Origin of the sequence: Vibrio breoganii (genome assembly GCF_024346795.1) — a bacterium.
Classification (GTDB): Bacteria; Pseudomonadota; Gammaproteobacteria; order Enterobacterales; family Vibrionaceae; genus Vibrio; species Vibrio breoganii.
In genome coordinates this window covers 403699-461369 of the sequence record NZ_AP024864.1, presented here as the reverse complement: position 1 = coordinate 461369, position 57671 = coordinate 403699, and the positions used below count along the sequence as shown (strand labels likewise).

54 protein-coding genes, 9 tRNA genes, 1 other RNA gene and 1 pseudogene (2 of these 65 only partly in view) are annotated in these 57671 nt (G+C 44.7%); 49 read left to right on the top strand and 16 right to left on the bottom strand.

The genetic code is table 11. From position 1 onward, the window contains the following. The 3 genes in view from OCU35_RS02240 to OCU35_RS02230 are tightly spaced (at most 27 nt apart) and all read right to left on the bottom strand, a layout consistent with a single transcriptional unit that may run on beyond the window. Positions 1-906 carry the 5' portion of an FAD-dependent 2-octaprenylphenol hydroxylase gene (locus tag OCU35_RS02240; RefSeq protein WP_261825580.1) on the bottom strand. The gene continues 297 nt to the left of window position 1, outside the view, so 906 of the gene's 1203 nt are visible here — the first part of the coding sequence; its start codon is at positions 904-906; the stop codon falls past the left edge of the window. Between the two features lie 8 nt (positions 907-914). Next, on the bottom strand, positions 915-2072 hold the full coding sequence (gene ubiH, locus OCU35_RS02235; RefSeq protein WP_261825579.1) for a 2-octaprenyl-6-methoxyphenyl hydroxylase: 1158 nt from the start codon (positions 2070-2072) through the stop codon (positions 915-917). A 27-nt stretch (positions 2073-2099) separates the two neighbouring features. After that, a complete protein-coding gene (locus OCU35_RS02230) occupies positions 2100-2666 on the bottom strand; it encodes a YecA/YgfB family protein (protein WP_261825578.1) in 567 nt (188 codons plus the stop codon). A 289-nt stretch (positions 2667-2955) separates the two neighbouring features. On the opposite strand from OCU35_RS02230, the gene zapA reads away from it, so the two are divergent. The 5 genes from zapA (at position 2956) to serA (ending at position 6227) form a co-directional block, all read left to right on the top strand. Next, positions 2956-3246, top strand: a complete 291-nt coding sequence (gene zapA, locus OCU35_RS02225; protein ID WP_017027163.1) for a cell division protein ZapA — start codon at positions 2956-2958, stop codon at positions 3244-3246. Positions 3247-3278: 32 nt separating this feature from the next. Next, a non-coding RNA gene (gene ssrS / locus OCU35_RS02220) (6S RNA) lies at positions 3279-3463 on the top strand. A gap of 1 nt (position 3464) precedes the next feature. Continuing rightward, positions 3465-4052: a 5-formyltetrahydrofolate cyclo-ligase gene (locus tag OCU35_RS02215; protein WP_261825577.1), complete on the top strand. Its 588-nt coding sequence runs from the start codon at positions 3465-3467 to the stop codon at positions 4050-4052. 81 nt (positions 4053-4133) lie between these two features. Next, entirely contained in the window at positions 4134-4790 is a 657-nt protein-coding gene (gene rpiA, locus OCU35_RS02210; protein ID WP_017027161.1) for a ribose-5-phosphate isomerase RpiA, read from the top strand. A gap of 207 nt (positions 4791-4997) precedes the next feature. Further along, positions 4998-6227, top strand: a complete 1230-nt coding sequence (gene serA / locus OCU35_RS02205; RefSeq protein WP_017027160.1) for a phosphoglycerate dehydrogenase — start codon at positions 4998-5000, stop codon at positions 6225-6227. 76 nt (positions 6228-6303) lie between these two features. On the opposite strand, the gene OCU35_RS02200 is transcribed toward serA, so the two are convergent. The 6 genes from OCU35_RS02200 to tkt form a co-directional block, all read right to left on the bottom strand. After that, positions 6304-6996 (bottom strand): oxidative stress defense protein, encoded by a 693-nt coding sequence (locus tag OCU35_RS02200; protein WP_261825576.1) that lies wholly within the window; start codon positions 6994-6996, stop codon positions 6304-6306. 112 nt (positions 6997-7108) lie between these two features. Next, a complete protein-coding gene (gene mscS, locus OCU35_RS02195) occupies positions 7109-7930 on the bottom strand; it encodes a small-conductance mechanosensitive channel MscS (protein ID WP_102322193.1) in 822 nt (273 codons plus the stop codon). Between the two features lie 264 nt (positions 7931-8194). Beyond that, entirely contained in the window at positions 8195-9271 is a 1077-nt protein-coding gene (fbaA, locus tag OCU35_RS02190; protein ID WP_017027157.1) for a class II fructose-bisphosphate aldolase, read from the bottom strand. Between the two features lie 131 nt (positions 9272-9402). Beyond that, positions 9403-10566 (bottom strand): phosphoglycerate kinase, encoded by a 1164-nt coding sequence (locus OCU35_RS02185; protein ID WP_261825575.1) that lies wholly within the window; start codon positions 10564-10566, stop codon positions 9403-9405. A gap of 162 nt (positions 10567-10728) precedes the next feature. Continuing rightward, positions 10729-11754 (bottom strand): erythrose-4-phosphate dehydrogenase, encoded by a 1026-nt coding sequence (epd, locus tag OCU35_RS02180; RefSeq protein WP_017027155.1) that lies wholly within the window; start codon positions 11752-11754, stop codon positions 10729-10731. A gap of 130 nt (positions 11755-11884) precedes the next feature. Next, positions 11885-13879, bottom strand: coding sequence for a transketolase (tkt, locus tag OCU35_RS02175; RefSeq protein ID WP_102546868.1), 1995 nt, complete (start codon positions 13877-13879; stop codon positions 11885-11887). A 340-nt stretch (positions 13880-14219) separates the two neighbouring features. Between tkt and metK the strand changes: the two genes are divergently transcribed. From metK to ruvX, 8 genes are all read left to right on the top strand, one after another. Continuing rightward, positions 14220-15374, top strand: coding sequence for a methionine adenosyltransferase (metK, locus tag OCU35_RS02170; RefSeq protein WP_017027153.1), 1155 nt, complete (start codon positions 14220-14222; stop codon positions 15372-15374). Between the two features lie 270 nt (positions 15375-15644). Then, positions 15645-16439: a DUF2189 domain-containing protein gene (locus tag OCU35_RS02165; RefSeq protein WP_017027152.1), complete on the top strand. Its 795-nt coding sequence runs from the start codon at positions 15645-15647 to the stop codon at positions 16437-16439. A gap of 135 nt (positions 16440-16574) precedes the next feature. Continuing rightward, positions 16575-17069 carry a SprT family zinc-dependent metalloprotease gene (locus tag OCU35_RS02160; RefSeq protein WP_065599653.1) on the top strand — a complete coding sequence of 165 codons (495 nt, stop codon included), beginning with the start codon at positions 16575-16577 and terminating at the stop codon, positions 17067-17069. Positions 17070-17204: 135 nt separating this feature from the next. Further along, positions 17205-17900: an endonuclease gene (locus OCU35_RS02155; protein WP_390208390.1), complete on the top strand. Its 696-nt coding sequence runs from the start codon at positions 17205-17207 to the stop codon at positions 17898-17900. Between the two features lie 94 nt (positions 17901-17994). After that, positions 17995-18726 carry a 16S rRNA (uracil(1498)-N(3))-methyltransferase gene (rsmE, locus tag OCU35_RS02150; RefSeq protein WP_017032826.1) on the top strand — a complete coding sequence of 244 codons (732 nt, stop codon included), beginning with the start codon at positions 17995-17997 and terminating at the stop codon, positions 18724-18726. Positions 18727-18735: 9 nt separating this feature from the next. Then, positions 18736-19683, top strand: a complete 948-nt coding sequence (gene gshB / locus OCU35_RS02145; protein WP_017032827.1) for a glutathione synthase — start codon at positions 18736-18738, stop codon at positions 19681-19683. Between the two features lie 67 nt (positions 19684-19750). Further along, positions 19751-20311: a YqgE/AlgH family protein gene (locus OCU35_RS02140; RefSeq protein WP_261825574.1), complete on the top strand. Its 561-nt coding sequence runs from the start codon at positions 19751-19753 to the stop codon at positions 20309-20311. Then, positions 20308-20733, top strand: a complete 426-nt coding sequence (ruvX, locus tag OCU35_RS02135; RefSeq protein ID WP_017027146.1) for a Holliday junction resolvase RuvX — start codon at positions 20308-20310, stop codon at positions 20731-20733. The genes OCU35_RS02140 and ruvX overlap by 4 nt, the downstream gene beginning before the upstream one ends. Positions 20734-20736: 3 nt before the next feature. On the opposite strand, the gene OCU35_RS02130 is transcribed toward ruvX, so the two are convergent. Together OCU35_RS02130 and OCU35_RS02125 are read right to left on the bottom strand one after the other, a co-directional pair. Continuing rightward, complete coding sequence (locus OCU35_RS02130) at positions 20737-21840, bottom strand: PilT/PilU family type 4a pilus ATPase (RefSeq protein ID WP_017027145.1); 1104 nt, start codon at positions 21838-21840, stop codon at positions 20737-20739. Between the two features lie 29 nt (positions 21841-21869). Further along, positions 21870-22916: a type IV pilus twitching motility protein PilT gene (locus OCU35_RS02125; RefSeq protein WP_065599650.1), complete on the bottom strand. Its 1047-nt coding sequence runs from the start codon at positions 22914-22916 to the stop codon at positions 21870-21872. A gap of 24 nt (positions 22917-22940) precedes the next feature. Between OCU35_RS02125 and OCU35_RS02120 the strand changes: the two genes are divergently transcribed. The 6 genes from OCU35_RS02120 to hemW are packed head-to-tail and all read left to right on the top strand — an operon-like array spanning position 22941 to position 27351. Continuing rightward, complete coding sequence (locus OCU35_RS02120; protein ID WP_261825573.1) at positions 22941-23651, top strand: YggS family pyridoxal phosphate-dependent enzyme; 711 nt, start codon at positions 22941-22943, stop codon at positions 23649-23651. Positions 23652-23679: 28 nt separating this feature from the next. Then, positions 23680-24504 carry a pyrroline-5-carboxylate reductase gene (gene proC / locus OCU35_RS02115; protein ID WP_083188988.1) on the top strand — a complete coding sequence of 275 codons (825 nt, stop codon included), beginning with the start codon at positions 23680-23682 and terminating at the stop codon, positions 24502-24504. Positions 24505-24522: 18 nt separating this feature from the next. After that, the gene (locus OCU35_RS02110; protein ID WP_017027141.1) at positions 24523-25092 is read left to right on the top strand and encodes a YggT family protein; all 570 of its coding nucleotides are present in this window, start codon (positions 24523-24525) and stop codon (positions 25090-25092) included. A gap of 30 nt (positions 25093-25122) precedes the next feature. Next, positions 25123-25566, top strand: a complete 444-nt coding sequence (locus OCU35_RS02105; RefSeq protein WP_017032834.1) for a DUF4426 domain-containing protein — start codon at positions 25123-25125, stop codon at positions 25564-25566. A 4-nt stretch (positions 25567-25570) separates the two neighbouring features. Beyond that, positions 25571-26176 carry an XTP/dITP diphosphatase gene (locus OCU35_RS02100; protein WP_261825572.1) on the top strand — a complete coding sequence of 202 codons (606 nt, stop codon included), beginning with the start codon at positions 25571-25573 and terminating at the stop codon, positions 26174-26176. Beyond that, entirely contained in the window at positions 26173-27351 is a 1179-nt protein-coding gene (gene hemW, locus OCU35_RS02095; protein WP_261825571.1) for a radical SAM family heme chaperone HemW, read from the top strand. The genes OCU35_RS02100 and hemW overlap by 4 nt, the downstream gene beginning before the upstream one ends. A gap of 51 nt (positions 27352-27402) precedes the next feature. Here hemW and glsB read toward each other — a convergent pair whose 3' ends face one another. The 3 genes from glsB to trmB all read right to left on the bottom strand — a co-directional run bounded on the left by glsB (position 27403) and on the right by trmB (position 30223). Further along, positions 27403-28323 (bottom strand): glutaminase B, encoded by a 921-nt coding sequence (glsB, locus tag OCU35_RS02090; RefSeq protein ID WP_102454986.1) that lies wholly within the window; start codon positions 28321-28323, stop codon positions 27403-27405. A 76-nt stretch (positions 28324-28399) separates the two neighbouring features. After that, positions 28400-29431 (bottom strand): TRM11 family SAM-dependent methyltransferase, encoded by a 1032-nt coding sequence (locus OCU35_RS02085; RefSeq protein WP_261825570.1) that lies wholly within the window; start codon positions 29429-29431, stop codon positions 28400-28402. 72 nt (positions 29432-29503) lie between these two features. Beyond that, a complete protein-coding gene (gene trmB, locus OCU35_RS02080) occupies positions 29504-30223 on the bottom strand; it encodes a tRNA (guanosine(46)-N7)-methyltransferase TrmB (RefSeq protein WP_017032839.1) in 720 nt (239 codons plus the stop codon). Between the two features lie 208 nt (positions 30224-30431). Between trmB and mutY the strand changes: the two genes are divergently transcribed. The 12 genes from mutY (at position 30432) to OCU35_RS02020 (ending at position 35423) form a co-directional block, all read left to right on the top strand. Then, the gene (mutY, locus tag OCU35_RS02075; RefSeq protein ID WP_261825569.1) at positions 30432-31484 is read left to right on the top strand and encodes an A/G-specific adenine glycosylase; all 1053 of its coding nucleotides are present in this window, start codon (positions 30432-30434) and stop codon (positions 31482-31484) included. A gap of 9 nt (positions 31485-31493) precedes the next feature. Further along, a complete protein-coding gene (locus OCU35_RS02070; RefSeq protein ID WP_017027133.1) occupies positions 31494-31766 on the top strand; it encodes an oxidative damage protection protein in 273 nt (90 codons plus the stop codon). A gap of 47 nt (positions 31767-31813) precedes the next feature. Next, positions 31814-32953, top strand: a complete 1140-nt coding sequence (gene mltC, locus OCU35_RS02065) for a membrane-bound lytic murein transglycosylase MltC (RefSeq protein WP_102328573.1) — start codon at positions 31814-31816, stop codon at positions 32951-32953. Positions 32954-33057: 104 nt separating this feature from the next. Then, positions 33058-33133, top strand: a tRNA-Phe gene (locus tag OCU35_RS02060). Positions 33134-33187: 54 nt separating this feature from the next. Next, a tRNA-Thr gene (locus OCU35_RS02055) sits at positions 33188-33263 on the top strand. Between the two features lie 8 nt (positions 33264-33271). After that, positions 33272-33347: transfer RNA gene (locus tag OCU35_RS02050), tRNA-Phe, on the top strand. A gap of 38 nt (positions 33348-33385) precedes the next feature. Further along, a tRNA-Asn gene (locus OCU35_RS02045) sits at positions 33386-33461 on the top strand. A gap of 1463 nt (positions 33462-34924) precedes the next feature. Further along, positions 34925-35000: transfer RNA gene (locus tag OCU35_RS02040), tRNA-Phe, on the top strand. A gap of 45 nt (positions 35001-35045) precedes the next feature. Continuing rightward, positions 35046-35121, top strand: a tRNA-Thr gene (locus OCU35_RS02035). 21 nt (positions 35122-35142) lie between these two features. Continuing rightward, positions 35143-35218: transfer RNA gene (locus tag OCU35_RS02030), tRNA-Asn, on the top strand. Between the two features lie 33 nt (positions 35219-35251). Beyond that, a tRNA-Thr gene (locus OCU35_RS02025) sits at positions 35252-35327 on the top strand. 20 nt (positions 35328-35347) lie between these two features. Continuing rightward, positions 35348-35423: transfer RNA gene (locus tag OCU35_RS02020), tRNA-Asn, on the top strand. Between the two features lie 369 nt (positions 35424-35792). On the opposite strand, the gene OCU35_RS02015 is transcribed toward OCU35_RS02020, so the two are convergent. Beyond that, positions 35793-36212, bottom strand: a complete 420-nt coding sequence (locus OCU35_RS02015; protein ID WP_017026781.1) for a VOC family protein — start codon at positions 36210-36212, stop codon at positions 35793-35795. Positions 36213-36825: 613 nt separating this feature from the next. Here OCU35_RS02015 and OCU35_RS02010 point away from each other — a divergent pair. From OCU35_RS02010 to OCU35_RS02000, 3 genes are all read left to right on the top strand, one after another. After that, on the top strand, positions 36826-38712 hold the full coding sequence (locus OCU35_RS02010) for a PTS mannitol transporter subunit IICBA (RefSeq protein WP_065210235.1): 1887 nt from the start codon (positions 36826-36828) through the stop codon (positions 38710-38712). 105 nt (positions 38713-38817) lie between these two features. Continuing rightward, entirely contained in the window at positions 38818-39966 is a 1149-nt protein-coding gene (locus OCU35_RS02005; protein WP_102334598.1) for a mannitol-1-phosphate 5-dehydrogenase, read from the top strand. A 65-nt stretch (positions 39967-40031) separates the two neighbouring features. Beyond that, the gene (locus tag OCU35_RS02000) at positions 40032-40568 is read left to right on the top strand and encodes an MltR family transcriptional regulator (protein WP_065210237.1); all 537 of its coding nucleotides are present in this window, start codon (positions 40032-40034) and stop codon (positions 40566-40568) included. Between the two features lie 54 nt (positions 40569-40622). On the opposite strand, the gene nagB is transcribed toward OCU35_RS02000, so the two are convergent. Beyond that, on the bottom strand, positions 40623-41423 hold the full coding sequence (gene nagB / locus OCU35_RS01995) for a glucosamine-6-phosphate deaminase (protein WP_017026777.1): 801 nt from the start codon (positions 41421-41423) through the stop codon (positions 40623-40625). Between the two features lie 345 nt (positions 41424-41768). On the opposite strand from nagB, the gene OCU35_RS01990 reads away from it, so the two are divergent. From OCU35_RS01990 to OCU35_RS01920, 15 genes and pseudogenes are all read left to right on the top strand, one after another. Further along, positions 41769-42536, top strand: coding sequence for a DeoR/GlpR family DNA-binding transcription regulator (locus OCU35_RS01990; RefSeq protein ID WP_017026776.1), 768 nt, complete (start codon positions 41769-41771; stop codon positions 42534-42536). Between the two features lie 56 nt (positions 42537-42592). Beyond that, the gene (gene glmS / locus OCU35_RS01985) at positions 42593-44425 is read left to right on the top strand and encodes a glutamine--fructose-6-phosphate transaminase (isomerizing) (protein WP_017026775.1); all 1833 of its coding nucleotides are present in this window, start codon (positions 42593-42595) and stop codon (positions 44423-44425) included. Positions 44426-44564: 139 nt separating this feature from the next. Continuing rightward, on the top strand, positions 44565-45395 hold the full coding sequence (locus OCU35_RS01980; protein ID WP_237304593.1) for a TnsA endonuclease N-terminal domain-containing protein: 831 nt from the start codon (positions 44565-44567) through the stop codon (positions 45393-45395). After that, complete coding sequence (locus OCU35_RS01975; protein WP_261825568.1) at positions 45382-47466, top strand: transposase; 2085 nt, start codon at positions 45382-45384, stop codon at positions 47464-47466. Before OCU35_RS01980 ends, OCU35_RS01975 begins: the two co-directional genes overlap by 14 nt. After that, positions 47466-49124 carry an AAA family ATPase gene (locus tag OCU35_RS01970; protein ID WP_261825567.1) on the top strand — a complete coding sequence of 553 codons (1659 nt, stop codon included), beginning with the start codon at positions 47466-47468 and terminating at the stop codon, positions 49122-49124. The genes OCU35_RS01975 and OCU35_RS01970 overlap by 1 nt, the downstream gene beginning before the upstream one ends. Before the next feature lie 2 nt (positions 49125-49126). Continuing rightward, positions 49127-49585 (top strand): annotated as a pseudogene (locus OCU35_RS01965) (TniQ family protein); the annotation flags it as partial. A gap of 156 nt (positions 49586-49741) precedes the next feature. Continuing rightward, positions 49742-50644: a TnsD family Tn7-like transposition protein gene (locus OCU35_RS01960; RefSeq protein WP_261825896.1), complete on the top strand. Its 903-nt coding sequence runs from the start codon at positions 49742-49744 to the stop codon at positions 50642-50644. 10 nt (positions 50645-50654) lie between these two features. After that, positions 50655-52283 carry a Tn7-like element transposition protein TnsE gene (locus OCU35_RS01955; protein ID WP_261825566.1) on the top strand — a complete coding sequence of 543 codons (1629 nt, stop codon included), beginning with the start codon at positions 50655-50657 and terminating at the stop codon, positions 52281-52283. Between the two features lie 387 nt (positions 52284-52670). After that, on the top strand, positions 52671-53105 hold the full coding sequence (locus tag OCU35_RS01950) for a MerR family transcriptional regulator (RefSeq protein ID WP_250617715.1): 435 nt from the start codon (positions 52671-52673) through the stop codon (positions 53103-53105). 1 nt (position 53106) lies between these two features. Then, on the top strand, positions 53107-55827 hold the full coding sequence (locus OCU35_RS01945; RefSeq protein WP_261825565.1) for a heavy metal translocating P-type ATPase: 2721 nt from the start codon (positions 53107-53109) through the stop codon (positions 55825-55827). A 180-nt stretch (positions 55828-56007) separates the two neighbouring features. Then, positions 56008-56295 carry a hypothetical protein gene (locus OCU35_RS01940; protein ID WP_104046715.1) on the top strand — a complete coding sequence of 96 codons (288 nt, stop codon included), beginning with the start codon at positions 56008-56010 and terminating at the stop codon, positions 56293-56295. 19 nt (positions 56296-56314) lie between these two features. After that, positions 56315-56557, top strand: a complete 243-nt coding sequence (locus tag OCU35_RS01935; protein ID WP_250617717.1) for a hypothetical protein — start codon at positions 56315-56317, stop codon at positions 56555-56557. 271 nt (positions 56558-56828) lie between these two features. Continuing rightward, positions 56829-57209 carry a DUF3316 domain-containing protein gene (locus tag OCU35_RS01930; RefSeq protein WP_250617718.1) on the top strand — a complete coding sequence of 127 codons (381 nt, stop codon included), beginning with the start codon at positions 56829-56831 and terminating at the stop codon, positions 57207-57209. A gap of 53 nt (positions 57210-57262) precedes the next feature. Beyond that, positions 57263-57604 (top strand): P-II family nitrogen regulator, encoded by a 342-nt coding sequence (locus OCU35_RS01925; RefSeq protein ID WP_261825564.1) that lies wholly within the window; start codon positions 57263-57265, stop codon positions 57602-57604. A 30-nt stretch (positions 57605-57634) separates the two neighbouring features. Next, positions 57635-57671 carry the start of a heavy metal response regulator transcription factor gene (locus OCU35_RS01920; protein ID WP_077460046.1) on the top strand. The gene runs 647 nt beyond the window's last position, so 37 of the gene's 684 nt are visible here — the first part of the coding sequence; it begins with the start codon at positions 57635-57637; its stop codon lies off the right edge, out of view.

Here is a 57671-nt window from a genome sequence, read left to right as displayed (position 1 = left end):
GTTAACGCCTTGTCCTGCCAGAGGGTGGATCGTATGCGCCGCATCACCTATCAGAGCCACTCTGTTCTTTGCAAAGTCTCGTGCATAGCGCATCTTTAAAGGAATGGCTTGTCTGGTGGTTAAGTGCTTCACCTGCCCCAAACGCATATCAAAATCGACTGCTAATTGCTTGCAGAAGTCTTCCTCTGACAGCGCCATTAACTGCTGAGCTTTATCTGTAGTTTGTGACCAAACGATAGAGCACAGATTCGGTTCATGAAGAGGTAAGAAGGCTAATGGGCCGGTTTCGGTAAAGACCTGTCTTGCTATACCATTATGGGGCTCCGCCATTGTCACATTGGTCACGATGGCAGTGTGGTCATAGTCCCACTCAGTCAACGGGAAGTCTTGCTGTTGGCGCACCCATGAGTTCGCTCCATCAGCGGCAACCACAAGCTTGGCGGTCAAATTCTGGCCATTATCAAGGGTTAACCACGCCTCTCTTTCTCCTACCGCTAAGTTAGAGCACTTATTCGGTTGGAAGAGAGTGACGTTTGGCAATTGCTTCACTTGTTCAACAAGGAAGTGCTGGATAATCTGATTCTCAACAATATACCCAAGGTTCGTTTCATGCAGCTCTTTGGCCGAGAAGTCTATCTTGGCAAAGGTATCTTTTTCCCATACTTGCATGGCTGAATAGGCGGTGCAGCGATGATGAGCAATACCCTCCCAAGCGCCCAGTCTTGCTAGAATTTTTTCACTGGCACGGCTCAATGCTGATACGCGAGAAGTGGCTAATGGAGTAATTTCGTTGGGCTCGTTGCTTTCAATAATCGCAATTCGAATATCGGTTTCTTTTAAGGCCAGGGCAAGCGTCAATCCAACCATGCCGCCACCAACAATCACCAAATCTACATTTTTCATCATTCTGTGTTCTACACCAGTCCTAGGCTACGATTTTTAACCGGGCCTTGCATGGAGGGGGCTATATCAAAAATAGCGAGCCCTAGATTTCGAGCGACCACCATAGGCAGCCATTCATTTGAAAATATTCTTACCAAAGAAGAGGTCATAGTGCAGGTCGCTTCGCGATCTTGTTCACGAAGGCGCTTAAACTCCGCCAAACAAGCATACTCACCACTATCTGTGTATTTAGTAGCGACATCAACCAGTGTTGCTACATCGCGAATACCAAGGTTAAACCCCTGCCCTGCTATGGGATGAAGCGTCTGAGCCGCATTGCCGACAAACGCCACGCGGTGATGAGTCAGGCGATCTCTTTTGTGTAGCATCAAAGGATAACTGGCAAGGCTTCCCACTTTCTTAAAGCGACCTAAGCGCCAGCCAAACTCTTGTTGTAGTTCAGATAAAAATTGCTCTTCATTCCAAGATAAAGCCTGCTGCAACATAGACTCTGTCATGCACCACACCAATGACATACGATTGTCTGTCATTGGTAATAACGCCACAGGGCCATGAGACGTAAAGCGTTCATAGGCTCGATTGTGATGCGGTTGTTCAAGTTCAATATTTGCTATCAACGCATGCTGCTCGAAATCATCCACAGATTTGGACACATTGATAAGCTCAGCCACTTTGGAATTTGCACCATCCGCCGCTACGACAAGCTTTGCACTCAGCGTTGTTCCTGAGCGAAGAATCGCTTCAACACCCTCTTGATGCTGAATAAGTTGCTCGATTGCATCAGGACAAAAGAGATCGATGTTGGGATCTAGCTGCAGCTTTTCTCGATAGACTGCGCCTACATCAGCGAGTTCGACCACAGAACCGAGCAACTCTTTGCCCAGCTGCTCTGCATCAAACCCTGTTTGCGCAAAGTGACCACGGTCCGATACATCAATAGATTTAATGGCAGTAGCCTTAGGCTGAATAGCATCCCAAAGCCCATAACGGCGCAATAGATCGACACTGCCTAGTGAAAGGGCAATGGCTCTGGAGTCAAACCCAGGGTGCTTTGAAGAATCGGCAATCGCTTCTACTACAGCTACTTTTTTATTTGCCATGCGACTCAATGCCAGAGCTAACGTTGCCCCGCTCATCGCACCACCAATCACCACCACATCGTACTGCAAAACAAACTTCCTTATCGTATCGCGCGATTAATGAACTGTTTTCGTTTCAGGCTTTGCGGGCTTTGTGCCCAGCTCAGCGTGAACCGTTAACGCACAAACTTTAACATGCTCTAGCACCTGCTCCAGCAGAACCGCTTGTTCCTCTAGATCATCTTCAGGGTCAACTTCTAACTTTGCGATCTCTAGCAGGTCTTGAAGTGCCTCTTTGGTTTGCTCACTGGCTTTGTTTACCTGTGCATCTATCAAGCCTAACCCTGATACAAAGTGGCTTACCCATTCACTCAATGCCCCTGAATACTCAACGATATCGCTGTCTACTGGTAATAAAATACTTAATTCAAAGTTGTCATCAGCCAACTCTTCTCGAGCGACCTTTAAGGTCTGCTCAGCGAGAGCCAAACATGCCACCGGCCAGCCCATACCGTCATTGGTGTAGTCAAACAACAGTGCTTGCCATGCATCACTGTCTTTCGCTAATCCACCACTTAACATACCAATAAGTAGGCCATGCATCTCTGCTGGGGTCACGGCAATGCCGGCTGTTTTAAGTTCATCAGCAACGGATAGGTAATTAGGTAAAGAGGTTTGGCTCATAAAAGGGTGTCCTAAATGGGAGTAATGTGGTTATCTTATCATTTGGTTAAGACTCGATACAGACGCAAAACTAGACTCAGCTCTCTCATTTTTCGTATCAATCACATCTAGGTTATACTGAGAATGTCGAGCAATTGAGCAAATTGCTCTGTTTCTAGCTAGTTGAGCCCCCTATCTCTCGTACATGAGCGGAAAAGCTTGAATCTTAGTGGGGGTTTTTCTATAGTTTCTTGCCTAAAGGTGCACTGGACGCACAAGGCTTTTTTGGAGCGGTAACGAGTTGTCGAGCATGAGCAATCAAGCAGTTGAAGTCGAAATTTTAGGTAAGATTACTCGCGTTAATTGTCCAACGGGCAAAGAGGGTGCTTTACGTCAAGCAGCGCAAAATCTTGATCAGCGCATCAAGGATATGGCTGAGAAGACAAAAGTCGCCAATACCGAAAAACTTCTAACTATCGCAGCGCTTAACGTTTGCTACGAATTACTAGAAAAAGAAATTTCTTCTGAAATTCAGCATGATATCGAGCAACGCTTAGAACTACTCGATGGCAAGCTAGACAAAGCTCTAACTAAAGAGTAACAATACATAGCCAAGTGGATGGCAGAATTAAAATTACCCTGGGGTGTGCGTCAGCTGGATTTATGTCCCTGAGCCGATAAGCAATCCTTAAGGGTTAGTACTTGATGGCTATTGAGCAAGCTCGACTCGTATCGAGAAGCCTACGGTCAACATTGCTGATCCGCCTTGAACCAGCTGGTTCAAGGGCCAAAATCCGCAACGGCACTCTGGGGTCCCTCATGCAATCACTCATCACCCGTAGTGACATTCGCAAACACATCCGCACGCTCCGTGTGGCACTCACTGAATCAGAACAACACTCAGCAGCCTCTCAATTAGTGACTCAGTTTCGCCAACTACCTGAACTGGCAAGCGCCAAAAATGTAGCCCTGTATCTCGCCAATGATGGCGAAATAGATCCAAGCCTAGCCATACAATGGTGCTGGAAGAACAACATCAACACTTGTATCCCTGTGCTTCATCCGTTTTCTAAAGGGCAGCTACTGTTTCTTCGCTTTACCGCAAACACCAATCTCACTCCCAACAAATATGGCATTCTTGAGCCCAAATTATCGGTGACGGAAATCGTACCGGTAGCCGATTTGGATATCATCTTTACGCCGTTAGTGGCCTTTGATACTCGCGGGCACAGACTAGGAATGGGTGGTGGATATTATGACCGCACCTTAACTCCCTTTATTGATAGTCCCACTCCAAAGCCGATAGGTATCGCACACGACTGCCAACAACTCGAGAAGTTGCCGAGCAAGGACTGGGATGTGCCATTGGACAAAATCATTACTCCAAGTAAAACCTGGAGTTGGTAATCCCCCCTTGTCGATTCAAATATTCTATCAATGAGTATATAATCGCGACGACCCCCTTTACCTCTTATCTGGAGAATCAGAATGACCCAAGATGAAATGAAAAAAGAAGCTGGTTGGGCAGCGCTTAATTACGTTGAACCTGACACAATCGTCGGTGTTGGTACGGGCTCTACCGTAAACCACTTTATCGACGCCTTGGGTACCATGAGCGATAAAATTAAAGGGGCAGTATCAAGCTCTGTTGCATCTACAGAGAAACTTGAGCAACTGGGCATTAAAGTATTTGATTGCAATGAAGTTGCCTCTTTAAGTGTCTATGTTGATGGCGCTGATGAAATCAATGCGGATAAAGATATGATTAAGGGCGGCGGCGCTGCACTGACTCGCGAAAAAATTGTTGCCGCTATCTCAGAGAAATTCGTGTGTATCGTTGACGGCACCAAAGCGGTTGATGTGCTGGGTGAGTTCCCTCTTCCGGTTGAAGTTATCCCTATGGCACGCTCTTATGTGGCGCGTGAGCTAGTTAAATTAGGTGGTGACCCTGTCTATCGTGAAGACTGCATCACAGACAACGGCAACGTGATCCTTGATGTGTACAACATGAAGATCACTAACCCTAAACAACTTGAAGATCAGGTGAACGCTCTACCTGGTGTAGTTACCGTTGGCCTATTTGCTCATCGCGGTGCGGATGTGGTTATTACAGGCACGCCAGAAGGCGCGAAAATTGAAGAATAAGATATAGTTTTTAGCTATTAATGCATAGCTAACCACTTGATTTTGCTATTCAAATGAAAAAGCAGAGGCTCAAAAGAGCGTCTGCTTTTTTTTTATTGTAATTTTCTTACCCAAATTGTTCTTTTTTTGATAATTTAGAGAGAGTTCACTTTTAGAAAACGTTTGCTTTTCGAAATTAATTTACCCATATGTTAAGGAATAACCGTTATGACCAGAGTCTCTTTACACAAAGATAAGATAAAAATCTTGCTTCTTGAAGGTCTGCACCCTTCGTCAGTTGAAGTGTTAGAGGCGGCAGGTTACTCCAACATTGAATACCACAAAGGCTCAATCTCGGAAGAAGAGTTAATAGAAGCGATAAAGGATGTGCATTTCGTCGGTATTCGCTCTCGCACTAACCTAAATGAGCGCGTATTGGCTGCGGCCAACAAGTTAGTTGCTATCGGTTGTTTCTGTATCGGTACAAACCAAGTTGACCTGAATGCAGCGGCGGCTAAAGGCGTGCCGGTATTCAACGCACCATTCTCTAATACTCGTAGTGTTGCTGAATTAGTGCTGGGACAAATCTTATTACTTATGCGTGGCATTCCAGAAAAGAACGCCCTCGCCCACCGTGGTATCTGGAAGAAAAGTGCAGACAACTCTTACGAAGCTCGTGGAAAGCGTTTGGGTATCATCGGCTACGGTCATATCGGCACCCAGCTAGGTATTATCGCTGAAAACCTTGGCATGCGAGTCTACTTCTATGACATTGAGAACAAGCTTTCACTAGGTAACGCGACCCAAGTACAAACGATGGCTGAACTACTCAACAAATGTGATGTTATCAGTCTGCACGTGCCTGAAACCCCAGGAACCAAAGATATGATGGGCGCTAATGAGTTCGCTCTAATGAAGCCTGGCGCTATCTTTATCAATGCGGCACGCGGCACAGTTGTTGATATCCCAGCACTGTGTGCTTCACTTGACTCAGGCCACCTTGGCGGCGCAGCTGTGGACGTGTTCCCTGTAGAGCCAAAAACCAACGCTGACCCATTTGAATCTCCACTAATGCAGTTTGATAACGTTATCCTGACTCCGCATGTGGGTGGTTCAACACAAGAAGCTCAAGAGAATATCGGTGTAGAGGTTGCTGGAAAGCTAGCGAAATACTCAGATAACGGTTCAACGCTTTCAAGCGTGAACTTCCCTGAGGTATCTTTGCCACAACATCAAAGTGCTTCTCGCTTACTTCACATCCATGAAAACCGTCCAGGTGTACTAACACAAATCAACACCATCTTTGCGAGCGCCGGCATTAACATCGCAGGTCAGTATCTACAAACAAACGGTGATCTTGGTTATGTGGTTATCGATGTTGAAGCTGAGCGTTCAGAAGAAGCATTGGCAAAACTTAAAGAGATCGACGGTACTATCCGTGCTCGCCTACTTCACTAAGCTGTTGTAAAGTATAAAAATACAAAAGCCCCTGTAGCGATTATCGTTACAGGGGCTTTCTTCTCTCTGGTGTTTACTACTTCAGTTTATAAACTACCTGCACTCTATCTTTGATCACTATGGTTGCATCTTGATAGCTATTTGAGCGCTCTGACGCATCCATAGCCATACTTCTAGAAAGCATAGGTCTAACTTGTGGGGATTGGTAATTAACCTGCCACACGCCCTCTAAGGTCTTATCAAAGCCTTCAGCTACTGACTTTGCTTTTGCTTGTGCGTCTTTAATGGCTTCATTACGGGCAATGGCTTGATACTTCGAAGGATCTTTTACGCTCAGCTGTACTTGATCGATACGATTGATGCCTGATTCCAGTGCGACATCAAGTAACTTGGGTAAAGATGTTAATTCATCAACGGTCACCCTCACTTGCCTAGAGGCTCTATAACCCTTTTGTTCTGGCTTGGCATTTTTCGGATAATGCATTTGAGGCATGAGTTGGATATTGCCACTTTGAATATCTTCTCGAGAGAGTCCCGCAGTTTGTAAACTGGCAAGGAACTTATCCACCACTGAATCAACCTCTGATTTTGCTTCTTCAGCACTGTCCTTGACTGCTACTACCTGTACTGAAAATTCCGCCATATCTGGTTCGGCAAGAACCTCTCCATAACCGGTCGTGCTTAAGTGAGGGAAGTCGAACGACTGCGCCTGCGCACTGACAACCCATATCGATAAAAGCGCACCAAACATCAACTTGACCATTTTCATATTACTCTCCATTTGCTGTTTCTTTTTTGACTACTCAAAGCGCAGAAGGTTGCACATGCCCATAAACGAAAAAGCGCGCCATCAGGCGCGCTATATAAACTATCAATATCGATTACGACTCGACTTTGTTGAGATGTACATCCATTTGCGGGAATGGGATCTCGATACCATTCTCATCAAGCGCAATCTTAATGGCTTGAAGGGTATCAAAGTACACATCCCAGTAATCTTCTGTACGACACCAAGGGCGAACGACGAAGTTTACTGATGAGTCTGCAAGAGCAAGTACACCAATCTGGATACCCTTGTCTTTTAGAAGACGCTCGTCGGCTTCAAGAGTCTGACGGATAACCTGCTCAGTCTTCTTAAGGTCTGCGCTATAAGAGACACCGATGATATGGTCAACACGTCGCGTTGCATGCCTTGAGTAGTTGGTAATAGGACTGCCAATTACGCCACCATTAGGCACTACTACCATTTTGTTATCTGGGGTAGTCAGCACGGTTTGAAAGATCTGAATAGAATCCACAGAACCTGCAACACCGCCTACCTCAACATAGTCACCCGATTTAAATGGACGGAAAGCGACAATAAGAACGCCTGCTGCAAAGTTTGATAGTGAGCCTTGCAATGCAAGACCAACCGCTAAACCTGCGGCACCAATGACAGCAACAACCGATGCCGTTTGAACCCCTAAACGTCCAAGGGCAGCAATCAGAACAATAACAAATAATAGATAACGAACTAAAGCATGAACAAAATCAACGACCGCTTTATCCATACGACGTTTTTCAAGCATCTTGGAGACGCTATTAGCGACCATCTTGGTAACGATATTACCAATAAACAAGATCAGTACAGCGGTAATGATATTCACAGCATAACCAATCAACAAATCAGAGTTATTGGTTAGCCAGGTATGCGCTTCCTGCATCCCTTCATGAAGGGCATCAACGCTTGGGACTTCTGGTACTTCAGGGGTTTCTTGTGACATTGTAAGTTTCTCTTCCGTAATAAAGTGTTACAACTGAAATGCGACAGCATCATACTTGTGTATGTGCATTTTAGGTCAGGTATCTGTTAAAACTCAGCTTCCTGCAAATTATAAGAATAACACTAAAAAACTATAGTACAGAAGACAAAAAAAACCCGCTATAAAAGCGGGTTTTTCTAAATTAATTAATAAGTTGCAAACTTATTACAGTACGTCAACCGCGTTAAGGTCAGCAAATGCTTTCTCAAGACGAGTAACCATAGAAGCTTGACCTGCACGTAGCCATACGCGTGGATCGTAGTACTTCTTGTTTGGTTGGTCTTCACCTTTAGGGTTACCGATTTGACCTTGTAGGTAATCACGGTTTTCAGCTTCGTAAGAACGAATGCCGTCCCAAGTAGCCCACTGTGTATCAGTATCGATGTTCATTTTGATAACACCGTAGCCGATAGACTCTTTGATTTCTGCTTCAGAAGAACCAGAACCACCGTGGAATACGAAGTTTAGAGCGTTAGGTGCAATACCGAACTTCTCTGCACAGTATGCTTGAGAGTCACGTAGGATAGTTGGAGTAAGAACTACGTTACCCGCTTGGTAAACACCGTGTACGTTACCGAAAGATGCTGCGATAGTGAAACGAGGGCTGATAGCGCTTAGTTTCTCGTATGCGTAAGCAACGTCTTCTGGAGAAGTGTAAAGCTCAGATGCGTCCATGTCAGAGTTATCTACGCCGTCTTCTTCACCACCAGTACAACCTAGTTCGATTTCTAGTGTCATGCCTAGTTTAGCCATACGCTCTAGGTACTTAGCACAGATTTCGATGTTCTCTTCTAGAGACTCTTCAGAAAGGTCAATCATGTGAGAAGAGAATAGAGGCTTACCAGTTTGAGCGAAGAACTCTTCACCTGCGTCTAGTAGACCGTCAATCCAAGGAAGAAGTTTCTTAGCTGCGTGGTCAGTGTGAAGAATAACTGGCACACCGTAAGATTCAGCAACAGCGTGCACGTATTTCGCGCCTGCAACAGCACCAAGGATTTGAGCACCTTGACCTTCTAGTTTCACGCCTTTACCAGCGAAGAAACCAGCACCGCCGTTAGAGAACTGAACTACTACTGGAGCTTTAGCTTTAGCCGCAGCTTCTAGTACACCATTTACAGAGTCAGTGTTTACAACGTTTACCGCTGGAAGAGCAAATTTGTTTTCTTTTGCTACTTCAAAAACTTTTTGTACGTCGTCGCCAGAGATAACACCTGGTTTTACAAAATCGAAGATCTTAGACATGGAATAAGTCCTATTTTCTGTCGTTTAGTATTAAATTGCACTTTTGCAAAGATTAAAAAACCTTGCTTACAACGCAAAGCATTGTAGCAAAATTAACAAAAAGGCGAGAACAAAGTCCTCGCCTTAAAAAATTACGCTTTTGCGCGCTCTTCTAGCATAGCAACTGCTGGAAGAACTTTACCTTCTACAAACTCAAGGAAAGCACCGCCACCCGTTGAGATGTAAGAAACGTCAGCCTTGATACCGAACTTGTCGATAGCTGCTAGCGTGTCACCGCCACCTGCTACAGAGAAACCTGCAGAGTCAGCGATTGCTTTAGAGATACCCGCTGTACCCGCTTCGAAGTTTTTAAATTCGAATACGCCTACAGGGCCGTTCCAAAGGATGGTTTTTGCATTGCCGATGATTTCAGCAAGTGCTGCAGTTGAATCTGGGCCAAGGTCGAAGATCATGTCGTCGTCTTGAACTTCAGAAACATGCTTGATTTCAGCTTCTGCGTTTTCGTCAAATGCTTTTGCACATGCAACGTCAGTCGCAACTGGAATTGCACACTCTTTCATTAGTTTCTTAGCCGTTTCAACTAGGTCCGCTTCGTATAGAGACTTACCTACGTTGTGGCCTTCAGCAGCGATGAAGGTGTTTGCGATACCACCACCAACAACAAGTTGGTCAGCGATTTTAGAAAGTGACTCAAGAACAGTCAGCTTAGTAGATACTTTAGAACCGCCTACGATAGCAACTAGTGGACGCTCAGGGTTATCCATTGCTTTGCCAAGAGCTTCAAGCTCAGCAGCAAGTAGAGGACCTGCACAAGCTACAGGAGCGTGAGTACCTACACCGTGAGTAGACGCTTGCGCGCGGTGAGCTGTACCAAATGCATCCATAACGAAGATGTCACAAAGAGCAGCGTATTTCTTAGATAGCTCTTCTTCGTTTTTCTTCTCGCCTTTGTTGAAACGAACGTTCTCAAGAACAACTAGCTCACCAGCGTTTAGTTCAAGACCTTCTAGGTAGTCTTTCGCTAGTTTAACTTCGCAATCTAGTGCGTCGTTTAGGTAGTTTACTACTGGTAGTAGTGAGAACTCTTCTGCGTATTCGCCTTCAGTTGGACGACCTAGGTGAGAAGTAACCATTACTTTAGCGCCAGCTTCTAGGCAACGCTTAATAGTAGGAAGAGATGCAAGGATACGAGCATCAGAAGTTACTTTACCGTCTTTTACAGGAACGTTTAGGTCGGCACGGATAAATACGCGTTTACCTGCTAGTTCCAGGTCAGTCATCTTGATTACAGACATTGTTAGTCCTCTAAGGTTTTAATTTAAAAACTTTCCACCTGCCCTCGCAAGCTGCAAGCACAGGTGTTCGAAATCCATCTAATGTAAGCTTACATTGGGCCGTTTGTTTAATAGTTCAAGAGCTAGAACAAAAAAGCTACTGATTTATTTCACGCGATGTAATTAATGTGAAGTATGCATCGCTAAGGCCGTATCTAGCATCCTATTTGCAAAGCCCCATTCATTGTCACACCACACTAGCATCTTCACTAGTTGGCCATCACTGACACGGGTCTGCGAACCATCGACAATCGCACTGTGGGAGTCGTGGTTAAAATCTATCGAAACAAGCGGCGCTTCAGTATAGTCAACTATCGACTGTAATGTACACTGAGACGCCTGCAGGATGGTTTGATTTACGTCATTAACTTTCACGTTTGTATCTAAAGTTACACTGAGATCCATCGCCGTGACATTTACTGTGGGCACACGCACAGATATCGCCTCAAACTTGTTTTCAAATTTCGGAAATATTCTTTCTATGCCTTTGTGGAGCTTGGTATCCACAGGAATAATCGACTGACTGGCACTGCGTGTTCGTCTCAGATCCGGATGATAAGCATCAATCACCTGCTGATCGTTCATCGACGAGTGAATAGTAGTAATAGTGCCTCTTTGAATACCATAGGCATCATCTAACACCTTGATAATTGGCACAATACAGTTTGTGGTACATGAACCATTAGACACCACTTTATGCTCAGGCTTCAGGGTCTCGTGGTTGATGCCGTAGATAATGGTGTTATCAAGGTCCTGAGAACCAGGATGAGAAAATAGAACCTTATCCGCCCCAGCTAAGATATGCTGCTGACCATCCGCTTGAGTACCATAAACACCGGTGCAATCCAGCACGATATCCACATCAAGATCACACCAAGGAAGTAAATCCAGCTCAGCAAGATGCAAGATACGAATCTCATCCTTACTACCATCGAGGTGATGGATATTCAGATACTCTTGAGTATGGCTAACCTTGTGGTGAAAGCGTCCGTGACTGGTGTCGTATTGAAGAAGATGTGCCATAGCATCCGGCTGCGCCAGTTCATTAACTGCCACCACCTTTATTAAGTCTTGCTTACCGCTCTCATAAACCGCCCGCAAAACATTGCGCCCGATACGACCAAATCCATTTATTGCGACTCTTAGCATACCTACACTCCCACCAAGGCCTACTATTATAGTAATGGTGCGAGAGTTTATCAGATCACAACATTATTCCGAACATAAAAAAACCAGCAGTAAACTGCTGGTTTTTGTCTTTCAAGAAAGTCCTAAGCTATTAAGCTAGAAGCTCTTTCGCTGTGTTCACTACGTTTTCAGTAGTAAAGCCGAACATCTTGAATAGTTCGCCTGCTGGAGCAGATTCACCGAAGGTAGTCATGCCGATGATCTTGCCACCGAAGCCTACGTACTTGTACCAGAAGTCAGCGATGCCTGCTTCTACCGCGATGCGCTTAGTCACTGATGATGGTAGTACTGACTCGCGGTACGCTTCATCTTGCTTGTCGAACGCGTCAGTAGAAGGCATTGATACTACACGTACCGCTTTGCCTGCTGCTGTTAGTTCAGCTTGCGCTGCAACTGCTAGTTCTACTTCAGAACCTGTTGCAATGATGATGAGCTCTGGAGTGCCAGCACAATCTTTAAGGATGTAAGCACCCTTAGCGATGTCAGCCACTTGAGAAGCGTCACGCTCTTGCTGTGCTAGGTTTTGACGAGAGAAGATTAGCGCCGTAGGCGCGTCTTTACGCTCGATAGCCAGTTTCCATGCTACTGCAGACTCAACTTGGTCACATGGACGCCATGTGCTCATGTTTGGAGTCAGACGTAGAGATGCCATTTGCTCAACCGGTTGGTGAGTTGGGCCGTCTTCACCCAGACCGATAGAGTCATGAGTGTAAACTTGGATGTTCTGAATTTTCATCAGAGCAGCCATACGCATGGCGTTACGCGCGTACTCCATGAACATTAGGAAGGTTGCGCCGTACGGTACGAAACCGCCGTGCAAAGCCATACCGTTCATGATAGCCGTCATGCCGAACTCACGTACACCGTAGTGGATGTAGTTGCCTGAGAAGTCATTTGCTTCAAGAGACTTAGAGCCAGACCACATGGTTAGGTTTGATGGCGCAAGGTCAGCAGACCCACCCATGAACTCAGGAAGCATTTGACCAAACGCTTCTAGTGCATTTTGTGATGCTTTACGTGATGCAATGTTGGCAGGGTTTGCTTGAAGATCAGCAATGATTTGGTTTGCTTTCTCTTCCCACTGTGCTGGAAGTTCACCGTTAACGCGACGTTTAAGCTCAGCTGCTTCAGCAGGGTATGCCGCAGCGTAAGCTTCAAATTTCGCATTCCAAGCCGCTTCTTTTGCAGCGCCAGACTCTTTAGCGTCCCACTCTGCATAGATGTCAGCAGGAACTTCAAATGGACCGTGCTCCCAACCAAGGGCGGCTTTAGTCGCAACGATTTCGTCTTGACCCAGTGGTGCGCCGTGACAGTCGTGCGTGCCCGCTTTGTTTGGAGAACCAAAGCCAATCACTGTCTTAGTACAGATAAGTGTTGGACGAGGGTCTGCTTTTGCCGCAAGGATAGCCGCGTTGATTGCTTGTGCATCATGGCCATCTACTGCTGGAATGACATGCCAGCCGTACGCTTCGAAACGCTTAGGCGTATCATCAGAGAACCAGCCTTCAACTTCACCATCGATAGAGATGCCGTTGTCATCCCAGAAAGCAACTAGCTTGCCAAGACCTAGAGTACCCGCAAGAGAACACGCCTCGTGTGAGATACCTTCCATCAGACAGCCGTCACCCATGAATGCATAGGTGTAGTGGTCAACGATGTCGTGACCTTCTTTGTTGAACTGTGCTGCAAGTGCTTTTTCAGCCATTGCCATACCAACCGCGTTGGTGATGCCTTGACCTAGAGGACCTGTCGTGGTCTCGATACCAGGTGCGTAACCATATTCTGGGTGGCCTGGAGTTTTAGAGTGCAACTGACGGAAGTTCTTAAGGTCATCGATAGATAACTCGTAACCCGTCAAATGAAGCAGAGAGTAGATCAGCATTGATCCGTGACCATTTGACAGAATAAAACGGTCGCGGTCAGCCCACTCTGGGTTTTGTGGGTTATGGTTCAAATGACCACGCCAAAGTACTTCAGCGATGTCAGCCATACCCATAGGTGCACCTGGGTGACCAGAGTTAGCTTGTTGAACACCATCCATGCTAAGAGCACGGATTGCATTGGCTAGATCTTTACGAGAAGACATGTCTGCTCCTGAATGCATAAGCAATTTATTAAAAATAAGTCCTGATCCCAACGGAGGGTGTTGGGCGCCGTTATTGTCGCAAAGCGCCTCTATTACTGCAAACCCTTTCCCGAGCAAAATTCAAACTATGAGAGATTAATTTGTTTAACATCTCACTATTTTAACTAAAAACTTGTGTGACCCAGCGCAAACGTTTGGCTCACTTAAATCGTAAAAAAGCTTGTATTTCACACATTCAAAATTAGAATAGACGTCTAGAAGTAGAAACACCTACTAAACAGCACGATTCAAAAGACGCCAAGATGCGTCTTTTCTTAACTAAGAAATAAGGGAGCCCATCATGGCTAAGCACCTGTTTACTTCTGAGTCAGTATCAGAAGGCCATCCAGATAAAATCGCAGACCAAATCTCTGATGCGGTTCTAGATGCAATTCTTGAGCAAGACCCAAAAGCTCGCGTTGCTTGTGAAACCTACGTGAAGACAGGCATGGTAATGGTGGGTGGTGAAGTCACTACCTCTGCTTGGGTTGATATCGAAGAACTAACTCGTCAAACCGTTCGTGACATCGGTTACGTACACTCAGACATGGGCTTTGATGCGGACTCTTGTGCGGTACTAAACACCATTGGTAAGCAGTCTCCAGACATCAACCAAGGTGTTGATAAAGCAGACCCTAAAGATCAAGGCGCAGGCGACCAAGGTATCATGTTTGGTTACGCGACTAACGAAACGCCTATCCTAATGCCAGCTCCAATTACTTACTCTCACCTTCTTGTTAAGAAGCAAGCTGAAGTACGTAAGAGTGGCAAGCTAGACTTCCTTCGTCCAGATGCTAAATCTCAGGTAACCTTCCAGTACGACCAAGGTAAGATTGTTGGTATCGATGCTGTTGTTCTTTCAACTCAACACTGTGATTCAGTAACAACACCTGACCTACGTGAAGCAGTGATGGAAGAAATCATCAAGCCAGTACTTCCTTCTGAGTGGATCAACAAAGACACTAACTTCTTCATCAACCCAACAGGCCGTTTCGTAATCGGTGGCCCAATGGGTGACTGTGGTCTAACGGGTCGTAAGATCATCGTTGATACCTACGGCGGCGCAGCTCGTCACGGTGGCGGTGCATTCTCTGGTAAAGATCCATCAAAAGTTGACCGCTCTGCAGCATACGCCGCTCGTTACGTTGCGAAAAACATCGTTGCTGCTGGCATGGCTGACCGTTGTGAGATTCAACTGTCTTACGCTATCGGTGTTGCTGATCCAACGTCTATCATGGTTGAAACCTTTGGTACTGAGAAAGTAGCTCACGAGATCATCATTGAAGCGGTTCGTCAAAACTTTGACCTACGCCCATACGGTCTACAAGAGATGCTGAACCTACTTCAGCCTATCTACAAGCAAACTGCTGCATACGGCCACTTCGGTCGCGAAGAGTTCCCATGGGAAGCAACCGATAAAGCAGAAATCCTTAAAGATTTCGCAGGCATCAAGTAAGCTTAAAAACACGATTGCTAAGACCTCAGCCATGGTGCTGAGGTTTTTTTTGCTTCAAACCTACCTCCTTCTGATTAATTTCCGCACAAAATTTGTAATTCCCCTCATCCAAGACGATAGTTATAAAAGTTAACAAACTGTTAAATTGATCAGCTTTTTTAGCAAGAGGGTCGTATTAATAACAGGCAAACTCCCTTGGTCTTTCTATTAGAGATGCGCTGCTCTATGCATCGAGGGTAATCATTACGGGACAGAATCAGGAGGATTACCATGCCTCGTACATACGATGAAGACGGCTTCCAGAAAACAACAGAAGTCAAAGACAGTGACTACGCAAAGACACTGCCGTGCAACAAAATCACCATTAGCGATCCCTTTCAGTGGTTATCGCTGGGGCTTAATGACCTTGTTAAGTCACCACTAATTAGTCTTTTCTATGGAATCTGCTTTGCCGCCGCGGCGGCTGGCATTGTTGGCCTTATCTATCTGCAAGGGAATCATTCACATCTAGTGATACTCCCCGCTCTTATTGTGTACATGCTAATCGGCCCCTTCCTCGCTCTGGGTCTATACGATGCCAGCTGGGCGAGAGAACGAGGAAAACAGCCTAGCTTGCTTCATTCAATGAAAGCCATTGGGCGTAATTCAACCTCTCAATGGAGTTTTGCCGTCCTGTTAGTGGTAGCCATGATTTTCTGGATGAGAGTGGCGGCATTACTACACGCTCTCTACCCTTCAGTTGAAGGGGCTAGCATCGTTGAATTTGCGCCCTTCCTCATTACAGGGTCAATTGCAGGCTTCATCTTGGCATCCGTCGTATTCAGTATTTCAGTATTCTCAATGCCACTGATGCTAGAGCGCAGGGTAGATATTATGACCGCGGTATTTACCAGCTTTAACGCCGTTCGCAGCAATCCAGGACCGATGCTAGTGTGGGCTGCAATGATTTGTGGTGGTGTATTGATAGGATTTGCAACTTACGGGATCGGTATGATAGTCACCATGCCAATTCTTGGGTATGGCACATGGCATGCTTATCATGCCACCATTCAAAAGAAGCACTAATTTAGCCATCTTTTACTAGGGAAGCATTCGCTTCCCTTTTTTATCTCTGTGACCCACCCTAGATAAGGTTGCCTCTTTTTTGTAGAAACAGATTGCGCTAGAGTGCATGCATATACAGTCAGTACACTCAATTTAATGACCCCGATTCAGTATCAACTCTCCAAAACAACAGCACAGCTAATAGAGGTTGCAAATAAGCACTTCCAGCAAAGCTTCCCTATACCCAAAGTAGAGGTCGATATGCGAGGAAAAGCAGCCGGCAAAGCGTTGTTGCAACTCAATACCATCAAACTAAATAAAGTGCTGTTTGCTGAAAACCAACAAGCGTTTATAGATGAAGTGCTACCACACGAGTTAGCACACCTAATCACCCATCAGGTGTTTGGCAGAGTTAGGCCTCATGGTAAAGAGTGGCAATACGTGATGGCTAAAGTGTTTGGCATTAAACCTGAGCGAACCCACACTATGGATGTCAGCTCAGTACAAGGTAAAACCTTTGAATATCAGTGTGGCTGTCGCAGCTACCCTCTTTCCATACGCCGCCACAACAAGGTCCTGCGCGGAGAGAGCCAATACACCTGTCGTAGTTGTGGTAACGGATTAACCTACACTGGCAAGCAGCTCAGCTAATCAACGCACCAGTTTCTTATAAAACGAACTAACGCCACTAGAAGTATCGTCATACTCAGCTGAACAAAATCTGGTCAATTTATTTAAAAATCGTTATCCTACGCTCTGTTTCTCCTCATTTAACGTTGTTTATTCTTGATACGCTTTATTTTTCCAATTATCAGCCTAGTACTTGTTGCTGCATCGGTTGATGCTAAACCGCAATCCTTCTATAAGTCTAAGCAACTCGCCGTTGGTATCTATCAGCAACACCCCGAGTCCTTTTACTGTGGGTGTAAGATAGATTGGCAAGGGAAGAAAGGTACCCCGCAACTGGCTGATTGCGGCTACCAAGTTCGCAAGCAAGAGCGACGTGCAAACCGTATTGAGTGGGAGCATGTCGTTCCTGCAGCACACCTTGGCAAGCAAAGACAATGCTGGCAAAAAGGTGGCCGCTCGAATTGTACTAAGAGCGACCCTATCTACAAAGAAATGGAAGCCGATCTGCACAACCTAGTGCCCGCGATTGGCGAAGTGAATGGTGATCGCTCGAACTTTGATTTCAACCAATGGAACGGGGAACGCGGGGTTAGCTATGGTCAATGCCAAATGCAGATTAGCTTTAAAGATGACAAGGCGATGCCACCAGCGCAATCTCGAGGCGCTATTGCTCGCACCTATCTGTATATGGAGAAGCAATATCCCATCACTCTATCCGATCAACAAATCAAGCTAATGCAGGCGTGGAACAAAACCTACGCAGTGACTGATTGGGAATGTCAGCGCAATCAATTGATATCCGAAGCTCAGGGCAATTCAAACCCATTCGTTGAGCAAGCGTGTAGACACTAAAAATTCATCTCTATCAGACTGCGCTACACCTCTTGTTATTTGCTACCATAGCAACCATATTTAGTGAGTTCAGTTAGTTACGGGTAAGAATTTAATGCGTACACCAAGGATATATCATCCTGAGTCTTTGTCTTCAGCTACACATGTCCAGCTATGTGATGATGCCGCAGGGCACATTGGTCGTGTATTAAGAATGCAGACAGGACAAGCAGTTACCTTGTTTGATGGCAGCGATGTAGAGTATTCCGCTGTTATTACAGAGGTTTCTAAGAAAAATGTCGCAGTTGAGATAACGGATTCTCAACAGCACAGTGTCGAATCACCACTCGATATCCATCTAGGACAAGTCGTTTCTCGCGGCGATAAGATGGAGTTCACCATTCAAAAATCGGTGGAACTTGGCGTCAATACCATTACCCCTCTTATTTCTGAACGCTGTGGCGTTAAACTCGATGCCAAACGATTTGAGAAAAAGCTCATGCAGTGGCAGAAAATCGCGATTGCAGCTTGTGAGCAAAGTGGTCGCAATACCGTTCCCGTGATTAGACCTATCATGCAATTAGAAGAGTGGTGCAGTGAAGAGTATCAAGGACTTAAGCTCAATCTTCATCCTAGAGCTCCCTACTCTATTAACACCCTTCCACAACCAATCAAACACGTTAAGTTATTGATTGGTCCTGAGGGTGGGCTATCTGGCTCTGAAATCGACATGACCACCGAACATAACTTCGAACAAACACTGTTAGGGCCGCGCGTTCTCAGAACAGAAACAGCAGCCCTTACCGCAATTACCGCACTCCAAGTTCGCTTTGGCGACCTTGGCTAGGAGAAATAAATGATCAAAATCGGCATAGTGATGGACCCTATCTCGTCCATCAACATCAAGAAAGATTCAAGTTTTGCCATGCTTCTCGAGGCACAAAAACGTGGCTACGAGATCCATTACATGGAAATGAACGATCTGCACCTAGATCAAGGTGTAGCGGTTGCTGATACGAAAACCCTAAGAGTCGAGAAGAACGCGGAATCTTGGTATGAATTCCTTTCAGAGCAAACCATCAGACTCTCTGAGTTAGACGCTGTATTGATGCGTAAAGACCCTCCGTTTGATACTGAGTATATTTACGCGACCTACATTCTTGAGCGTGCTGAGGTTGAAGGCACACTGATCGTCAACAAGCCTCAAAGCCTGCGCGATTGCAACGAGAAGCTATACACAGCTTGGTTTGCCGATATGACCCCAACCACTATCGTGACCCGTAAAGCTGAGAAGATCAAAGCCTTCCAACAAGAGCATGGTGATGTGATCCTTAAACCACTAGATGGTATGGGTGGCGCATCTATCTTCCGCGTAAAAGACGGCGATCCAAACGTATCAGTCATCATAGAAACATTGACTAATCACGGACAAAATTACGCGATGGCACAAGCATTTGTGCCTGACATCAGCAATGGTGATAAGCGCATTTTGATCGTTGATGGTGAGCCAATGCCTTACTGCCTAGCTCGTATTCCAGCGAAGGGCGAAACTCGCGGCAACTTGGCTGCAGGCGGACGTGGCGAAGCGCGCCCTTTAAGTGAGACAGATTTTGCGATAGCCAATGCGATAGGTCCTACACTTAAAGAGAAAGGATTGATCTTTGTTGGTCTAGACGTCATCGGCGATAAAGTGACTGAAATCAATGTCACCAGCCCAACCTGTATTGTTGAGATTGAAACTGAGTTTGGTATTTCAATCACAGGCAAACTGATGGACGCTATTGAGCGACGCATTAGCAAGTAACTCAAGGCCCCGTCTTGGCATAACGCGTAGCCACCGCACAGCGGTGGCTTGTTTTCGGAGGTAGCGCATGAACCTTACTAATCACTTCTTAGTAGCCATGCCATCAATGCAAGACCCCTATTTCAAGCGCTCTGTTATCTATATCTGTGAGCACAATGAAAATGGCGCTATGGGTATCATGATCAATGCCCCTATCGACATCACTGTTGCTGGTATGTTGAAACAGGTAGAACTGAAATCAGAGCATATCCAGGCCGGTGATAGCCTAAAGCAGCCTGTACACAATGGTGGCCCTGTCGCAGAAGACCGTGGGTTTATCCTTCATCAGCCTAAAGGCAGTTATCAGTCCAGCATAGAAATGGCCAATGGCCTAACTATGACGACGTCTAAAGATATATTGTCAGTGCTAGGAACCCAAGAAGAGCCAGAGCAATACCTTGTCACACTCGGTTATTCGGGCTGGGAGGCTGGGCAGCTGGAGAATGAGTTAGCTGAAAACTCATGGTTAACGATGGAAGCTGACCCCAATATTATTTTTGCCACACCGGTACAAGATCGCTGGGCTAGCGCCGTGCAGTCGCTAGGCATAGACGCATCTCAATTATCAACACAAGCAGGACATGCATGAGCAGAACCATAATGGCGTTTGATTACGGCACCAAGAGCATTGGTAGCGCCATCGGCCAAGACATAACAGGCACCGCCACTCCACTAAAGGCCTTTAAGGCAAAAGATGGTATCCCACACTGGGATGACATAGGAGCACTACTAGAGGAATGGAAACCCGACCTTGTGGTTGTAGGCCTGCCAACAGATCTACATGGTAAAGACCTAAAGACCATAACTCCAAGAGCGAAGAAATTTGCTCAGCGCATTCATGGCCGCTTTGGGGTGCAAGTAGAGCTTCACGATGAGAGGCTTTCTACTACTGAAGCGAGAGCAGACCTATTTGCCATGGGTGGCTACAAAGCCCTAAGTAAGGGCAATGTGGACTGTCAGTCTGCTGTGGTTATTTTAGAAAGTTGGTTTGAGAGTCAATGGGGAGAATGATCCTCACCCCATATCAATTTTAATATCATCTAACGGACCGCTACTGCTAGTCCCTTGATGATTCTTAAGCATTAAGCGCAGATCGTTTGCAGAGTCTGCGCTTCGCAAAGCCTCTTCCTCACTCACCCTACCCTGCACGACTAAATCAAAGAGTGATTGATCAAAGGTACAGATCCCCTGCTGCTTAGTCTTAGACATGTAGTTCTTGATCTCTGCGATCTCTCCCTGACGAATAAGATCCGACGCTCTCGGCGTCACCAATAAGATCTCTAGTGCGGCATGGCGTCCGCTATCATCTTGTGCCTTAAGCAGTTGCTGACCTACGATCCCTTTCAGGTTAAGAGAGAGATCGAGTAAAAAGTGCTCTCGCTGACCTTGAGGAACTAAGTGTAAAATGCGTTCTAGTGCTTGGTTGGCATTGTTTGCATGCAAGGTCGCAACACACAAGTGCCCCGTCTCCGCAAAGGTCATCGCATAACGCATGGTTTCTGGTGTTCGAATCTCACCAATGACGATCATATCTGGAGCTTGTCTTAGAGAGTTCTTTAAGGCAATTTCATAGCTCTCAGTATCTAAGCCAACCTCACGCTGAGTGACTATGCTCTTTTGGTGCTGATGCACAAACTCGATAGGGTCTTCTACCGTAAGAATATGCCCTCGTTGGTGTTGATTTCTATGTCCCACCATAGCGGCTAACGTCGTCGATTTACCTGAGCCCGTCGCGCCAACCACCAGCACTAAACCGCGCTTGACCATTGCGAGATCTTTTAGCGTATCCGGTAAGCCAAGCTCATCAAAAGAAGGAATGTTGGTTTCAATATGACGAATGACAGCGCCTGGAAGATCTCTCTGAAAGAAAGCACTGACCCTAAAGCGTCCCGATTCACTTTCTATGGCAAAGTTTGCTTCCCTAATGGCTCGATATTCTTTACGCCTATCGTTGTCCATGATGCTATCAAGGATGGCGGTTACTCCAGATTGATGCAGTTTTTCGCCAAAAGGCTGAAGCTCACCGTCCACTCGAAACATACAAGGAGAATCTACAGTGATATACAGATCCGATGCCTTATGCTCTGTCATCGCATCTAACAGTTCTTTTAATTCCATCGTCTTCTCCTTGTCGGTTTTGCCAACACCTAAAAGCCAGAACCTAAGCTAGGCTGTATCTCAACCTTAGCCTCTGCTTCTTCGCGGCTAACCAGATTTTGTTGCATCAATTGATTTACCGATTGCTCCATAGTTCTCATGCCTTGAGCCGCGCCAGTTTGGATAATGGAATACATCTGCGCCACCTTATCCTCTCGAATAAGGTTGCGAATAGCTGGGTTCGCTAACATGAGCTCATGACAGGCTACTCGGCCTCCGCCAATACGCTTTAGCAATTTTTGCGCGATAACAGCGCGCAATGACTCTGACAACATAGAGCGAACCATGTTTTTATCGCCCGCAGGGAATACATCAATAATACGGTCTATGGTTTTGGCCGCAGAACTGGTGTGCAGGGTACCAAAGACCAAATGCCCCGTTTCCGCTGCAGTAAGCGCAAGGCTTATGGTTTCTTGGTCTCGAAGCTCACCCACTAGAATCACATCAGGGTCTTCACGCAGTGCAGAACGAAGCGCAGCCTTGAAGCTATGCGTATCACGATGCACTTCCCTTTGGTTGATCAAACACTTAGAGCTTTGATGAACAAACTCAATGGGATCTTCAATGGTTAAGATGTGTTTGTTGTGATGACGATTAATGTAATCAACCATGGCCGCTAAGGTGGTTGATTTACCCGACCCCGTAGGCCCAGTCACCAAAACCAATCCCTTTTCATAATTCGCTATTTTTTCAAATATAGGTGGGCAATCAAGTTGCTCAAGGGTAGGAATCGTAGTGGGAATGGTTCGAAACACCGCAGAGGCTCCACGGCTTTGATTAAAAGCATTAACCCTAAATCGACCCACTCCACCCAGCTCAATGGAAAAATCCAACTCAAGGTTAGATTCAAACTCACTTCGCTGCGCATCATCCATAATATCGAAGATAAGTTCATGTACCTCAGCTTCACTAAATTCAGGCATTTCCAAGCGTCTCACATCACCATCAATCCTTACCATTGGCGGTAGTCCCGATGAAAGATGTAGATCTGAGGCATTATGCTTTACACTAAAGCGAAGCAATTCGGTGATATCCATAAAATTTCCTGTTAAGTCAAAACTATGCAGACAATCCAATCAAATTTAGAACATATTCATCAGCAGATTAAAGAGTCTGAACGTAAGTTTGGGCGCGCAACTGATTCCGTGCAACTTCTTGCCGTAAGTAAAACTAAGCCCAACCAAGCAATTGTAGACGCTTGTGTTGCCGGACAGCGTCAATTTGGCGAAAACTATGTGCAAGAGGGTGTTGAAAAAGTTCAATACTTTCAAGAACATCATAGCGACTTCGAAATAGAATGGCACTTTATTGGACCGATACAATCCAATAAAACACGCCCTATTAGTGAGAACTTCGACTGGGTTCACTCTATTGATCGAGCTAAAATCGCACAGCGTCTTAATGACCAAAGGCCTGACGATAAAGAGCCATTGCAGGTACTCATCCAAGTCAATACCAGTGGTGAGGCTAGTAAGTCCGGCATTTCAGCTCAGCAAGCGTTAGAGTTAGCCTCTTCTATTGAAGCGCTACCAAATCTAACCTTGCGTGGATTAATGTCCATACCCGCAGCGGTTGCAAGCTATGAGGAACAACTCGTTGCCTTTAATCAGCTCAAAGACTTGTTTGAGGCGATTAAAGCCCAATATCCTCAAGTAGATACCTTATCTATGGGCATGAGCGGTGATATGGAAGCCGCTATCGAAGCCGGTAGCACTATGGTTCGTATCGGCACCGCCATTTTTGGTGCGCGAGACTATTCAAGCAAACAGTAAGTCAAACAAACAGTAAGGGATAAAGCTCTTGGCAAATTCAGCACGTAACATCGCCTTTATTGGTTCGGGCAATATGGCTAGCTCCATCATTGCAGGGCTTTTAGACAGCGGTTACCCCGCGAACGCATTAACAGCAACCGCTCCGTCACAGCAAAGCCGTGACAGAATCAGTCAGCGCTTTTCCATTACTGCGACATCGGATAACCGAGCTGCAATCACTCAAGCGGATGTCATAGTACTCTCGGTTAAGCCGCAGATTATGTCTGAGGTATTGGCTGAACTTTCTGATATCGACTTTAGTAACAAGTTACTGATCTCTATTGCGGCAGGTATTACGATCCCTAGATTGCAGTCAATGCTGGGACAAGATGCTGACTTTGTACGTGTCATGCCAAACACTCCTTCCTTGCTTGGGCTTGGTATGAGTGGCCTTTATGCACCAGAGCAAATCAGTGAAGAAGATAGAGCCTTTGCTGGAGAACTCATGCAAGCGGTAGGTAAGATCTGCTGGGTGGAGACAGAGGCTCAAATCAATTCCATTATTGCAGCGGCGGGAAGCTCTCCTGCTTACTTCTTCTTGTTCATGGAAGCCATGCAGCAAGAAGCCATCGCCCAAGGTTTTGATAAAGACACCGCGCGCATGCTTGTACAGCAATCGGCAATCGGCGCTGCACAAATGGTCGCTGAAAACCCAAAATTAGAGCTATCAACTCTTCGCCAGCAAGTGACCTCAAAAGGCGGTACCACTGCTGAGGCCATTGCCACATTTAATCAACACCAACTCTCTGACACCGTTGCTACCGCCATGCAGGCTGCAGTAAAACGTGCGCAAGAGATGGAATCCCTTTTTTAACCTCATCAAGGATTTGTAATGAATTCAATGCAGTTTTTAGTGACGACCTTTTTTGATCTCTACATCATGGTTGTCATCCTTAGAATCTGGTTGCAGGCAGCTCGCGCTGATTTCTATAACCCGTTCTCTCAATTTATCGTCAAAGCTACCCAGCCGGTATTAAAGCCTTTACGTCGCGTTATTCCATCCATTGGTAATATCGACTTAGCCACACTGACCTTTGCTTATGCGCTGTGTGTACTGAAGTTTGTACTTCTAATGTTGATGGCGTCAAATGGCGCGGTAGGCTTTAGCCCAGATCTTCTGATTATTGGCTTGCTTGCCCTAATCAAGGCTGGCGGTAAGCTTCTGTTCTGGGTACTGCTACTTCGCGCAATCCTTAGCTGGGTTAGCCAAGGCCGTAGCCCTATCGAGTACGTATTCCATCAATTAACCGAGCCAATGCTAGCGCCGATTCGTCGCATCCTTCCTTCTATGGGCGGACTAGACTTAAGCGTACTGGTGCTATTTATCGCATTGCAGTTTGCTAACTTCTTGATGGGTGATCTCACCAGCACCCTATTTGGTCCAATTTGGTACGGCCTGTAACAAGACTCAAACATGATTTTAGGGGTAAGAATGACAAAGCTACTCACCAGAGCACTGTGCACATTATTGATTGCCGGGTTTGCCATGCCCAGTTGGGCTGAGCAGTTTGTGCGTATGAAGGATATTGAATTGCATTACTCTGCATTTAATTCCACCTTCATTGCCCCTGAAATTGCCAGAGATTTGAAACTAAAGAGAAACCCAAACGTTGCTCTAATCAACATCAGTGCCCTTGATCTCTACAGCGTTGGCAAAAAACCAACGCAGGTCGCACTTAAAGGCACAGCCAAAAATCTTGTTGGCAATACTCGAACACTAGAGTTTCGAGAAATCACTCAAGGCGAGGCCATCTACTACCTTGCTGAGTTGCCAATCACAGAGAATGAAACCTATCGCTTTGAGATAAAAGCAGATGCTGGCTCTAAAGGCAGTGGCATTCTCCGATTTAACCAAACTTTCCATATTCAGGAGTAATCCTTTGTCTGCAAAAAATAAACTAGTGCTTGCTACAGGAAACAAAGGCAAGGTACGTGAAATGGCGAACCTGCTTTCTGACTTTGGCTTTGAGGTGCACGCCCAAAGTGAATATCAGGTCTCAGATGTCGCTGAAACAGGCACAACCTTTATTGAGAACGCCATCATCAAGGCTCGTCATGCCGCGAAAGAAACGGGTCTACCTGCCGTTGCTGACGATTCAGGATTGGAGGTCGACTTTCTTAAGGGTGCACCTGGGATTTACTCTGCACGCTTTGCAGGCGAAGGGGCAACTGACCAGCAAAACCTAGACAAACTACTCAATGAGCTAGACGATGTTACTGAGGAGCAACGCAGTGCGCGCTTTCACTGTGTATTGGTGTACATGCGCCACGCGGATGACCCTACACCTATCGTTTGCCATGGAAAATGGGAAGGACGTATCTTAACTAAAGCCCATGGTGATAATGGCTTTGGTTATGACCCAATATTCTATGTTCCAGAAGATGGATGTGCCTCTGCAGAATTAGCCCCTGAGCGTAAAAAGCAGCTCTCTCATCGAGGAAAGGCGCTAAATGAGCTATTCCAACAGCTAAAACAGGCTCTATGAGCACGCTAACGCCACCCGCGTTGGGCCTTTATATTCACATACCTTGGTGTGTGCAAAAGTGCCCCTATTGCGACTTCAACTCCCATGCTCTTAAGGGTGATATCCCTGAAGAGTTGTATATCGATGCCCTTCTCGAAGATTTGGATAGCGATATCAGTAAATATGCGGACTCCGTTGGCGAAAGAGTGCTTACCTCCATCTTCATTGGTGGCGGTACGCCAAGTCTGATCTCTCCACAGCAAATTGCACGCTTGCTCAGTGGCGTTCAACAGCGCGTTGCCTTCTCGAAAGATATAGAGATCACCATGGAGGCGAACCCTGGCACCATTGAAGCAGAGCGATTTGCTCAGTATGTCCATGCGGGAGTCACACGTATATCCATAGGCGTGCAAAGCTTTGAGCAGCAAAAGCTTGAGCGCTTAGGTCGCATACACGGTAAAGGTGAAGCGGTGAATGCAGCCAAACTAGCCCATACCATTGGTTTGAATAGCTTTAATCTAGACCTGATGCACGGCCTTCCGGATCAAAGTATTGAGCAGGCGCTGGATGACTTAGACAAAGCCATTGAACTGGCTCCGCCACACCTATCTTGGTACCAGTTAACCATTGAACCCAACACTCTGTTCTATTACAAAACGCCGACACTGCCTGATGATGATGACCTTTGGGATATCTTTGAAAGAGGGCATGAGAAGCTGAGTGCTGCAGGGTATGTGCAATACGAAATATCAGGTTACAGTAAGCCCGGTTACCAATGTCAGCACAATCTTAACTACTGGCGCTTTGGTGATTACCTCGGCATCGGCTGTGGTTCACATGGCAAGCTTAGCTTTAGCGACGGACGCATTGTTCGCACAACCAAGACAAAGCACCCTAGAGGCTATCTAGCCAGCTATCAGAACATGGTTAAACCGTATCTAGATACAGAACACATAGTGGCCGACGAAGACCGTCCATTTGAGTTCTTCATGAACCGCTTTAGATTGATCGAAGCCTGCCCTAAGCAGGACTTTGTGAACACAACGGGGCTGCCACTGAGTGCGATTCAATCCACTATCGATTGGGCAATTGAAAAGTCATACTTAAGTGAAACCGAAAACCACTGGCAAATCACCCAAAAAGGAAAGCTATTCCTAAATGATTTGCTCGAGGCCTTTATGGTTGAAGAGGATTAGTGGGCAGCTGTCAGAAGAGTAAACGGCAGCTGATGGCTTTTTACTAAACCCTCAAAAAATTGAGCGCCCTATACGCTCAGATAAAAGCTCTAAAGCTCTCGTACCTGCCAATGAATTGCCGGATGCATCAAGCTCTGGCGACCATACTGCGATCGTCATATCACCGGGCACAACAGCAATGATGCCTCCGCCCACACCAGACTTCCCCGGCATGCCCACTCGGTAGGCAAATTCACCCGCACCATCATACAAACCACAGGTGGCAAGTAAGGCGTTTAACTGCTTACTTTGAGTCACAGAGACCACACGTTTACCGGTTCTCACTGAGATACCCTTGTTGGCCAAATAGCTAAAGGTTTTCGCTAGATCGACACAGCTCATCTTTAGGGCGCAGGCGGTAAAGTAGTTCTCCAGTACCGGAATCACCTCGCTATTAAAATTGCCAAAAGAACGCATTAAATAGGCAATGGCCGCGTTGCGATCTCCGTGCATCATCTCCGATGCCGCAACTACCTTGTCATAGACAATATGCGTATCACCTGACAGCTGACGCACGAACTCCAGAAGGTACTGCCTTGGAGCAGACAAGCGACAATTAAGCAGATCAGCAACCACTATAGCCCCCGCATTGATAAATGGGTTGCGAGGAATGCCTTGTTCCATTTCCAGCTGGATCAGTGAATTAAATGCTTGGCCAGAGGGCTCTTTTCCGACTCTTGTCCAAATGTCTTCTTGCTCATACAGGCGCATGGCAAGGGTTAGGCTAAGGGCTTTGGATATAGACTGGATGGAGAATGCCTCGTCCGCATCTCCTGCCTTAAAAACTTCACCTTGATTGGTATATACAGCGATGCCAAGTTTGGTGCTTGGTACTTGAGCGAGTGCAGGAATGTAGTTTGCAACTTTCCCTTGCCCTATCAAGGGGGCTACTTCTGCTAGGATATCTTGCAATAATTCAGCTGTTGGTTTCATTTCTTACCTTGGGTTATTCAAGGACAAAAAAGCCAACACTAGGTTGGCTTTAGGAAAATCGCTATTTAAGGCTAGTTTAAGGTTTAACAGCAATAAAGATATTACGGTTAATTGACTGGTCTACGCGGTGCAGATATCCAGTGTAAGGTTCTTTATCTTGTACCTCAAAGCCTTGCTCGGCAAACAGCTCTGCTAGCTCAGTCCACTTCAGAGTGAACTCATTGAACGACAACACTATCGCGCCCTTTGGCTTCAATACACTCTTCCACGCTGGAAGTGCTTCCTCAATCAACTCTAGTGGGCTTCGAGCCATCTTAGTGTCTTTGGCACTCTTGCTGCCATGCTGCACACCATAAGGAAGGTCAGAGACCATCACATCACATGAGTTTTTCTTGATGATTTGATTCACAATGCGTGTATCAGCTGCGTACAACTTCATCGACTGCCCAAGGTCTTTCACAAAGTCTTCTTTGTTGACCGCGGCATTAACCACAAAGCCATCGGCAATCTTTTTGCCCGCACTTCCGGTACGTTTTTCCTTGGTCACTTTATGCTTATAACGACCATTTTTCATGTACTTAACGATAAAGGTTTGGATCTCTTGAACCCATTTGGCATTGATCTCGACACCCATAACGTCTAGACCTTGGATCAAGCCCTCATACAGAGTTGTTCCTTTGCCACACATAGGGTCCATCAGACACTTTCGCGTGCTGTTAGTTTTAGCCGCACTTAAACCTAAATTAACCATCAAGCGAGTAAATTGCTCATTGGTTTTTCCTGTGTAGCGCAGGATCTGACTCATGCTTTCGGGGAAGGTATTGAACGCTTCAGGTTGCAGTGGCTTGAGTAGTCCCGACTCTACGACTTGGAAAATGGCATAATAAATCGACGACGACGACAGCCTTTTGAGTTGCTGCGCATCCAGTTCTTTATCTGTTTCAAACACTAGAGCTGCAGGTAAACCGATATCCTTTTCCAAGACTTCATCCACGATGATGTCCATAGAAGCAAGAATCGCTTTTAGCTCTGAACACGCGATCTTTACTGCGGTATCAAAGTAGATGCGGTTGTGACCCGGATTGGCCAAAATAGCGTATTGAAACATCCAAAAACCTTATTGTTAAATTTGAGCAAGATAGAAATAAAAAAGGGCTACCTAGTAGCCCCTCGATATCAATTAAGCAGTGCGCTTATATTTAATATCCCAGACACCATGTCCAAGGCGATGACCTCGAGCCTCAAACTTGGTCAAAGGACGCTCCTCTGGGCGAGGAATATAGTCACCATCTGTAGCAATGTTAGCAAAGCCTGGAGCTTGGTTCATAATCTCAATCATGTGCTCTGCATAGTTTTCCCAGTCAGTCGCCATGTGGAAAATACCCGTTTCCATCTGAAGCTTTGAACGAAGCATCTCAGCAAACTCAACCTGCACGATACGACGCTTGTGGTGACGCTTCTTGTGCCATGGGTCAGGGAAGAACAGCTGAACGGTCTGTAAGCTGCCATCCTGGATCATGTTCTCAAACACCTCAACGGCATCGTGACACATAACACGAAGGTTAGTGATACCCTCATCACGAGCAAGACCTAGACAAGCACCAACACCTGGGCGGTGAACTTCAATACCAATGAAGTTCTTCTCTGGAGCAGCCTTCGCCATTTCGACTAACGAAGCGCCCATACCAAAGCCAATCTCAAGTACGACTGGGTTAGTGTTACCAAACACCTGTGCCCAATCTAGCAATTCATTTTGATAATCGATGCCCATCGTCGGCCAACATTCGTTCAAAGCGGTTTCCTGACCTTTAGTCAATCGACCTTCTCGACGCACAAAACTGCGGATTTTTCTCACCAGTTTGCCATCTTCGGTATATTCGTTAGTCGTTACTTCGCTCATTCTGTTGCCTGTTCATCGATTAATCAAAGCGGGAATTATCCAAAGAAATCTTCATTACGCAAGTGCATAAATCATTTCAAAGGCAAATTATTCCAATTTCTATGCATATTGGCTGTCTATCGCGCTTAATCAGCACAACTTAGTTTTACTTAACCTAACTATTATGGTGCAATTTCTAACCTTTGATGACTAATTTTGTGGGCTCTCAGTGACACCATTCGCAAATCAGATACTTACTTGGTATCAGCAATACGGTAGGAAACACCTTCCTTGGCAGCAAGACAAAACAGCTTACAAGGTATGGCTATCAGAAATAATGCTACAGCAGACGCAAGTGGCCACTGTCATCCCCTATTTTGAGCGCTTTTTAGAACAGTTTCCTGATGTTAACTCTCTGGCTAAGGCTCATATTGATGAGGTGCTGCACCTTTGGACAGGGCTTGGCTATTACGCCAGAGCGCGCAATCTGCACAAGAGTGCACAAATCGTAGCAGACCAATATAACGGTAGCTTCCCATTAGATATTGAAGAGCTTAATGCTCTGCCCGGCATTGGTCGCTCTACTGCAGGCGCGATATTGTCATCGGTATTTAATCAGCCTCACCCTATCCTAGATGGCAATGTAAAAAGGGTTCTTGCTCGATGTAATGCCATTGATGGTTGGCCTGGTAAAAAGGTCGTTGAAAACGCGTTATGGGCAGTGGCTAGTGAGCATACCCCTGACAAGCGAGTAGACGAATACAACCAAGCTATGATGGATATGGGAGCCATGGTTTGCACTCGCAGCAAGCCTAAGTGTTCGTTGTGCCCCGTTTCTGAGCACTGCGTTGCTTTTAAGCAGCAGAACCAAACTGACTATCCGGGTAAAAAGCCTAAGAAAGAGAAACCTACAAAACAAACTTGGTTTGTGATTCTTCATCATAGCGATGAGGTGTGGCTGGAACAAAGACCCTCATCAGGTATCTGGGGAGGCTTACATTGTTTTCCCGAGCAGCCTAACGCCGATATCCAACACTACTTACAGACCTTAGGTTGTAGTGAGGGTGAAATTAACAATGCGAAAACGTTGATCGCCTTTAAGCATACTTTCAGTCATTATCACCTAGATATTACGCCTGTATTGTTAAACCTAGAGCAAGTTCCTAGCCTTGTAATGGAACAAAACCAAGGTCTTTGGTATAACTTGTCTCAACCACAGAAACTTGGGCTGGCTGCACCGGTTAAGAACCTGCTAGCAAACCTCAAGTATGATCTAACATAAGGAACACTCATGAGTCGCACAGTATTTTGCGAGCATCTAAAGAAGGATGCAGACGGTCTGGATTTTCAACTGTATCCCGGTGAACTTGGCAAACGCATCTTCGATGGCATCTCTAAAGAAGCTTGGGCCATGTGGCAAAGCAAGCAAACCATGCTAATCAACGAGAAAAAGTTGAACATGATGGATCCTGAGCATCGAAAATTACTAGAAACAGAAATGGTTAACTTTCTGTTTGAGGGCAAAGACATCGTTATCGATGGCTATACGCCACCTAGTCAATAATCCTATCGAGTGGCTTTTGCCACTCTTTTTTTAGTTTTTGGATGCCAATGAAAAAGCTGCTTTATCTTGCCCTTCCCTTAATTCTTGCTGGTTGCAGTCGTGAATTTGTAGAAAAAATCTACGACGTAAACTATGAACCTACTAGCCGATTTGCGGCGAAAAATTTAGCGCCTAAGCCCGGACAGTTTGAAAAAGACACCGCAGCTCTCGACTCATTGATCAGTAGTTTTACCGGTGATATTGAGAAAAAATGGGGTAAACAGCAGGTCAAGGTTGCTGGTAAAAGCAACTATGTAAAGTACATAGATAACTATGACAGCCGAGCTGAAGTTAACTTTTCAACAGGCAAGATCACGATCGAAACCGTGGCCTCTAATGATCCAAAAGCCCACCTGAAAACGGCGATCATCACCACTTTATTGACACCTGATGATCCTGCGCATGTTGATCTTTTCTCTTCATCCAACATTAAGCTAGAAGGTGAACCCTTTTTATATCAACAAGTTGTAGATCAAGAAGGCAAGCCAATCCAGTGGAACTGGCGAGCGAATAAGTTTGCAGACTACCTCATTGCAAACAAGATGAAGACTAAAAAAGTGGACTACAAAATAGCCCACTATGTAGAAATACCTATGGTCGCTACGCACTCAGATGTGCGCTCCTATAAGTACGCCGATATTGTACGAAGGGCGTCGCAGCGCTACGACATTCCAGAAGACCTGATCTACGCGATCATTAAAACAGAAAGCAGCTTTAACCCCTACGCAGTGAGTTGGGCGAATGCCTACGGACTTATGCAGGTGGTACCCAAAACCGCAGGTGCCGACGTGTTTAAGCTGGTTAAAAAGAAGCCAGGCATCCCTACCCCGGAGTATCTGTTCAATCCTGAAAATAATATTGATACCGGCACCGCTTACTTTTACATTCTGAAGAACCGCTACTTGAAGGATGTGAACAATTTCTTATCCCTTGAGTACAGTATGATCTCGGCATACAACGGCGGAACAGGTGGAGTATTGAACACCTTCGACCGAAACAGTCGTAGTAATGCGATGAAAAACTTAAATTCTTTGCAGCCAAATCAAGTTTATTGGGCATTAACCAATAAACATAGCAATGCTGAAGCTCGAAGATATTTGGAGAAGGTGACCAAATATAAGCGCGATTTTAACCAAGGAAAGGGATAATTTGAGCAATATGCTCAAATTAAAAGCAAACAACACGCTTTTTGAAAAAAAACCAAAAAACAGGTTGACGAATTCCTCAAAAATACGTTTAATAGCGCTCCGTTGCCCGGATAGCTCAGTCGGTAGAGCAGAGGATTGAAAATCCTCGTGTCGGTGGTTCGATTCCGCCTCCGGGCACCACAATTTGATTGTTGGTGTTCAAGTAACGTCAACATTGCACAAAGAATAAAGTGTGCCGACTTAGCTCAGTAGGTAGAGCAACTGACTTGTAATCAGTAGGTCACCAGTTCGACTCCGGTAGTCGGCACCATTCTTTATGCCTCGATAGCTCAGTCGGTAGAGCAGCGGATTGAAAATCCGCGTGTCGGTGGTTCGATTCCGCCTCGAGGCACCATTATTTGGTGCTGAATGTGAAAACATTGCACAAATAATTCCCCTTTAGTTCAGTTGGTAGAACGGCGGACTGTTAATCCGTATGTCGCAAGTTCAAGTCTTGCAAGGGGAGCCACATTATAAGCCTCAGTCCTAGGACTGGGGCTTTTTTGTATCTGTCGAATTCTACCTGCGTTCAGCAACCAAGCTTCCCCATTACCGTCGTCTCCGAAGTCTTTTATCGGAGACCTCTTCAATTGCAGATCTAACCAGATCCCCGATAAAACCATTCGGGGATGACGCTGATTAACCCTTTATACAAGTTAGCTACCAATCAGCTCACTTCTTACTTCATCAAGTGCTAACCATCTTCAGCAACTCAAGCTTTCCCACTACCGTCGCCTCCGAAGTCTTTTATCGGAGACCTCTTCAACTGCCGAACTCATTAGATCCCCGATAAAACCATTCGGGGATGACGTTGGTTTTGCCTTTTATACAATTTAACCACTAACCAACGTACTTCTTTCTTCATCAAGTGCTAACCATCTTCAGCAACTCAAGCTTTCCCACTACCGTCGCCTCCGAAGTCTTTTATCGGAGACCTCTTCAACTGCCGAACTCATTAGATCCCCGATAAAACCATTCGGGGATGACGTTGGTTTTGCCTTTTATACAATTTAACCACTAACCAACGTACTTCTTTCTTCATCAAGTGCTAACCAATCTTCAGCAACTCAAGCTCCCATTACCGTCGTCTCCGAAGTCTTTTATCGGAGACCTCTTCAATTGCCGAACTCATTAGATCCCCGATAAAACCATTCGGGGATGACGTTGATTAACCCTTTATACAAGTTAGCTACCAATCAGCTCACTTCTTTCTTCATCAAGTTCTAACCAGTCTTCAGCAACTCAAGCTTTCCCACTACCGTCGCCTCCGAAGTCTTTTATCGGAGACCTCTTCAATTGCCGAACTAACCAGATCCCCGATAAAACCATTCGGGGATGACTTTGTTTTACCTTTTGGACGCAAGGTAACTGGTAAGCTGCGCACTTCTTTCTTCATCAAGTGCTAACCAATCTTCAGCAACTCAAGCTTTCCCACTACCGTCGTCTCCGAAGTCTTTTATCGGAGACCTCTTCAATTGCCGAACTAATTAGATCCCCGATAAAACCTTTCGGGGATGACGTTGATTTGCCCTTTACGCACCAGTGAACCAGCCATTAGCAGAATCAAGCTCACTTAATATTTCTTCTCTCAATAATCCCCCTCTTTACCTCTGCTACTAAAAGAATAATAAACCAACACTCAAAAACTTATCTCTCAGCTAATCTCTAGATATGCTCACAGTTAGCGACCAATAAGTTATTACTCAGTACGATCTCCCTGTCATCATCACTAAGTCATAGGTTTATCAATCGCTACCCTATATGTGGTGAGCGATGAATGTAGCAATAAGAAAAGAATTCGTTATTAATTGGTGAAAAAATCGCTCTTTTATACATAAAATGTACGCTTCGGACTAGAATTTCATCAAGCGGAATATTTTTTGCATTTTTTTGTTGACCTGAATAACGAAAAACCGTTTAATACCCCCCGTCGCCCGGATAGCTCAGTCGGTAGAGCAGAGGATTGAAAATCCTCGTGTCGGTGGTTCGATTCCGCCTCCGGGCACCACAATTTAATTGTTGGTGTCTTAGACATCAGTAAAGAATATAGTGTGCCGACTTAGCTCAGTAGGTAGAGCAACTGACTTGTAATCAGTAGGTCACCAGTTCGACTCCGGTAGTCGGCACCATTTATTTACTTTAAAAGTAATTCCCCTTTAGTTCAGTTGGTAGAACGGCGGACTGTTAATCCGTATGTCGCAAGTTCAAGTCTTGCAAGGGGAGCCATTTTTCATCACTAGCTAATGCTATTGATACGGCGCCGACTTAGCTCAGTAGGTAGAGCAACTGACTTGTAATCAGTAGGTCACCAGTTCGATTCCGGTAGTCGGCACCATTTATTTGCTTAAAAGTAATTCCCCTTTAGTTCAGTTGGTAGAACGGCGGACTGTTAATCCGTATGTCGCAAGTTCAAGTCTTGCAAGGGGAGCCACATTATAAGCCCAGTCCTCGGACTGGGCTTTTTTGTATCTGTCGAATTTTGAAAAGTAGCTTTGTGAACAGTGAATATGTCGTAACCGAAACTCGGCGTGTTAAGTCTCACAAGGGAAGCTACATTAGAAGCCCTAGTCCTCGGACTAGGGCTTTTTTGTCTCTGAAGAACTTTGTGTACAGCGGATATGTCACTACGGAGGCTAGGCTAATTACATCGTCATTCCAGCCTTGAGCTGGAATCTTAGGTAGATCTGAAGCATCCAAGATACTGGCCTTCGCCAGTATGACACTTTAAAACGTTGGCTACAGGGAAGGTACTCAAAAGCCCTTCATCTAAATATTCCTCTTTCCAAAAAAGTACTAACCACTATTGATTATTCGCTCCCACATCATTCTGGCAATGCAGCATCCAACGGATACCAAACTTATCAACGAGCTGCCCAAAGTGTGCCCCCCAAAACATATCGGTTAGAGGCATAATCACCTGCCCTTCTTCCGCCAATGCATTAAATATCTCAGCCTGTTGGCTCATATCGTCAAGCATTATAGATAGGGCAATAGGTCCGTCTCTCTCTGTGCTTTTCAGGCCGTCTGACATCATCAGTGAGAAGTGAGGGCATTTAAACTCGGCATGCATAACCCAATGAGGTTCGGCGCCCTCTATAACCTGGGGAGCGTCAGAGAAGAGCTGCTGTGAAACAACCTCACCAGAGAAAACGTCACAATAAAAAGCTAGGGCCTGTTCGCATTTCCCTGAGAAAAACAAATATGGAGTCAGTTGGCTCATACGTACACCTTGAGTGAGTTTGTCTGTATCTCAAAACTAGGAGTGTCACGAACAATCTTCAAGTTAGAGCACTCATAAAAGCCCAGTAATTCCCAAATACTAATCACTACAATATAAAGCAGACTCGACTCACCCAAGATCAATGGCTCTACATCTGTTTGCCAGTTCACATAGGTTAAAACGCAGATACTCACTTTTTTAGAATATCACTCTGCAAGAAGTGTAATTTAATTACAAAATGTTACTACCAACCCTTACACGTGCAAAAACCATACAGACAAAGCCTACAAACCAACCATTAATTCACAGTAGTTATGTATAAAATGCTACAAATGAGATCTATATCACAATAAATATTCTCACCAAAGAAAGAAAAACGTGATCTTCATCCGGATGAAATGAGAGTAAATATCAATAAATGGCTTATGTAATTTATTGACACCCCTTTTATGTGATCAGAATCACCATCAATTAATAACACAAACAATACATGCGTGATCGAGGTCACATTTAATGGGTGGTACGTGCGTTTTTAAATTTATGTGATAGATTTTTGTCAACGTTAACCAGAACAACACTGCCAACTGGCTCAAATAATAAACGAGGTCACCCTATGCTATCTCCCGAAGCTAAGATCAAAGTACAGAACTTTGGTCGTTTCCTCTCCAACATGGTTATGCCTAATATTGGGGCATTCATTGCTTGGGGTTTCATTACCGCCCTATTCATTCCAACAGGCTGGATTCCTAACGAAACGTTAGCCGCTATGGTTGGTCCTATGATTACCTACCTTCTACCGCTCTTAATCGGTTATACAGGTGGTAAAATGGTCGGAGGCGACCGCGGAGCTGTAGTAGGTGCAATCACTACTATGGGTGTTATCGTTGGTACTGACATTCCAATGTTCATGGGTGCAATGATCGTAGGTCCTCTAGGCGGCCTAGCAATCAAGAAATTTGACGCTGCAGTTCACGGTAAAGTGAAGAGTGGCTTTGAGATGTTGGTAAACAACTTCTCTGCCGGTATCGTTGGTATGATTTGTGCCATCCTAGCATTCTTAGTTGTTGGTCCTGCGGTTAAACTTCTATCTTCAGCACTTGCTGCTGGTGTAGACGTAATGGTAAACGCTGGCTTGCTTCCTTTAGCTTCTATTTTTGTAGAGCCTGCGAAGATTCTGTTCCTAAACAACGCAATCAACCACGGTATCTTTACTCCACTAGGTGTTCAGCAATCTGAAGAACTAGGTCGTTCAATCTTCTTCCTGATTGAAGCGAACCCAGGTCCAGGTCTTGGTCTACTTCTAGCGTACATGGTATTTGGTAAAGGCAACGCTAAGCAATCTGCTGCTGGTGCTTCTATCATCCACTTCTTTGGTGGTATTCACGAAATCTACTTCCCATACGTATTGATGAACCCTCGTCTAATCCTTGCTGTAATCGCAGGTGGTATGACTGGTGTATTCACTAACGTAGTATTTAGCTCAGGTCTGATTTCTCCAGCATCTCCTGGCTCTATCTTTGCCGTTCTAATCATGACACCTAAAGATTCATTCATCGGTGTAATTCTTTCTGTAGTAGCAGCGGCAGCGGTATCATTCCTTGTTGCATCATTGCTAATGAAAACTCAAGCTCAAGCAGACGATGAAGAAGACTCTCTAGAGAAAGCAGCAAGTCAAATGAAAGACATGAAAGCGTCTTCTAAAGGCCAAGCTGCAAACGCTGACGTAAACATGTCAGCAGTAAAAAACATCATCGTAGCGTGTGACGCAGGTATGGGTTCAAGTGCAATGGGTGCAGGTCTACTACGTAAGAAAGTAGAAGCGGCTGGCCTAGATATCTCAGTAACTAACCTAGCAATCAACAACCTACCGCAAGATGTCGATATCGTTGTAACGCACAAAGATCTTACTGACCGTGCTCGTTCAGTTGTTGATAGTGCTTACCACATTTCACTGTCTAACTTCCTAGACGGCGCTGTGTACGACAATCTCGTTGCACAACTCCTAGAAGCTCAAGGTGCTTCAGAAGCCCCAGCAGTTGCTAAAGAAGAGACAGAGCAGCAAGGTACATTGAAACTGTCAAACGACAATATCTTCCTTGGCATGCAAGCAAAGACTAAAGAAGAAGTCATTAAATTTGCCGGTGAGCAACTGGTTAAGCTTGGCAATGTTCGCCCAGAATATGTAGACGGCATGCTTGCTCGTGAAGAGTTGGTATCAACCTACCTAGGTGAGTCAATTGCTGTACCACACGGCACTATCGAAGCTAAGCAGTATGTTGAAAGCACTGGCATCGTGTTCTGCCAATTCCCTGAAGGTATTCAGTGGGGTGAAGACGAAGATGATGTTGCGAAGATGGTAATCGGTATCGCGGCACAAGGTGACGAACATATTCAAGTTATCACCGCTATCACTAATTCACTTGATGACGAAGAAGCTGTTGAACTGTTGAAGACTACATCGAACCCTCAAGATGTATTGAATATCCTCAACGGAAAATAAAATTGCTTTAAGTCACGCTCCTAAGTAAGTGACGAGGCCAGCTCCCCTTATTATTACGCTGGCCTCCTTTTTATTTTTATTAATTTCTATTGGTTAGGTACTGTTATGAAAGCTTTACATTTTGGCGCAGGTAACATTGGTCGTGGTTTTATCGGTAAGCTGCTTGCTGACGCTGGTATCGCTGTGACATTTGCAGATGTAAATGAAACTGTAGTGAACGCTCTTATCGAGCGAAATGAGTATTCAGTTAAGGTTGTTGGCGCAGATTGTGTTGTAGACACAGTTTCAAACGTAACCGCTGTTAACTCAACTAGCCCTGAAGTTGTGAACTGCATTGCAGAGTCAGACATGGTGACAACTGCAGTAGGACCTACAGTTCTGAACATCATCTCAAAAACCATCGCACAAGGCCTTGAGCTACGTTTCTCACAAGGTAATGAAGCACCACTAAACATCATTGCTTGTGAAAACATGGTACGTGGTACGACTCAGCTTAAAGAAGCCGTTTACGGCCACCTAAGTGATGAAGCACAAGCGAAAGCTGACCAATATGTAGGCTTTGTTGATTCAGCAGTAGACCGTATCGTTCCACCAGCAGAAGAAGGTGAAACGGACCCACTAGCCGTGACCGTTGAAACCTTTAGTGAGTGGATCGTCGATCAAACTCAATTCAAGGGCGAAATTCCTAACATCCCTGGTATGGAATGCACTGATAACCTAATGGCATTTGTTGAGCGTAAACTATTTACCCTGAACACTGGCCACTTAATCACTGCATATCTCGGCGTTCTTGCCGGTCACGAGACCATCAAGGATTCTATCGAAGATCCTGCGATTCTTGCAGAAGTACAAGCGGCAATGGAAGAAAGTGGTGAAGTATTGATTCGTCGCTACGGCTTTGATCCTAAAGCTCACGCAGCTTACATTCAAAAGATTCTTGGTCGATTCGCCAACCCGTTCCTTCGTGATGAAGTGGATCGCGTAGGCCGCCAACCAATTCGTAAGCTAAGCCCTCAAGACCGTTTGATTAAGCCGCTTAACGGTACTCTAGAGTACAACCTACCGAACACGCACCTGCTAAAAGGTATCGCTGCTGCATTCCATTATAAGAATGACGACGACCCACAAGCAGTTGAACTTCAAGCTATGTTTGCTGAAAAAGGCTTTGCTGAGACATTAGCGCACTACTCTGAGCTGAATGTTGATGCTGAAGTTGTTAAACTAGCGGAACAAGCTTACCTAGCGATTAAATGATCCAAACAATAGGTGCCTCTTATGAGGCGCCTTTTAATTTTAGTCCCCACAACAATAAGAGTAGTATGCCCATAACCCCTGAGCATGAAACAGAACTCCTTGAGGCCCTTTCTGAAGCAGAGAGCGCTCACGAGTGCCTGCTCACTGCCTATGATGCATTAGACGATACCGTTGATGCATTGCTCAAGAGTATCTTTTTCAAAGATGATTATGCGGTTAAATTTGTGGTTGACCCCTTACTAACGAACGATGGTCCTTTAGGGGAAATCCAAGTAAGAACCAAGCTTTTGTTAGGGTTAGGAAGTATCTCCAAAGAGATTTACGACGATATAGAGATCTTCGTGACGTTAAGGGAGTGGGCTAAGATTCAGGGAGAAGAAGTCAGCTTCACTGAGGTTGATGTGCTCTTTGAGCTCAACAAGATAAACTCAATTAAGGGCATTATGCCACTTGAGTTTGATGCGACCTTTGCTGAAGGTATGAGTGGCGCCACATTAGACATGTTTCTAACTCGGCACTTCCAGAGAGTACGCTCTACCCTAGTGCTCGCCATCACGGATATCATCAACAAACTCTGTCGTGAAAATGACTTAACCTCCTAAGACAAAAAAACCACCTTGCGGTGGTTTTTTATTATCTATTCAATCGAACCAAGCTTATAGATCTTTGATGTTCTCAGCTTCTAGCTCGTTAAAGTACTTAACCGTTTTCACTTTAAGTTCTTGCTGTGCAGGTTCATCAGCAACGATGATTGCCTTGTTGTGAAGCTGTAGAGCCGTCACTGTCCACATGTGATTTACACTACCTTCAACAGCCATTTGCAATGCTTGCGCTTTGTTGTGGCCTAGAGAAAGAATCATCACTTCTTCCGCATCAAGCAAAGTAGCAACGCCGATAGTTAGTGCGTATTTTGGAACTTGGTTGATGTCGCCATCAAAGAAGCGAGAGTTCGCAATGCGAGTATCTTCAGTTAGAGTCTTGATACGTGTACGCGATGATAGAGATGAGCCTGGCTCATTGAAAGCAATGTGCCCATCAATGCCAACACCACCCATGAATAGGTTAATCTTGCCGTAAGACTTCATTTTAGCTTCGTATGCTGCGCAGTGAGCATCGATATCATCCGCTAAGCCATCAAGTAGGTTGATGTTTTCTTCTTGAACATCAACATGATTAAAGAAGTTGTTGTACATGAAAGAGCGATAAGATTCTGGATGCTCAGGGTCAATGCCTACATACTCATCCATGTTGAAGGTAACAACGTTCTTGAAGCTCACTTCACCCGCTTTATACAATTCAATTAATGCTTTGTAAGTGGTTAGTGGAGTGCCACCTGTTGGTAGACCCAGAACAAATGGTCGCTCTGCTGTTGGTTGGAACTTGTTGATGCTTGCAACGATATGACGAGCAGCCCACTTACCTACTTTTTCAGCATTGCTTAACGGAATCAGTCTCATAACTCTACCTTTCTAGTAATTAGGGTTTTAATGTTTTTTTGTAGTGTAAAATAAGTAGTAATTTTGTCCAACCCTTATTAGCGATTTTTTGACCTAGATCAGCCATAATCAGCAAAACTCAGGCCTTAAACCTTCAATAAATGCCCTTTCATTGCCTTTCTAAACGAAAGATAGCAAGCGTAAACACCCAAATAATTCTCTTCGAAAATTATGCTTTTCAATTCATAAATAACAGTACCTTATGACAAAAGGCCGTGACCTTACTGGTTTCGACTGGCTTTCGAAGTGTAGACATTTAAGTTTCGATATGAAAGAATGCAGCCACTAAAACGAAAGAAACCGAATATGACTAAACGAAATACTCAAATTCGACGCAGTGCTATCGCCTCTCTTGTAGAGGAACAAGGCGAAGTGACTGTGGAGGAACTAGCAAAACGCTTTGATACGTCAGAAGTTACTATTCGTAAAGATCTCGCATCGTTAGAACAAAGTGGACAGCTACTCCGTCGCTATGGTGGCGCAGTCTCTATCCCAACCGAAACGGTAGCCGAAGAGCTCAATATACTGATTTCAGAAGAGAAGCTATCTCTAGCCTCAGTCGCCGCCTCCTTGGTTCGTGACCACAATCGAATATTAATCGATAGCGGTAGCACCACTGGTGCTCTTATTTCTAAGCTAAATACCAAGAAAGGCTTAGTGGTAATGACAAACTCATTAACCGCAGCGAATGCGCTCAATGAGCTAGAGAGTGAGCCGACCCTATTGATGACAGGTGGCACTTGGGATGCACATTCAGATTCATTTCAAGGCCAAGTCGCCGAAGCAGCTCTTCGTTCGTACGATTTTGACCAGTTGTTTGTTGGCGCCGATGGTATCGACCTTGAGCGAGGAACGACTACCTTTAATGAACTCATTGGTTTAAGTCGCGTGATGGCTGAGGTATCTCGCCAGGTCATCGTCATGATTGAGTCAGACAAGATTGGTCGTCGTATCCCCAACTTAGAACTCGCTTGGGATAGCATCGATATCGTAATTACCGATAAAAACCTGTCTGACGAATACAAACAAATTATCGAATCAAAAGCTGTTCGCGTTATCCGAGCAGCCAACTAAATTTAAAACTACTATCGTCTTTGCGGTATGTGCAAAGACAAACTGGAGAATAAAACATGTGTGGAATTGTTGGTGCAGTAGCACAGCGTGATGTAGCAGAAATCCTTGTAGAAGGCCTTCGTCGTCTTGAGTACCGTGGTTACGACTCAGCAGGCGTTGCTGTTGTTGACGCAGAGTCAAACCTAACTCGCGTTCGCCGCTTAGGTAAGGTTCAAGAACTTGCAGACGCTGTAGATGCACAAAACGTTCTAGGCGGCACAGGTATCGCACACACTCGCTGGGCAACGCATGGCGAGCCAAGTGAAGTAAACGCGCACCCTCATATGTCGGGTGACATTGCTGTTGTACACAATGGCATCATTGAAAACCACGAAGAGCTACGTGAACTTTTAGTTGGCCGTGGCTATGTATTTACATCTCAAACCGATACTGAAGTTATTGCTCACCTAGTTGAGTGGGAACTAAGAACATCAGCTTCTCTAGTTGAGGCACTACAAAAGACTGCTAAGCAACTTGATGGTGCTTACGGCACAGTAGCAGTTGATCGCAAAGACCCAAGCCGTATCGTTGTCGCTCGCTCTGGTAGCCCAATTGTGATTGGTTTAGGTGTAGGTGAGAACTTCCTTGCTTCAGATCAGCTAGCGCTACTTAACGTAACGCGTCGCTTCATCTACCTAGAAGAAGGTGATATCGCAGAAATCACGCGCCGTGACGTATCTATCTTCGATGCAGAAGGTCACTCAGTAGAGCGTGAAGAGCACGAATCTAACGCTGAGCACGATGCCGGTGATAAAGGTAAATACCGTCACTTCATGCAAAAAGAGATCTTCGAGCAACCTACAGCGCTAATCAGCACTATGGAAGGCCGTATCTCTGCAGACTCAGTCATCACTAACGCTATCGGTGTTAAAGCAGAAGAAATCCTTAGCAAGGTAGAACACGTTCAGATCATTGCTTGTGGTACGTCATACAACTCAGGTATGGCTGCTCGTTACTGGTTCGAATCAATCGCTGGCGTAAGCTGTGACGTAGAAATCGCTTCTGAGTTCCGTTACCGCAAGTTCGTAACTCGTCCAAATAGCCTACTTGTGACTCTTTCTCAATCAGGTGAAACGGCCGATACGCTAGCTGCACTTCGCCTAGCAAAAGAAAAAGGTTACATGGCGGCAATGACCATCTGTAACGTGGCAGGCTCTTCTCTTGTTCGTGAGTCTGATTTTGCCTTCATGACCCGTGCGGGAACAGAGATCGGTGTTGCTTCAACAAAAGCATTCACCACTCAACTTGCTGCAATGCTGATGATGGTAGTTTCAATTGGCCGTCTGCAAGGTCGCGTCGATTCAGCTCGTGAAGCCGAGATTGTTCAAGCTCTACATGAACTGCCAACAGCCATTGAAAAAGCGCTAGCGTTCGACAAAGAAATCGAAGCTCTAGCCCCTGATTTTGCTGACAAGCATCATACGTTATTCCTAGGCCGCGGTGAGTACTACCCAATTGCGATGGAAGCATCTCTTAAACTCAAAGAGATCTCTTACATCCATGCTGAAGCATACGCAGCAGGTGAGCTTAAGCACGGTCCACTTGCTCTTATTGATGCCGATATGCCAGTAGTGGTTATCGCACCAAACAACGAACTTCTAGAGAAGCTGAAATCTAACGTTGAAGAAGTTCGTGCACGCGGTGGACTGCTGTATGTATTTGCTGACGAAAAAGCGGGCTTCGAGAGCGATGAAAACATGAAGATCATCAAGATGCCTCATGTAAATGAAATTACAGCGCCTATCTTCTACACGGTTCCAATGCAGTTACTGTCGTACCATGTGGCATTGATCAAAGGTACCGACGTAGACCAACCTCGTAACCTAGCAAAAGCGGTTACTGTTGAGTAAACGTATAACTCTCTGTTTTTAAAGGTGTCGGTAGACATTAAAGTTTGAAACTGTGACATTAAAGTTTGAAACTGTAACACTAAAGTTGAAAACTTTTTAAACCCGGTTAAACTGATTAAAAGTTAACCGGGTTTTTGTTATGGCAAAATCAAAGTACGTTTTAACTGAAAAACAAATCATCAAGCGGATAAATGAAGGCCGAGGTGCAGGAAGGCTTTCCAACTATAAGCCGTGGCTGTATGTTACTGAGGTTCCTTCAGAAGGCCGATCTCAGAGAGTCTACTCTCACCTAACTGGCCGAATTCATCATGTACTATCGGATCTTGAGTTCGCAGTCTTTCTACTTCTAGACCATAACCCTGCCGTAACAGACATTCGTGAGCAGTTTCCACTCAACAGGGATGACACTCTTAATATTTCCAAGGAAGGTCAGCTTTGGCACCCTTCGCAAGGAGGGATAAACCTTGTCATGTCCTCAGATTTTTTGATTAACACAGCTTCTAAAACCCAGCCTAAGTTTGCTATTCAAGCAAAGTACTCCAAAGATTTAAAAGACCCAAGAACCATTGAAAAGCTTGAAATAGAACGCCGTTATTGGCAGCTCAAAAAAATCCCCTGGTTCCTAGTGACAGATAAAGAGATAGACAAAACAGTCGTATCGAATATTGAGTGGCTATACGGGGTTAAGGGATACTTTGATGAAGTAATAACGGATGAGCTATCGCTTACTTTTGGGCATATCGGTGCTTATTTTGTTCAACACCCAGAAAGAAAAGTCGTTGAACTGTGTAAAGAGTATGACATGGCATACCAGCAAGATCTTGGTCAGTCACTTTATGATATTCGTTTAATGTGTGCAGCAAGGCTTATTACGTTCGATATTCGTTTACCATTTTATAGTTTGAAAGCTAAAGAAATTGCGTTTAGAAGCGGATCTTTGTTCGGGGGGCATCGTAATGTGGCCAGTTAACGAAACTCTAGCGTTTAACGGTAAGGCGTACCGCGTGCTTTTTACTGAGACAAGTTACTTCTATTGGATCGCTATTGATGAGGATAAAGGTTTACCTGAAAGAGTCTATTTTGATGAATGCCGCAACTGGGTCGATGAAGGGCGTATAGAAAAAATTCCTGACCCTTATTCATATCTTCAAGGAGAATCTTGGAGCAAAGAGTCAAATGTATATCAGGAAAGGCACAACGACTTTGATTTGATTAAGCCTATCGTAGATGGCGAAGGAGCGTTTGACAAAAGAGTTCGAGCAAAAAGGTTTAGTCATGCGGTTGCCAGTTCAAATAAAACAAAATCGACCATCTATCGTTTAGTTCGGAGATATTGGCAGCGTGGACAAATAAAAAATGCTCTAATACCAGATTACAAAAACTCAGGCGCTGCCGGAAAGAGAAGAAACTTCACAACAAATAAAGCTGGTAAGTCTAGGGTTTACGGCGTCGGTGATGGCAAACAAGTCACTGAAGAAATCAGAAAACAGTTCCGAATTATTTGTGATAAATATTTGATGAATGATAAAGGGAACTCCGTTGCTTATGCACATAGGAAGTTTTCAAAAGCATATAAATTAAAGAACCCAGATGCTGAAGAGCATGAAATTCCAACACTCCGCCAATTTAGATATTTCTACAAAACCGAGTATAGCAAGGTCACAAAGCTTACCGTTCAAACACCTCAAGGCAATTACAATAAAGATGTTAGGCCACTACATGGAACTGCAACCGAGCAAGCTTTAGGCCCAGGTAGTCGATATGAGATTGATGCCACCATTGCAGATATTTACTTAGTAGATGATGACGATGCAGACAAGGTTATCGGTCGGCCGACGATTTATATGGTCATTGATGTTTTTAGTCGAATGGTTGCTGGTTTTTATATTGGTTTCGATAATCCATCTTTCCCCGTTGCAATGAAAGCCCTGATATGCAGCTTTAGCAGCAAAGTAGAAACCTGCGCAAAATATGGTATCGATATTTCAGAAGAACAGTGGCCATGCATAGGTATTCCTGATGTATTGCTAGCTGATCGCGGTGAATTGATGAGCCACCAAGCAAATTATTTGGTTGATGCTATTGGTGTTCGACTTGAAAGTGCTCCACCTCGAAGAGGCGATGCTAAAGGCATTGTCGAGAGATCATTTGGCACATTACAGGCTAAGTTCAAGCCCTATATGCCAGGTGTCGTAACTGGTAACAAGGTTAAGAAGCACGGTGAAAAAGATTATAGAGTTGAAGCTGCTGTGGCGAGATCTGACTTTGTTGAGATATTGCTCTATTCAATACTTGCTCACAACTTAAATAAACCTTTAGAAAAGTACGATCGTGCTCCTGATATGCCAGAAAACCTTCCCTCGATCCCAATTGAACTTTGGAAGTGGGGGCTTCAACATCGTACTGGACGTATACGAGCCATTGATACGGATCTTGCAAAGGTACTGCTGTTACCGCGTCAAAAAGTCACTGTATCCGAGTTAGGCATAAAGTTATGGGGATTAACCTACACAGGAAAAGAAATTATTCAGATAGGATGGATGCACCGCTCTTCGGAAGTATCTAGACCTAAAAAACTATTTGCAGCTTATGAGCTTGGTTCTGCTAATCACATATATCTTTTTCCTGAAGAAGGAAAAAATACATTTTGGGTTTGTGATCTTTCTAGTCGAAGTAGAGAGTTCCGTGATCTAACTTGGTATCAAGTATGGGAGCGTCAAGCAGATCAAAAGCAGATTTTAGCTGAAGCTAAGTATCAATTTGCACCCGTAGAACGAGATTTTGATGATCTTCTTGAAAAGAAACTGAAGAAAGCTACAAAAAATCGTAAAACCAGTACATTGAGCAACGCGCAAAAGATAAATGACATCAAAGGCAATAAACGGAATGCGCGAGAGCAAGAGAGAAAGGAACTAGCAATACAGCCCGCGAGGGCAAAACAAGAAGAAGTTGCACCGGTTATACCTATACATGGAGAGGAGGAAAGTTATCAACTGCCTGACTTCATACCGGAGCTCTTTGATGATGAGGGTGATAGCTGATGAAGAGAAATCAAGATCATCGTGTAGTTGCAGTCTATCAAGGTGCAACACTCTCAGCTTATCGAGGTAACCCGCTGATAGAGGCACTACCACCAATAAATAGTTTCTTGGACGACTCGAGTGCTCTAAAGGGCTCGTTGAGGTGTACCGCAGAAGATATCCATCGAAATGGTATTGAAAGAGCGCATAGTATCTGTCGTGTTATTGATGATTTTTTTCAACCCCTCAGTCAGCACATACAGTTGCACGAACGACTGTCACTGATGATACGGCGTGGTTATGTTGGAAGAAACCCCGAAACAGGTGATTGGGCAAGACATATACAAAATGGTTACGAACGTGTATTAACTGGTGATTTAAAGGCGATAAAGTTCACGGAAGTTAGTTCTACAGCCCAAAGTATGACATTGATTGGATGTAGCGGTAATGGCAAAACAACAGCGATCAAGCAGCTTTTGTCGTTATACCCTCAAGTTATTTACCACCCTGACAGAAACCTTGAGCAAGTCGTCTATCTAAAAATTGACTGCTCCCATGATGGATCACTTAAAGAGCTGTGCTTGAACTTTTTTCGTGCGATGGATAGAGCGTTAGGCACATCAAATTACGAAAGACAATACTCGATGAGCAAAAGACCGAGTATTGAAACACTTTTAGCAGCAATGGCTCAGGTTGCAAATGCTCACGCAGTAGGTGTTCTTATTATTGATGAAATACAGCACCTTAGTCGTTCTCGCTCTGGTGGCTCTGAGAAAATGCTCAATTTCTTTGTGACGTTAGTAAATACCATTGGTCTTCCTGTGATTTTGGTCGGGACACCACGAGCTCGTGAGATATTTGAGGCTGATATGAGATCTGCAAGGCGAGGCTCTGGTCTTGGAGCGATTTTTTGGGATCCAATGGAAGAAGGAAGAGAATGGAAAGCGCTCACGGATAAGTTATGGACTCTTCAATGGCTACAAAAACGTGATGAGGTGCTGTCGGATGACATTCGTTCTCTATGGTATGACCTGAGCCAAGGTGTTCTAGATATTGTGGTTAAGCTATATGTCTTGTGTCAGTTGAGAGCAATAGCGACAAAAGTAGAAAGGATCACACCTAAATTAATGCAACAAGTTTATGAGGATGAATTAAAACCTGTTCATCCAATGCTAGCAGCGCTTCGCTCAGGTGATGTTGAAGAAATGATTAAGTTTTCAGATCTTAAACTAAGCAATACTGATAAAAGGTTACTTGAGTTACAAAAACAGGTAGCAACAACTGTTAAGCAGACACCAGAGGAGTTTGCATATCAACAGCTCAGAACCGATGAAGAGCGACGTGTATATATGGCCCTAAAAGACGAGTTTGACTCAACACTTTTAGCTCCTGTAATACGACAGCTGTTTGACCTGAATCCAGATTTGACATGGGTCAGCTTACTGCCACTGGTACATGAGCAACTCACTAACCCTGAACAGTTACTATCTAAAAAAGAGCCTAAGCCAAATAAAGGCAAGAGGGCCTCCTCAATTAAACAGGCGCAATGGCATACCCTTGATAGTGAGGATTTGAGGTTTGTTCACTCTCAATCTGATTCTGATAGCGAAGTGTACACCGCAATGTCAAATTCGGGTCTGATTCTAGACATTCAGTCATTACTAGAAAAGGCGGTTTAATATTGCGTTGCTTCCCTGTCCCTTACCCAGATGAATTAATCTATAGCTTAGTAGCTAGAGCTGGAATTCGCAGTGCGATAACAAGCTCTAAACAGCTACTAGATGAAGTGTATGGTGACAGAAAAGTGATTGCGACAGTTGACCTGCCTAGTCATTTATCTTCAATATCAGAGCAGCTAGTTAACACGGGACGATTTGACGTCCAACAGCTTATTTATGAACATACAATGTTCCCGATTTACGCTCCTTTTGTTGACGAAAGCATTAGGGTTAGAGCGATGGAGCGAATGGAACATTGCGCTAAGGGCTCTGTTCATCTAATGCTAGGAGCCCCAGCTTCTATTGTAAAAACATCAGATGATTTTTGTGTTTGCCCAGCTTGTGTCGCGGAGCAAAAACAAAAATTTGGGGAAAGTTATTGGTCTAGGTTGTGGTTTTTACCATCCTTACCTTATTGCCCTGAGCACGGCCTTCTGAATAAATCGACAACCTCTTACCATGATAGTCGGCACACGTACCATGCATGTGGCCGAATACAATGTCAGCCCTTTTTATGTAACCACCAGAATATAACAGCGCAGCGGTTTGCTTACTTAGCGAGCAAAGCTAAAGAGGTAATGTGTTTACCAGCCCAAGGCTCCCCGACTCAGCATCAATGGAGCCTTTTCTACAATCATCTAGCACACGACTTTGGGTGTGGAAAAGGCCCTAAACAGGTTGCTCACGATAAGATTGCGGACTTAGTTGTAAGCAAGATCGTTACCCCTGAGCTAACCATCAATTCTGATAGAGATACTAACTGGCTTCGCACGTTATTTCGCCGTCATCGTAAAGCTTTTAGCTATCTACAGCACTTAACGGTTTGGTGTGCTTTTATTCCTGAAATGTCGGCTAGTGAGATCATAAAAGAAGTAAAATCAAAAGATAAAGTGACGGTATCGATCCCGAAGGACAATGCTCAGCTTGTGCCAAATCCAAGTGAAGAAAAACGTGAGCTGTGGCGTCACTTAATAGGTAACGCCCCGGTTAAGAGAGCACGCAAACTTCCTGGTGGTGGTGCACTGTATGCTTGGCTGTACCGAAATGATAGAGATTGGCTATTAGCTTTCAATCGAGTCCATCAATCCCATCCTCATGTAAGGCAGAAAAAAGTAGATTGGAGAGCAAGAGACCGATCACTAACTAAGCAGCTTATTAGAATTGTAGAACGATTAGATACTGTTGTTGATGGTCCTCGAAGAAGCAAAAATTTCTTACTTAAGCAGCTAGATGATTACGGTTCGGTGAGCAAAAAACTGAACTTATTACCCTTGCTATCTTTTGCTTTGAATCGGTATCAAGAAAGCGTCTTTGAGTTTCAAGCTCGTCGGCTAGTCATAGCTGTAATCGCAAAATCAAAAACAGGTTCAGGAATGAGTCGCTGGCAATTGATGCGTTCAGCAAGCCTTCCTAAAGAAAGAATAGTGCCAATTGTCGACGACTTACTTGGCTGGGTAGCCACGGGATCAAATCTAAAATAAGGATGTACTGATGGGAGCGAGGTTTTACAAGTGTGATGATGATGTGCGTGTAGTTCATACTGGTAAGATATTGGTGCGGGAAAGTGATAAGTCTTACCGGCCTTTAATTGAGGTTTGGTGCTATCCCCCACAGCAGAAAAATAATTTTCATGCGACTGCATTTTCTAACGTTCCTGCTTTGTATCGAGGAAAAATAATTAATCAAAGAGGGTTATCAGAAAGTTACGCTAAACGAGGGCGTCATAAATTTAGAAGTAATGAGCTCCTTCGACACAGTAACTTGAGTGAGTTCCCCGACTCAGAGTCAGCAGAGTCTTTGAGAAAGAAAGAGTCAGCGCAACATGCATTTGTATTAGACCGAGGCGCTGCCCCTAAACTGATTATTCCTCAGCTAGAGTTGGCAAGGGTCCTATTTTATGCCAGCTCTTACTTATCGCGAGCGTCATTAATGTCTTCTCGTTTGCTCACCGACTTCAAAGTCGAAGTCAACACCAAGGAGGATTATACCAATATCGAAGTGTTGCAAACATCAAACTTCCCTCCTTCCGCATTCAATGATTCTGCAACAAGAGCAATGTTGAGCTGGTTACTTATTGATAGCAATGCAAAGCGTTCATTTGAATCGATTTTTAGATACTTTAACGTCGAGAAGGACCGAGATGTATCTATGGGGTATAAGCGCTGGCTATTTCACTTCGCCCCCCCTCAAATGTCTGGGTGGTCTTTCTCGTATGAAGGCCGGCTTGATGCAAGTGGCCGCTACTTTCTGGTTGAAAAGATCACGGATATTGGAATTAATGCTCAAATGCCGTCTAGGGTCTATTTCCATAATCCTTCTTTTACGCATCCAGATGAAGGCCAAGAGTCAACCACTGGTGGAAAATGCCCTGAACCATACGAGCGGCCAGAAGAGCATATTATCGATGATGAGCGTGAGGCTTCCGATGCTAACCATGCATTCTTACTAGGTGAAAATACTTGCTCAGTAAGGTTTAAAAATCGTTTTTCAACGTCGAAAGCAACAACGCCTAAAAGAAGTCATCGGCCAGATAGAAGCAAAGATGCAGCTAAGAAAGCTGGTGATATGGTCAGTACCAATGAACCTGGCAGTAATGGTGAGATACCTTCGGCAGACATGGGTGGAGGTATGCAAGATTGCACTGATAGATCAGAGGAGTATGCCTCTCGTTTTACGGCCTTTAACATGATGGTGCAAATGCTAGAGGAAAAATACGCCTGCACAATCATTGACTCGTACACTCATGAGCTAGATCAGGTTGGACGTAGTAAATGCCACTTGATTGACTCTGATGCAAAGAGAACGATTCGTTGCGTTGTCGTGGAGCGAAATAGTCATGTGAATTACTTGCTCGAAGTTGATGTAACGGGCCTGAATAAATGGCTCTCAACCAAATGCGTTAGGCAGAACGATACTCGTAACTGGAAAAATCAGTTTTCTAGAATCAAAAAAGGCGTGGTGACAAAATCTCTTGGATGGCCAACACAAGAAATGGATGCCATGTTTGGCTTCAAAAAGCACATTGGCATTTCTCACCCTAAATCAGTAGAGGGGCACCCTACAGGTATTCCAACTGAATCTATCTTAGACTGGGCCGGGAGGGTTGCTGAGAAACTCTAGTGTTTTTAGCTATGTGGCAAGCGATTCGTGGCACTATCTGAATTCGAAGTGCCTCCAAATGATTTAGAGTTAATGTCCATTACATTGTTTTAATTAGCTTCCAATTTATCCCTCACCAATAATATTCCTCTTAAATTTTTTCTCAATATGCTTGACCTATGTCTAACACATAGGTTTTAAGCTACAACTAATACACATTGGTAACGAATTGGAGATAGTTATGAGTTGTTGTAACAAAGCCCCAAACGGTGGGAGCAGTGACCCTAAGTTGTTACTTAAACTGTTTATTGGGTTGTTTGTGATTATATTTTTAGTCGCATTTATTTTTGGCTAGCAACATAAAACGAATAAAGTTTCATGTGCGTTAAACCTTCAGAGGCATGGATTATGTTGACAACTGAAATTGCGAGAGCAGCAGGTGTGACTGCTGAAACAGTCAGGTTTTACACTAGAAAAGGCCTTCTTTATGCAGAGCGAGATCCCAACAATGGCTACAAGATGTACCAGCAAAGTGCCGTTAATCGCCTGAAGTTCATTTCTCATGCGCGATCTATTGGTTTTAGCCTTAGCCAGATTCAAGAAATCATTGATTACTCCGAGCAAGAGCTGACTCCTTGCCCAGCTGTGAGGCAAATGCTGACTGATAAAATCGTAGAAACCAAGCAAAAGATCGAAGAGCACCAACGCCATTTAGCCATGATGGAAGCAACTTACGCAGAGTGGAATGAAAAACCGGATATGGAGCCCAACGGCAACGCATTGTGTTGCTTAATCGAGGACTGGTCTGAGAAGCACCATCAAGTATTACCCGAGGAAAACTAACATGAACACAACACAGTATTCTCTAGCACTTTCCGGCATTAACTGTGGCCGATGTGTCGCTAAAATTGTAGATGGGTTACGTGAAAGAGACCCGGATGTATCTTTCACTATTAATGATACGAAAAACAGAGCAGAGCTCATAACCACGTTGCTGCCAGAAAGCGCGATAGAAGTCCTTGCAAAGTTAGGTTATGCGGCTTCAATACCTACGCAACAAGAGTACCGTACATCAGTATCTAATGTTACTTGCCAACACTGTGTGGGTAAAATCACTCAAGCGATAGGTGGATTGGATGGTGCTGCTCAAGTGGTTGTTGATTTAGAAAATCAAACATTGGTTGTGAATAGCAGTTTGAACGGCAATGACATTGAAAGCGTATTAGTCGAACTGGGTTATAGCGGTATGACTGATGACACGCAACCACAAACTACGGATGTCATTAAATCGAACAAAGTGAAAACAACACAGGCGTTGGATGTCAGTATCGAGCTGTCATTAATCGGTGTCACTTGCGCAAGTTGTGTTAACACGATTGAAGGTGCTCTTATATCGGTGTCAGGTGTCGACTCTGTTGACGTGAACTTTGCGAATCGAACGGCGACCGTGGTTTCAAGTCAGCCTGCCAGCGTACTAATTGAGGCGATACAAGGCGCAGGATATGACGCAGAAGAAATTGTCGATCAGGCGTTAGCAAGTGACCTCAAAGAAGAGCGTGAATCTGAGGAGTATCGCTTTAAAGTAAAACAAAGCGTTATTGGTCTTGGTCTCGGAGTACCGTTGATGGTGTACGGTCTGTTCGGCGGACCAATGAATGTCAATACGCAATCTGAGCAGTTAATATGGTTGGCCTTAGGTTTAGTGACATTTTTCATTTTAGTCCGTGCGGGCAAGCACTTTTTTACTGGAGCTTGGAAGGCCTTTCTGAACCGTAATGCGAACATGGACACATTAATAGCGCTGGGAACGGGTACCGCTTGGCTCTATTCAATGGTGGTCGTTGTCGGGTCGCAGTGGCTTCCGGAAAGTGCAAGGCACCTCTACTTTGAAGCTACAGCCATGATCATTGGTTTAATCAATTTAGGACAGGCGCTTGAGTTAAAGGCTCGAGGCAGAACTTCGCAGGCTATCAAGCGTTTGCTTGATTTGAGAGTCAAAACTGCCATGGTGATTCGTGACGGCAAAGAGATGTCTTTACCGATTGAACAAGTTATCACAGGCGACTTGATTCGCGTTAGAGCCGGTGAAAAAGTCCCGGTTGATGGTGTGATTACAGAGGGCGAGACAACGATTGATGAGTCTATGCTCACTGGAGAGCCAATTCCTGTTGTTAAACAAGTGGGCAGCTCAGTTTCTGCCGGGACGATTAATGACCACGGAAGTTTCGTTTTTGAGGCGCAGAAAGTGGGCAGTGATACCGTTCTTGCTCAGATCATCAGCATGGTGTCGAACGCGCAAAACTCAAAGCCACCAATCAGCCATCTAGCCGATAAAGTGTCTTCAGTGTTTGTACCAACCGTGATGATTCTATCGATTCTGACAGCGCTGGCTTGGTATAACTTTGGCCCTCAACCTTCCTTAGTCTATATGATAGTGGCAGCTACCTCGGTGTTGATCATCGCATGCCCTTGTGCACTTGGTCTAGCAACGCCGATTTCTACTATGATCGGTGTCGGTAAGGCAGCCGAGTTTGGCGGGCTAATCCGAAATGGAGAAGCGTTACAAAGAGCCAGTGAGTTGGATGTCGTCGTACTGGATAAAACCGGTACGATTACTCAAGGAAAACCTGAAGTAACAAATTTTGTCTCGTTGTCAGATGATTCAGAGTTTTTGCCTCTGGTCAATGCTTTGGAGAAAGGATCTAACCATCCGCTAGCTAAAGCGTTAATCGCATTTACTCAAAGTGAGGTGCGTGATGAAGCGCGCCTACCAGAAGTGTCAGATTTCGAGTCATTAACCGGACTTGGTGTTCAGGCTCAGTATGCGGGTCAACGCGTGTTGCTTGGCAATCGCAAGCTGATGAAACAGTTTAACGTCAATGTTGAATTGGTTACAGAGCATGCATTGCAGTGGGAGCAAGAAGCCACCACAGTGGTGTATTTTGCGATAGGCGCTCAAGTGCAAGCGCTGTTCGGTATCAGTGACCCGATTCGAGATGATGCTCGAAGTGCGATAAATCGTTTTCATCAGCAAGGCATTCATGTCGTGATGCTAACGGGGGATAACCACAATACAGCGAAGGCGGTGGCATCACTCGCGAATGTTGATGAATATCATGCGGAATTGATGCCTGAGGATAAGCTTGACTGGATTAAGCAGTTGCAAGCGAAAGGGCATGTTGTCGGCATGGTCGGTGATGGTATCAATGATGCGCCAGCACTTGCTCAATCAGACGTTGGTTTTGCTATTGGCAGTGGTACGGATGTCGCGATTGAAAGTGCCGATATTACCTTGATGCGCAGCTCACTCCACGGTATCTCAGATGTGATTGGGATCAGTACTGCCACAATGAAAAACATTAAGCAGAACTTGTGGGGGGCGTTTATCTATAACAGCTTGGGTATTCCTGTGGCAGCAGGGCTTCTGTTTCCGTTCACGGGTTGGCTATTAAGTCCGATCATCGCTGGGGCTGCGATGTCACTGTCCTCTGTTACTGTTGTAACCAATGCTAATCGCTTGCGCTTTTATACACCAGCTTCAGCCTCTACAACCAATGAGGAGTAATACTATGTTAGTCAATATATTAGGTCTTACAGCAATCGTGTTTATAGTCTGGTGGTTTTGGGGTAAGAAAAACGGCTAAGATGACAAAACTGTCATGAATCCCTCCCCACTCCTGATCTAAGCGTTGCGATAAACTGAGTCTCAGTTAAACGAGTTAAAGTTATTTTGGAGAGCAAGAGAATGAAAAGCAAAAAATCAGATTGTCACAAGAATGGTCATCATAAAGGTCATGGATGGATGATGGTTCTATGCGCGTTATTAATGGTGGGTATTCCATTATTTATTCTCTCTTCTAGCCAAGAGATGTTTAGTTGGGCATACCTTAGTAGTGCGATTGTTCCATTAATCATCTGTTTAGCTATGCATGGTTTAATGATGAAGATGATGATGCCAAGTGAAAAGAAAGACTCCGAAGCCAACGAGCAATCGGTGGAAAAAATTGAAAACAATCAACAGTTCAAAGCATAAGTAAGGGTTAGGTGATTTTATGAAAAAGTTATATGTATCAGTGTTATTAAGTGGTCTAGTTGCGATGCCGGTGTTAGCAACAAATTCCATCGATGATCAGCATCGACATCACAATGTCGCGCAAAATGAGAAAGTGCATGTTAAGCAATCTCACGCGGATAAGATGAAGGATCACGATAGGATGATGGAACACATGCAAATGATGCAAAGCATGAACATGGAAGACATGCCAGAAGAGTGCAAAAAAATGATGAGTAGCTGAACCAATGAAATACTCGTGATCAGAACAAGAGAAAGCAGTTACTTTTTCTAGTAAAAATGAGCCGCCCGCGCTAACTGGGCGGCTCTTTATCGTTTATTGCCACAGGATTCATCGCAATTAATGCAAGGCTACTTGATTTTGTTGTGGTGAAAAGCCTATCGATTATCTCCCACCTAAATATCAATATGACAAAAATGTCATGTTTGAGTGCCGAAAATAGTCACACTGGTTTAGATAAAATGAGAGCATACAAACAGAGAAGGAAAAGTAAATGAACTTATTAAACAAAACGCTATTAACTAGCTCTATTTTGCTGACTAGCGCCGCTGCAATTGCTCAGCCGTTGTATACCGGTGGCAATTACATTAGTCGAGTCGATCACAAAACGCTCTCTGTTGAAGCAGCAGATTCTAAGCAACAGGCGTATAACCTTGGCTCGATAAAGTTAGCTGAGCTTGAAGGAATGACAGCTCAAGAACTTAACTCAAAAATTGTTCGAGCAAACAATTATGGTAGCAACCGAAACAATACTCATTTAAAAGATGAGGGATACGTGACAGTTCAAGAGAGATTGAACCATCAAGGTCAGTTGGAGTATGTAGCCAAAGTACACTTTGATGTTCATTATCAAGAGCGAGATAGCAATAAATAAACTCAACAGAGCTCCTGGGCCTCAACGGGTTCTAGGAGCAAAGGAGCCCCGTTATGATTGATAAAGTATCGGTAATATTTCAGGAACAAAAGCTTGAAGATATAGAATCTCTCCTCGCAGAGGAAGGTGTGCGAAACTTCACGATTAATCAAGTGCAAGGGCGTGGAAGGCATGCGAACGTAATTGATACCCATGCTTTAAACACACACTACCAACTAGATATTTTCATCGGTAATAGCCATACTCAGAGCTTGGTTGAGGCACTACTGGATACCCTATGTGTGTCACAAGAAGGCAATGGTGTTACGTCTGTTATAGAGAACGTTTTGTTGTTTGATAATAATATGAAAAAACAGATTTCTAACCCATCATATAATCACAAGCTTGATGTATAACACCGAAGGAAATCAAGGCATTTTTCTTATATGAAGTTACTCGTTGTAGAAGATGAAGAGAAAGCAG

Coding starts and splice junctions, on each gene's coding strand:
- OCU35_RS02110 (WP_017027141.1), top strand. CDS start 24,523: ATGAATTCAATGCAGTTTTTAGTGACGACCTTTTTTGATCTCTACATC.
- OCU35_RS01975 (WP_261825568.1), top strand. CDS start 45,382: ATGTGGCCAGTTAACGAAACTCTAGCGTTTAACGGTAAGGCGTACCGC.
- OCU35_RS01990 (WP_017026776.1), top strand. CDS start 41,769: ATGACTAAACGAAATACTCAAATTCGACGCAGTGCTATCGCCTCTCTT.
- OCU35_RS02125 (WP_065599650.1), bottom strand. CDS start 22,916: ATGGATATCACCGAATTGCTTCGCTTTAGTGTAAAGCATAATGCCTCA.
- mltC (WP_102328573.1), top strand. CDS start 31,814: ATGAAAAAGCTGCTTTATCTTGCCCTTCCCTTAATTCTTGCTGGTTGC.
- OCU35_RS02185 (WP_261825575.1), bottom strand. CDS start 10,566: ATGTCTGTAATCAAGATGACTGACCTGGAACTAGCAGGTAAACGCGTA.
- OCU35_RS01970 (WP_261825567.1), top strand. CDS start 47,466: ATGAAGAGAAATCAAGATCATCGTGTAGTTGCAGTCTATCAAGGTGCA.
- OCU35_RS02000 (WP_065210237.1), top strand. CDS start 40,032: ATGCCCATAACCCCTGAGCATGAAACAGAACTCCTTGAGGCCCTTTCT.
- OCU35_RS01955 (WP_261825566.1), top strand. CDS start 50,655: ATGGGAGCGAGGTTTTACAAGTGTGATGATGATGTGCGTGTAGTTCAT.
- OCU35_RS02215 (WP_261825577.1), top strand. CDS start 3,465: ATGCAATCACTCATCACCCGTAGTGACATTCGCAAACACATCCGCACG.
- OCU35_RS02105 (WP_017032834.1), top strand. CDS start 25,123: ATGACAAAGCTACTCACCAGAGCACTGTGCACATTATTGATTGCCGGG.
- OCU35_RS02120 (WP_261825573.1), top strand. CDS start 22,941: ATGCAGACAATCCAATCAAATTTAGAACATATTCATCAGCAGATTAAA.
- epd (WP_017027155.1), bottom strand. CDS start 11,754: ATGCTAAGAGTCGCAATAAATGGATTTGGTCGTATCGGGCGCAATGTT.
- OCU35_RS02230 (WP_261825578.1), bottom strand. CDS start 2,666: ATGAGCCAAACCTCTTTACCTAATTACCTATCCGTTGCTGATGAACTT.
- rpiA (WP_017027161.1), top strand. CDS start 4,134: ATGACCCAAGATGAAATGAAAAAAGAAGCTGGTTGGGCAGCGCTTAAT.
- OCU35_RS01935 (WP_250617717.1), top strand. CDS start 56,315: ATGAAAAAGTTATATGTATCAGTGTTATTAAGTGGTCTAGTTGCGATG.
- serA (WP_017027160.1), top strand. CDS start 4,998: ATGACCAGAGTCTCTTTACACAAAGATAAGATAAAAATCTTGCTTCTT.
- OCU35_RS02160 (WP_065599653.1), top strand. CDS start 16,575: ATGACCCCGATTCAGTATCAACTCTCCAAAACAACAGCACAGCTAATA.
- OCU35_RS02015 (WP_017026781.1), bottom strand. CDS start 36,212: ATGAGCCAACTGACTCCATATTTGTTTTTCTCAGGGAAATGCGAACAG.
- nagB (WP_017026777.1), bottom strand. CDS start 41,423: ATGAGACTGATTCCGTTAAGCAATGCTGAAAAAGTAGGTAAGTGGGCT.
- hemW (WP_261825571.1), top strand. CDS start 26,173: ATGAGCACGCTAACGCCACCCGCGTTGGGCCTTTATATTCACATACCT.
- mscS (WP_102322193.1), bottom strand. CDS start 7,930: ATGCAGGAAGCGCATACCTGGCTAACCAATAACTCTGATTTGTTGATT.
- tkt (WP_102546868.1), bottom strand. CDS start 13,879: ATGTCTTCTCGTAAAGATCTAGCCAATGCAATCCGTGCTCTTAGCATG.
- OCU35_RS01945 (WP_261825565.1), top strand. CDS start 53,107: ATGAACACAACACAGTATTCTCTAGCACTTTCCGGCATTAACTGTGGC.
- gshB (WP_017032827.1), top strand. CDS start 18,736: ATGATCAAAATCGGCATAGTGATGGACCCTATCTCGTCCATCAACATC.
- OCU35_RS02200 (WP_261825576.1), bottom strand. CDS start 6,996: ATGAAAATGGTCAAGTTGATGTTTGGTGCGCTTTTATCGATATGGGTT.
- OCU35_RS02130 (WP_017027145.1), bottom strand. CDS start 21,840: ATGGAATTAAAAGAACTGTTAGATGCGATGACAGAGCATAAGGCATCG.
- OCU35_RS02085 (WP_261825570.1), bottom strand. CDS start 29,431: ATGTTTCAATACGCTATTTTGGCCAATCCGGGTCACAACCGCATCTAC.
- OCU35_RS02140 (WP_261825574.1), top strand. CDS start 19,751: ATGAACCTTACTAATCACTTCTTAGTAGCCATGCCATCAATGCAAGAC.
- glsB (WP_102454986.1), bottom strand. CDS start 28,323: ATGAAACCAACAGCTGAATTATTGCAAGATATCCTAGCAGAAGTAGCC.
- OCU35_RS02165 (WP_017027152.1), top strand. CDS start 15,645: ATGCCTCGTACATACGATGAAGACGGCTTCCAGAAAACAACAGAAGTC.
- OCU35_RS01930 (WP_250617718.1), top strand. CDS start 56,829: ATGAACTTATTAAACAAAACGCTATTAACTAGCTCTATTTTGCTGACT.
- trmB (WP_017032839.1), bottom strand. CDS start 30,223: ATGAGCGAAGTAACGACTAACGAATATACCGAAGATGGCAAACTGGTG.
- OCU35_RS02070 (WP_017027133.1), top strand. CDS start 31,494: ATGAGTCGCACAGTATTTTGCGAGCATCTAAAGAAGGATGCAGACGGT.
- OCU35_RS02005 (WP_102334598.1), top strand. CDS start 38,818: ATGAAAGCTTTACATTTTGGCGCAGGTAACATTGGTCGTGGTTTTATC.
- glmS (WP_017026775.1), top strand. CDS start 42,593: ATGTGTGGAATTGTTGGTGCAGTAGCACAGCGTGATGTAGCAGAAATC.
- OCU35_RS01980 (WP_237304593.1), top strand. CDS start 44,565: ATGGCAAAATCAAAGTACGTTTTAACTGAAAAACAAATCATCAAGCGG.
- OCU35_RS01940 (WP_104046715.1), top strand. CDS start 56,008: ATGAAAAGCAAAAAATCAGATTGTCACAAGAATGGTCATCATAAAGGT.
- ruvX (WP_017027146.1), top strand. CDS start 20,308: ATGAGCAGAACCATAATGGCGTTTGATTACGGCACCAAGAGCATTGGT.
- OCU35_RS02010 (WP_065210235.1), top strand. CDS start 36,826: ATGCTATCTCCCGAAGCTAAGATCAAAGTACAGAACTTTGGTCGTTTC.
- fbaA (WP_017027157.1), bottom strand. CDS start 9,271: ATGTCTAAGATCTTCGATTTTGTAAAACCAGGTGTTATCTCTGGCGAC.
- zapA (WP_017027163.1), top strand. CDS start 2,956: ATGAGCAATCAAGCAGTTGAAGTCGAAATTTTAGGTAAGATTACTCGC.
- metK (WP_017027153.1), top strand. CDS start 14,220: ATGGCTAAGCACCTGTTTACTTCTGAGTCAGTATCAGAAGGCCATCCA.
- OCU35_RS01925 (WP_261825564.1), top strand. CDS start 57,263: ATGATTGATAAAGTATCGGTAATATTTCAGGAACAAAAGCTTGAAGAT.
- OCU35_RS01950 (WP_250617715.1), top strand. CDS start 52,671: ATGTTGACAACTGAAATTGCGAGAGCAGCAGGTGTGACTGCTGAAACA.
- OCU35_RS01960 (WP_261825896.1), top strand. CDS start 49,742: ATGTGTTTACCAGCCCAAGGCTCCCCGACTCAGCATCAATGGAGCCTT.
- rsmE (WP_017032826.1), top strand. CDS start 17,995: ATGCGTACACCAAGGATATATCATCCTGAGTCTTTGTCTTCAGCTACA.